Source organism: Pseudomonas sp. R28(2017), assembly GCF_002112505.1.
GTDB lineage: Bacteria > Pseudomonadota > Gammaproteobacteria > Pseudomonadales > Pseudomonadaceae > Aquipseudomonas.
This window is the reverse complement of sequence record NZ_NEHW01000009.1, coordinates 223737-280019: the sequence shown is the minus strand read 5'-3', so window position 1 is coordinate 280019 and position 56283 is coordinate 223737. Positions and strand designations below refer to the sequence as shown.

The window sequence follows — 56283 nt, the reverse complement described above, 5'->3', positions numbered from 1 at the left end:
GCTAGCAGCTTGCCGTCCACCCCTCTCACCTAACACCTTACCTCCTTCGAAGACACAAGCGAGCGCAGCTCGCGATGCGCCGCGCGGGCGGCGCTCGATCTCACAGGCGCAGTAAACCTCAAGGCGGGCACATTGCAGCCCTGACACCCCATCAAGACAGGCACATCACAACCATCACACAAAAAAAAGCCGACCCCGCAATCGGGGTCGGCCCTTGAACCAGAAATCCTAGCTGTTACTTACCAGCCGTCAGCGCGTTGTAGCTGGTCATCAGGTTCCGATAATCCGGAATATGGTTGGAACACAGCGCCGCCAGCCCTTCAATGTCGTTGCGCCAGTCGCGGTGCAGCTCACAGGCCACGCCAAACCAGGTCATCAGTTGCGCGCCAGCCCGGCTCATGCGGTCATGGGCAGCATCACGGGTCATTTCGTTGAAGGTGCCGGAAGCGTCGGTCACCACGAACACGTCGAACTCTTCTTCCAGCGCCGCCAGCGCCGGGAAGGCCACGCAAACCTCGGTTACCACACCGGCAATGATCAGCTGCTTCTTGCCGGTGGCCTTCACTGCCTTGACGAAGTCTTCGTTGTCCCAGGCGTTGATCTGGCCTGGGCGGGCGATGTACGGGGCATCCGGGAACAGTGCTTTCAGTTCTGGCACCAGTGGGCCGTTGGGGCCTTGCTCGAAGCTGGTGGTGAGGATGGTCGGCAGGTTGAAGAACTTGGCCAGGTCGGCCAGGGCCAGCACGTTGTTCTTGAACTTGTCCGGCTCGATGTCGCGGACCAGGGACAGCAGGCCTGCCTGGTGGTCGACCAGCAGGACTGCGGCGTCGTCTTTGTTCAGGCGGTTGTAGGTGAATTTGCTCATGGTCTGTGCTCCTAAGGTTTATGAATTTTTCAGCAATCCGGGGTGTTTCGCGTTGATGGGCACAGATTAAAATCATCACCTTTACGGCGGTAGACTGCGAAAATTGCCTTTAGCGTTCCATCTGGAGAACGATCATTGGAAGACCTCAATTCCCTCTACTACTTCACCCAAGTCGTGGAGCACGGTGGCTTCGCCCCGGCCGGGCGGGCGCTGGACATGCCCAAGTCGAAGCTCAGCCGGCGCATCGCCGACCTTGAGGACCGCCTCGGCGTGCGCCTGCTGCACCGCACCAGCCGCCACTGCTCACTGACCGAGATCGGCCAGGCCTACTACAACCGTTGCCTGGCAATGCGCGTGGAAGCCGAGGGTGCGGCAGAGATCATCGAGCGCAACCGCAGCGAACCGCGCGGGCTGGTGCGCATCAGCTGCCCGACCACCCTGCTCAATTCCTGGGTCGGGCCGATGCTGACCCGCTATATGCTCAAGTACCCGCAGGTGGAGCTGTTCATCGAGAGCACCAACCGCCGTGTCGACCTGCTGCACGAGGGCTTCGACATTGCCCTGCGGGTGCGTTTCCCGCCGTTGGAGAACACCGACATGGTGATGAAGGTGTTGAGCAACAGCACCCAGTGCCTGGTCGGCCAGCCGCAGTACCTGGAACAACTGCCGAAGGGCTTTGACCCGCAGCTGCTCGGCACGCTGCCGAGCCTGCACTGGGGCAGCGCCCAGCGGGAGTACCAGTGGGAGCTGTTCCAGGGCGAGGACAACAGCCGCAGCATCGTCATCCCGCATACGCCACGCATGGTCACCGATGACCTGTTCGCCCTGCGCCACTTCGTGGTGGCTGGCGTGGGCATTGCGCATTTGCCGCGGGTGGCGGTGCGTGAAGACCTGGCGGCGGGGCGATTGGTGGAGCTGATTCCAGACTGGCACCCGCGTTGCGGCATCGTGCATGCGATCTTCCCGTCGCGGCGCGGGTTGCTGCCGTCGGTGCGGGCACTGATCGATCACCTGGCCGAAGAGTTCGCCATCAGCGACATGGCTTGAGTCTCAGGCCGCCTGTACCGGCCTCTTCGCGGCAGTTCGACGCCTCGACAAGCCCGCTCCCACAGAGATAGCGCACACCTCAGGCCTGAGGTGATCCTGTGGGAGCGGGCGTGCCCGCGAAGAGGCCGGCACAGGTAAAGGAAATTCCCCAGCACACAGTTACAAGACCGCTGGCCTATCCTTGCTCCACAGTCCCGGATCATCCCCCTTGGAGGCCCCATGATCCGCGCCAATCACGGACCAGGCCGCGCCCTGCTCGCTACCCTCGCCCTTTACCCGGCATTCAGTCAGGCAGAAGATGCCGGCTGGTCGCTGCTAAGCCGCAACTATTTCCTGCACAGCGACTTCCGCTCGCCCTCCGCCAGCGGCCAGAACTACCGCCAGGAATGGGCCCAGGGCTTCATCGGCGAGGTCCGCTCGGGCTTCACCGAAGGCACGCTCGGCGTCGGCCTCGACGCCCATGGCTTCCTCGGCCTCAAGCTCGACGGCGGCCGCGGCCATGCCGGCACCGGCCTGCTGCCGCGCGACAGCGATGGCCGCGCCGAGTCCGACTACTCCAGCGCTGGAGCCGCGCTCAAGCTGCGCTTGGGCTACACCCAGCTGCGCTACGGCGAAATGACCGTAGAAACTCCAGTGTTCGACACCGGCGACAAGCGCCTGCACCCGGAGTACGCCACCGGCTGGTTGGTGGACAACACCGGCCTGCCCGACTGGCGCCTGCAGGCCGGGCACTTCACAGCCTTCAACAACCAGGACAACAGCTCCACCCACGACGACTTCAGCGGCTACGGCGCCACCACCCACAATCGCGCCATCAGCCTGGCCGGCGCCACCTTTGCGCCAAGCGGCCCCTTCGGCGGTGCGTTGTACGCCGGGCAACTGGAGGACACCTGGCGCCAGGCCTACCTCAACCTGAACCTGGCCGAGGGCAACTGGCGCCTGGACGGCAATCTCTACAAGACCCGCGACACCGGCAATGCCAGCGCGGGGGCGATCGACACCCTCGCCTACAGCCTGCTGGGCAAGTACAGCTTCGGCGCTCAGGCCCTGAGCCTGGCTTACCAGAAGGTCGAGGGCGACACGCCGTTCGATTTCGTCGGTGGCGACTCCATCTACCTGGCCAACTCGATCAAGTACGCCGACTTCAACGGCCCCGGCGAGCGCTCGTGGCAACTGCGCTACGACCTCAGCTTCGCCACCCTCGGCATCCCTGGCCTGAGCCTGATGGGCCGCTACGTCAGCGGCCGCGGCATCGATGGCAGCCACGCCCCGGCCAGCGGCGCCTACGTGAATCAGTATGGCGAGGGTGGCAAACACTGGGAACGCGACATCGACCTGAAATACGTGGTCCATTCCGGTACCGCCAAGGACCTCAGCCTGTCGTTCTCCCACGTCAGCCACCGCGCCAACCTGGCCCAGGCCGGCGATGACATCGACCGCATCTACCTGATCATCGAATACCCTCTCAAAGGCAGCTTCTGACATGAACAGTTCCCCTTCAGGCGCCTGGAGCCCGTTGCGCAACACCACCTTCCGCATGCTGTGGATCGCCACCATCGCCTCCAACATCGGCACCTGGATGCACGAAGTGGGCGCTGGCTGGCTAATGACCACGCTGTCAACCAACCCACTGCACGTGGCGCTGATCCAGGTGGCTGGCTCGCTGCCGATGTTCTTTCTTGCCCTGCCGGCCGGCGCGGCGGCCGATATCGTCGACAAGCGCCGCTACCTGCTGCTGGTGCAGTTGTGGATGTCATCGGTGGCCGTGGTGCTGGCGGCCCTGACGCTGCTTGGGCTGATGAATGTCACCCTGCTGCTGGTGCTGACATTGGCGCTGGGCATCGGCACGGCGCTGATGATGCCGGCCTGGAGCGCGCTGACACCGGAGTTGGTGGGCAAGGAAGACCTGGCCAACGCGGTGGCCATTTCCAGCGTCGGCATCAACGTGTCGCGCGCCATCGGTCCGGCGCTGGCCGGCGTGGTGGTGAGCATGGTCGGCCCGTGGCTGACGTTCGCCCTCAATGCCGTGTCTTTTGCCGGCGTGATCCTGGTGCTGTTGCTGTGGAAGCGTGAGGTGAAGGAGCCGCTGCTGCCGGCCGAGCGCTTCGTCGCCGCCATGCGCACCGGCCTGCGCTTCGCCCGCAGTGCCAAGCCCTTGCAGGCCGTGCTGTTGCGGGCGTTGGCGTTCTTTTTCTGCGCCAGCGCCGGGACCTCGTTGCTGCCACTGATCGTGCGCGGCGAAATGCATGGCAGCGCGGCCGACTTCGGCCTGCTGCTGGCGGCCATCGGCATCGGCGCGGTGGCCGGCGCCACGCTGCTGCCTCGGCTGCGCGAGCGCATCAGCCGCGACCGCCTGGTGCTGCTGGCCAGCCTGCTGTATGCCCTGTTCCTGCTGGCCCTGGCGTTGGTGCGCAACTTCTACGCGCTGCTACCGGCGATGCTGCTCAGTGGCGCGGCGTGGATCGCGGTGCTGTCCAACCTGCAGGTCGCGGCGCAGACCTCGGTACCGGCCTGGGTACGGGCGCGGGCGTTGTCGGTGTACATCCTGTTCTTCTTCGGCGCCATGGCCAGCGGTGGCTTGCTGTGGGGCACACTGGCCAGTCATGCATCGATCACCCTGAGCCTGTTGCTGGCCTCAGGCGGCCTGGCGCTGGGTACCTTGCTGACCTGCAAGGTCACCTTGCCGGAGACCGAAGCCGAGGAACTGACGCCGTCGCTGCACTGGCCGGTGCCGGTGCTCAGCGATGACATGGACAAAGAAAGCGGGCCAGTGATGGTCACCGTCGAGTACCACATCGATCCAGCCAAGGCCGAGGCGTTCCAGCAAGCGGCGCGGGAGCTTGAGGCGATGCGCAAGCGCAATGGCGCATTGTCGTGGGGGTTGATGCGGGACAGTGCAGATCCTGCGCTATGGCTGGAGTTTTTCTTCGAGGAGTCATGGCTGGAGCATTTGCGGCATCACCATCGGGTGACCCGGGGGGAGCTCAAGATCGAGGCGCGGGTGCGGATGCTGCAGACCGATGGGGTCGAGGTGAAGATCCGCCACCTGTTGGCTGGCGTTGAACACAAGGCACACCATTGAAGCAGGCCTTACCGGCCTCTTCGCGGGCAAGCCCGCTCCCACAGGGACCGCGCAGGTCCTGAGGGCTGTGCAGTACCTGTGGGAGCGGGCTTGCCCGCGAAGAGGCCAGCACTGAAGGAACGAAAAAGGGGGCCAATAACTGGCCCCCTTTCACATCAGCTCAGCTTAGAACGCGAAGCACGAGCAACCCAGCGCGCCCCAGAAGCCCTGGTAGTCATTCACCGGCACGCTCGAATGCCGCGCCTTTTCATGGCTGTGCGCATGCACCCCACACGGCCCGCTGCACTGGTGCACGGCTGCCGCCAGCGACGGCGTGCCTACACGCCAGTGCCCCGGCACCTTGGCCACTGGCGACCATTCCGGCAGCACCGGCACCTGAGGTGGGCCGAGCTTGTCGAATTCGCCCGCGCCATACACCACCTTGCCGTCAACGACCGTCAGCACCGACTCGATACCTTTGATCGCCTCTTCATCGACACTGAAGAAGTCCAGCGACAGTGCCGCCAGGTCGGCCAGCTGGCCTACCTTGATCTGGCCCTTCTTGCCCTGCTCGCTGGAGAACCAGGCGCTGCCCTGGGTGAACAGCTGCAGTGCGGTTTCGCGATCCAGGCCTTCCTTGTACAGCTCCATGCCGCCAACGGTCTTGCCGCTGACCAGCCAGTACAGCGAGGTCCACGGGTTGTAGCTGGACACGCGGGTGGCATCGGTACCGGCACCCACCGGCACGCCCATCTCGAGCATGCGCTTGATCGGCGGGGTCTGCTCGGCCGCCTTGGCGCCGTAGCGGTCGACGAAGTACTCACCCTGGAAGGCCATGCGGTCCTGGATGGCGATGCCGCCACCCAGCGCACGCACGCGCTCGATGTTTTGCGGGGTGATGGTTTCGGCATGGTCGAAGAACCACGGCAGGCCGTTGAACGGAATGTCGCGGTTGACCTTCTCGAACACGTCGAGCATGCGCGTGATCGATTCGTTGTAGGTGGCATGCAGGCGGAACGGCCAGCGCTGCTCGACCAGGTGGCGCACCACGGGCTCCAGCTCTTCTTCCATGGTCTGCGGCAGGTCCGGGCGTGGCTCGAGGAAGTCCTCGAAGTCGGCGGCGGAGAACACCAGCATCTCGCCAGCACCGTTGTGGCGCAGGAAGTCGGTGCCGCTGTGCAGCTTGACGCTGGATGTCCACTTGCGGAAGTCGTCGAGCTCTTCCTTGGGCTTCTGGGTGAACAGGTTGTAGGCGATGCGCACGGTCAGCTGGTTGTTGTCGGCCAGTTCCTGGATCACCTGGTAGTCGTCCGGGAAGTTCTGGTAGCCGCCGCCGGCATCGATGGCGCTGGTCAGGCCCAGGCGGTTCAGTTCGCGCATGAACTGGCGGGTGGAGTTGACCTGGTATTCCAGTGGCAGCTTCGGCCCCTTGGCCAGGGTGGCGTAGAGGATCATCGCATTGGGACGGGCGATCAGCATGCCGGTCGGGTTGCCGAACTTGTCACGCTGGATCTCGCCACCCGGCGGGTTCGGTGTGTCCTTGGTGTAGCCGACGGCCTTGAGCGCGGCGCGGTTGAGCAGCGCGCGGTCATACAGGTGCAGCAGGAACACCGGGGTGTCGGGCGCGGCCTGGTTGATTTCTTCCAGGGTCGGCATGCGTTTTTCGGCGAACTGGAATTCGTTCCAGCCACCGACCACACGCACCCACTGCGGGGTCGGCGTACGCGCTGCCTGGTCCTTGAGCATGCGCAGGGCGTCGGCCACCGACGGCACGCCTTCCCAGCGCAGTTCCAGGTTGTAGTTCAGGCCACCGCGGATCAGGTGCAGGTGCGAGTCGTTCAGGCCGGGGATCACCGTGCGCTGCTTGAGGTCGATGATCTGCGTGGCGCTGCCCTTGTGGGCCATGGCCTCGGCGTCGTTGCCCACGGCAATGAAGCGACCGTCCTTGATGGCGACGGCGGTGGCGGTGGGCTTTTCGCGGTCAACGGTGTGCAGTTTACCGTTGAACAGAATCAGGTCGGCGGTCATGGAACCTCCTTGGGTGGATGCGTGGGCGGAACCGGCTTGGCCGGTGAAGGGCAATGCGGACCAGAGGGCGCCGGCCGCACCTAGCACGGTGCTGGTGGCGAGGAACTGGCGACGGGTCTTGTCGTTGCGGTCCTGGGACATGGGCTTCTCCGACTGGGGCCGGCAGGGGCGACTGCGAAGCATGCCGGTTGATGCAAGGTCAGGGCTTGGATGGATGTGCGGTGAGTTGAAGAAGGTTAGCCCTGTTCAACAGTTGTGCTGCCTGGGCAGGCCTCTTCGCGGGCTCGCCCGCTCCTACAGATACTGCTTTCCCTGTGGGAGCGGGTTCACCCGCGAATGCCTTCCACAATTACTTCTGCAGGAACGCCAGCAAATCCTCATTCAGCTGCTGGGCATGGGTCACCGCAAACCCGTGCGGCGCGCCGGCATACACCTTCAGCTCAGCCCCACGAATCAGCTCGGCCGCCTGCTTGCCGGTGGTCTCGAACGGCACGATCTGGTCGTCATCGCCGTGGATGACCAGGGTCGGCACATCGATGCTGGCCATGTCCGGACGGAAGTCGGTCTCCGAGAACGCGGTCACGCAATCCAGGGTGCCCTTGATCGACGCCATCAGCGCAATGTTCAGGGTCTGGGCCTGTACCCCCAGGGAAACCTGCTGCCCATGGTTGATGCCATAGAACGGCGCGGCGAAATCGGCGATGAACTGTGCACGGTCGGCACGCAGGCCAGCACGGATGCCTTCGAACACCGACAGGTCGACACCTTCAGGGTTGTCGTCGCGCTTGCCGAACACCGGGGTCACCGCGCCCAGCAGCACCAGCCCGGCCACCCGCTCGCTGCCATGGCGGGCGATGTAGCGGCTGACATCGCCACCGCCCATCGAGAAGCCCACCAGGGTCACGTCGCGCAGGTCGAGGTGTTCGATCAACTGGGCGATATCATCGGCGAAGGTGTCGTAGTCGTAACCGGTCCACGGCTGGCTCGAACGGCCGAACCCACGGCGGTCGAAGGCGATGGCGCGGTAGCCGCGGCTGGCCAGGAACTCCATCTGCGAGTCCCACATGTCGGCGTCCAGTGGCCAGCCGTGGCTGAACAGCACCGGCTTGCCGCTGCCCCAGTCCTTGTAATAGATCGAAGTGCCGTCGCGGGTCACGAGGGTGGTCATGTCGATATCTCCTTGAAAGTCCGAAAGGTGAAGGCGTGGCTCAGCCGCGCAGCCAGTTGGCGCAGCGGCGGGTTACCCAAGGCATGATGTAGAACACCACGGGCAGGATGACGAACAGGTTGACGATGAGGTTGCCGCTGATCGGGCCGCCCAGTTGCGGGAAGCGCGCGAACAGCGGCGCCAGCAGCTGGGGAATGACCATGGTCATCGGGCAGATCACCAGGTAGGTCAGCAGTGCCTGCTTCCAGCGCGGTGGTTGCGCCGCGTTGACGCTGGGCGGGGTGAACCAGAACTCCGGGTCATCGTGCACCTGGGTATGGTCACCGCCTTCGAGCAATGGCAGCACTTCATTGACCAGCGCCTGGCGTTCGGCCGAATTGACCCAGGCCTGCAGCAGGCTGGCATCGGCAAAGCGCACCACGGTGGTGAAGTGCAGGCCGCCTTCATCGGGGCGGATGACGTTGACGTCCAGGTGCCCCGGCTGGCGGCGCGCGGCGCTGACCGTGCGCTTGAGCCACGCTTCGTAAGCCGCCAGCGACTCGGCGCGTGCCTTGTGCTGGATGACCAGGGTCACCACGTTGCGGTTGTCTTGGCGTGCGGTGTTCATCGGCGTTCCTTGGGATGAGCTTGCCCGCATCCACTGTGCAACGGCGGACGGGCGATGGATTGGATAGGTGTGCTGCGCTCGCCGGGCACCGTCTGTCGGTGCCCGGCGCCCGGCTTACTTGTTGGCGTTGAAGGCGTTGTAGCTGGTCATCAGGTTGCGGTAGTCCGGGATGTGGTTGGAGCACAGCGCGGCCAGCCCTTCGATGTCGTTGCGCCAGTCGCGGTGCAGCTCACAGGCCACGCCGAACCAGGTCATCAGTTGCGCGCCGGCCTGGCTCATGCGGTCGTGGGCGGCGTCGCGGGTCATGGCGTTGAAGGTCCCGGAAGCGTCGGTTACCACGAACACGTCGAACTCTTCTTCCAGGGCCGACAGGGCCGGGAAGGCTACGCACACTTCAGTCACCACACCGGCGATGATCAGTTGCTTCTTGCCAGTGGCCTTCACTGCCTTGACGAAGTCTTCGTTGTCCCAGGCGTTGATCTGGCCTGGGCGGGCGATGTACGGCGCGTCCGGGAACAGTTCTTTCAGTTCTGGTACCAGCGGGCCGTTGGGGCCTTGCTCGAAACTGGTGGTGAGGATGGTCGGCAGGTTGAAGAACTTGGCCAGGTCAGCCAGGGCCAGGACGTTGTTCTTGAAGGCGTCCGGCTCGATGTCGCGCACCAGGGACAGCAAGCCAGCTTGGTGGTCGACCAGCAGAACAGCGGCGTCGTCTTTGTTCAGGCGGTTGTATTTGAAGTTGGTCATGGCGGTAGCTCCTAAGGGTTTTGATTTTCAGTAAGTTGGGTGTTTCGCGTTGATGGGAGAAGATTAAAACCAACACCTTTGGAGCGGTAGATAGTGGTTTTTGGCTTTAGCGTTCCATTTAAGGAACGATCTGTCGGCAATGGATTTGCTGGCTGCATTGCTTGCCCGAGCAAGCTGCTCTATTACTACGCACAGCCCTCCCCTCACTCCCGAGACTTCCATGCTGGCGTTCATCCAGTCGTCCCCGTTGTTGCTCGGTACCGCCCTGATCCTGCTCGACCTCGTGCTCTGGCAGCTGATCCCGATCCCGCGCCGGGCCTGGCGCATTGGCACGCGACTGGTGATCTTCCTGCTGTTCAGCTCGGTGCTGGTGGCCGCCGGGATGAGCCCGCTACAGCCGCCGCCGTGGCCCGACGATGTGTCGCGCAACCTGATCGCCACCGTGCTGGCGATCGGCTGGTGGCTGTTCGGCGCGCGCACGGTGACCGTGGTGTTCGGCCTGTTGCTGGTGGCCCGTGGCAGCCACGGCGGGCGCCTGTTGCAGGATGTGCTGGGGGCGCTGATCTTCCTGGCGGCCGTGGTCGCCGCTGCGGGCTATGTACTGCAACTGCCGGTGAAGGGCCTGCTGGCCACTTCCGGGGTGATGGCCATCGTCATCGGCCTGGCGCTGCAAAGCACCCTGGCCGACGTGTTCAGCGGCATCGTGCTGAACACCACGCGGCCCTATCAGATTGGCGATTCGATCTCCATCGACGGCACCGAGGGCAAGGTGCTGGATATCGACTGGCGCGCCACGCGCCTGCTCACCGGCAGTGGCAGCCTGGCGGTGATCCCCAACTCGGTGGCGGCCAAGGCACGGCTGCTCAATCACAGCCGCCCGGCCGATGTGAACGGCGTGTCGATCTGCGTGGTGGTGCCGGCCAAGGTTCGCCCCAGACGGGTTTTCGATGCCCTGGAGAAGGCCTTGCAGGGCACCAGCGCGATCCTCCCCTCGCCCAGGCCCAAGGTCACGGTGAAGACTTCGACGCTGGAGTCGGTGGAGTACGAAGCCAGCGGCTTCATCGCGGACATGGGCGGCAAGACCGATGCCCGCAACCAGTTGTTCGACCTGGCGCACCGCCATCTGGAAGCCAGTGGGGTGATGTGGAACGTCGACCTGGCCATGCCGCCACGCAGCCGCCAGCGCGAAGTGCTGGACGAAGTGCGAGTATTCCGTTCGCTGAGTGACGAAGAACGGGATGCCTTGAGCCAGCGCATGACCGCTGTGGAGTACCTGGCCGATCAGGTGATCCTGGGCGTAGGTGAGCAGTCCGATCATTTGCTGGTGATTGGCAGCGGCGTGGTTTCAGCGTCGGTGCGTGATGGTGACAAGCTGCTGGAGGCCGGGCGCATGGGGCCGGGTGAGGTGCTGGGGATCGAGGGGATCATCGATGAAGATGACTCGTTTGCCGAGTTCCGGACCTTGACCAGTTGCGTGCTGTATCGGATCGAGAAGGCACAGGTGAAGAGCTGCCTGGTGCAGCGTGGGGAGGTGCAGACAGCGTTGAGCAAGTTGCAGCGGTTCAGGCGCCAGAGCCGGGAGTCACTGTTGCTGCAGAAGCCGGTTTCGATCAAGAAAGGCGGCTTCCTCAGCTGGTTGCACAAGTAAGCCTGTGCCGGCCTCTTCGCGGCGGTTCGACGCGAAGAGGCCAGCGCTTACAACACCACTCTCAGGCATTGCCCCGCGTGGTACAGCGAGAAGCCGGACTCATAGAACGCCGTGCGCAGCGAAGGCGCGCTCACGCCCTTCATCGGCGAGAACGGGATCGGCAGGCTGTCCGGCTCGCCCTTCAGCAGGAACTCGGCAAACGCCCGGCCAATCACGGTCCCGGTGGTGTTGCCACGACCGTTGTAGCCGGTCACCGCCACCAGCCCCGGCGCCGGCTCGAACAGCCGCATCAGGTGGTCAGGGGTGAAGTCGATGCAGCCGGTCCAGTGCATTTCCCACTCGACCTTGCCCAGCTCCGGGTAGTAATGGCTCTGGATCCGGTCGGCCCAGCTGCGCACGAACCAGGCCGGCTTGTTGTCGACCCGGCCAAGGCTGCCCAGCAGCAGCCGGCCCTGATCGTCGCGGCGGATGCTGCTGAGCACGGTGCGGGTGTCCCACGAGCCCTGGCCGTGCGGCAGCACCTTGTCGGCCGCCCCGCCGTGCAGCGGCTTGGACGCCACCTGGTAGTAGTAGCCACGGAAGAACTGCTTCTGCAGGTTGCTCCAGTCGCCTTCGGTGTAGGCGCCAGTGGAAATCACCACCTTGTCGGCACGCACCGAGCCGCGCGCGGTCTTCACCCGCCAGCCGTCGCCCTCGCGCTCAAGGCCTTCGACCGAGGATTGCTGGAACAGCTTGCCACCCAGGCGCACCACGGCGGCGGCCAGGCCCTGGGTGTAGCCCATCGGGTTGATGGTGCCGGCGCGGCGGTCGAGCAGCGCGGCGGAAATCTTGTCGGTACCGCAGTATTCCTGGCACTGGGCGCCGGTCAGCAGCTCGACATCGGCACCGCGGCGGCGCCACTGCTCATGGCGGGCCTCGAGGTCGGCGATACCGGTGGCGTTGTGCGCCATGTGCAGCGTGCCCTTGTGCTGGGCCTGGCAGTCGATGCCGAGGCGTTCGATCATGGCGAACACTTGTGCCGGGGCCTCGCCAAGCACCTTGTTCAGGCGGCTGCCCTGCTTGTGGCCGAGGGTTGCCTCGACGTCATCGGGGCGGATCCAGGTGCCGGCGTTGACAAGCCCGACGTTGCGCCCGGAGCCGCCGTGGCCAATCTTCCAGGCCTCCAGCAGGATTACCGACTTGCCCTGTTCGAGCAGGTGGATGGCCGCCGACAGGCCGGTGATGCCGCCGCCGATCACGCAGACATCAGCCTTGTGTTCACCGGCCAAGGCCTGGCTGGCGACGGTCGGTTGGCTGACGTGTTCCCACAAGCATTGTTGACGCAGTTCGGACATGGCCCGGCTCCAGCAATTTATTCTTGTTTGCGGCTGCCTTGCAGCCCATCGCTGGCAAGCCAGCTCCCACAGGGACCACACAGACCTGAAAGGCAGTGGAGATCCTGTGGGAGCGGGCTTGCCCGCGAACCGGGGGCAAAGCCCCCGGCCATGCAGCATCAAGCCATCAGTCGAACACGATACCCTGCGCCAGCGGCAGCTCGCGCGAGTAGTTCACGGTGTTGGTCTGGCGACGCATGTAGCCTTTCCAGGCATCGGAACCGGACTCGCGACCACCGCCCGTCTCCTTCTCGCCACCAAACGCCCCGCCGATCTCGGCGCCGCTGGTGCCGATGTTGACGTTGGCGATGCCGCAGTCGCTGCCCGAAGCACTCTGGAAGCGCTCGGCCTCCCGAATGTCGGTGGTGAAGATGCACGACGACAGGCCTTGTGGCACTTCGTTGTTCAGGCGCAGGGCCTCTTCGAAGTCGTCGTAGGCCAGCACGTAGAGAATCGGCGCGAAGGTTTCGTGGCGCACCACGTCGCTTTGCGCAGGCATCTCGGCGATGGCCGGCGTGACGTAGTAGGCGTTCGGGTACTGGTCGGCCAGCTGACGCTCACCACCGAACACTTGCCCGCCCTCGTCACGGGCCTTGGCCAGTGCACCTTGCATGGCGTCGAACGACTGCTTGTCGATCAACGGGCCAACCAGGTTGTCCTTGCGTGGGTCACCGATGCGCACTTTGCCGTAGGCGGCTTTGACGCGGGCAACCACTTCGTCCTTGATCGAGCGGTGCACGATCAGGCGACGCAGCGTCGTGCAACGCTGGCCGGCGGTGCCGACAGCGGAGAACAGAATGCCGCGCACGGCCAGGTCGAGGTCGGCGCTCGGGGCCAGGATCATGGCGTTGTTGCCGCCCAGCTCGAGGATGCTGCGGCCGAAGCGGGCCGCAACACGTGGGCCGACTTCACGGCCCATGCGGGTGCTGCCGGTGGCGCTGACCAGCGGTACGCGTGGGTCGTCGACCATGGCCTCGCCGGCTTCGCGGCCGCCGATCACCAGTTGCGCCAGGCCAGCCGGAGCGTCACCGAACGCCTTCAGGGCTTTTTCGAACAGCGCCTGGCACGCCAGGGCGGTCAGCGGGGTCTTCTCGGACGGCTTCCACACCACCGAGTTACCGGCCACCAGGGCCAGCGCGGTGTTCCAGGCCCACACGGCCACCGGGAAGTTGAAGGCGCTGATCACGCCGACCACGCCCAGCGGGTGCCAGGTTTCACGCATGTGGTGGCCGGGGCGCTCGGACGCGATGGTCAGGCCGTACAGCTGGCGCGACAGGCCAACGGCGAAATCGCAGATGTCGATCATTTCCTGCACTTCGCCCAGGCCTTCCTGGGTGATCTTGCCGGCTTCGATCGAGACCAGCTCGCCGAGGTCGGCCTTGTGCTCACGCAGCACCTCACCGAACAGGCGCACCAGTTCGCCACGGCGCGGGGCCGGCACGCTGCGCCAGGCTTCGAAGGCGCTCTGGGCCTGATCGATGCGGGCGATGGTCTCGGCCTTGCCGAGCAATTTCACCGAGGCGATCTGGCTGCCGTCGATCGGCGTGTGAACAGGGTAGTCGCCCTGGGTGTAAGCCTCGGCGGCAACGCCAAGGCGCTCGAGCAATCCAGCAACCATTTGTGCTTCTCCTACATCGGGTGATGGGGTGGAAAAATGATGTGGATCAGTATTAATCCGATCACACCGGTGCAACAAACGACCTTTATTCCGCATATCATTCCGTCAGGTAATGATTTGAGCCGCAGAGACCCTTATGTCCAAACGCCTGGTGCCCTCCATGACCGCCCTGCAGTGCTTCGAAGCTGCAGCCCGCCACCTGAGCTTTACCCGTGCCGCCGAAGAATTGCACCTGACCCAGAGTGCAGTCAGCAAGCAGGTGGCGCAGCTGGAAGAGATGCTGCGCCACCACCTGTTCTTGCGTATCCGCAGGCGCCTGCAACTCACGCCCGCTGGCAGCCTGTACCTGGCCGAGGTGAACAAGATCCTCACCCAGGTCGACATGTCGAGCCGCTACGTGCTCACCTACGGCGAGCAGACCGAGATATTGAAGGTAGCCACTCAACCGAGTTTTGGCGTGCGCTGGCTGATCCCGCACCTCAAGGGCTTCGGCAAACGCCACGCGAACATCCACCTCGACATCCGCAACGAGATGGAGCCGTTCGCCTTGCTGCAGGGCTCGGCGGATGTGGTGTTCTTCTACGGCCAGGGCACTTGGCCGGGGGCCACCTGCGTCGAGTTGTTCGGCGAAGAAGTGGTGCCGGTGTGCGCGCCGGAGCTGCTGGCCGGGCGCGAGCTGAGGGATGCGGGTGAATTGGCGGACATGGTGCTGCTGCAGAGCACGTCGCGGCCAGAGGCCTGGCATGAGTGGTTCCTGGAACTGGGGTTGCACAGTGTCAGCGCCTACCATGGGCCGCGGTTCGATACGTTCTACATGGCGTTGAGTGCGGCGCAGGCCGGCTGTGGGGTGGCGTTGGTGCCTCAATACCTGGTGGCGAAAGAGTTGGCCGAGGGCAGCCTGGTGATTGCCTGGAATCACGCGATGCCAAGTGCCGGCAAGCATTACCTGGCCTATGCCGAACATGCAGCGGAGGTGCCTAAAGTCAGGGCATTGGTGGAATGGATTCGCGAGCAGCTGCAGGCTTGAGATTGCCGGGGCCGCTTTGCGGCCCATCGCCGGCAAGCCAGCTCCCACAGGTACTGCGCAAGGTTCAAACTGTATCTAATCCCTGTGGGAGCGGGCTTGCCCGCGAAAGGGCCCTCGAGGTCGATCAGAAATGGAATGACTGACTCACTTTTTTTCGCTTGTGAGCCAAGTGCATTCCCAGCTTTCATGTAAGCGTCCGAACCTAACCAGGAAGCTAGCGATGCCCGCCCACGATTTCGTCAGCCCCGACAGCATCCGCGCGCAGTTCTCTGCCGCCATGTCGCTCATGTACAAACAGGAAGTGCCACTGTACGGCACGCTGCTGGAGCTGGTGAGCGAAATCAACCAGCAGGTCATGGCCGAACAGCCCAAGGTGGCCGAGGCCCTGCGCTGGACCGGCGAGGTCGAGCGCCTGGACCAGGAGCGCCACGGCGCCATCCGCGTCGGCACTGCCGAAGAGCTGGCGACCATTGCCCGCCTGTTCGCGGTAATGGGCATGGCGCCGGTCGGTTACTACGACCTCAGCTCTGCCGGTGTGCCGGTGCACTCCACCGCGTTCCGCGCCGTGCATGAGCAGTCGCTGCACGTCAGCCCGTTCCGTGTGTTCACCTCGCTGCTGCGCCTGGAGCTGATCGACAACCTGCCACTGCGCGAACTGGCCCAGGGCATCCTGAGCAAGCGCAAGATCTTCACCGCGCGCGCGCTCGAACTGATTGCCCAATCCGAGCGCGATGGTGGCCTGAACGCAGCCGATGCCGACGAGTTCGTCCGCGAAGCCCTGCACACCTTCCGCTGGCACCAGGACGCCACGGTCACGGCCGAGCAGTACCAGCAGCTGCACGACCAGCACCGCCTGATCGCCGACGTGGTGGCCTTCAAGGGCCCGCACATCAACCACCTGACCCCGCGCACCCTGGACATCGACGCGATCCAGGCCGGCATGCCGGCCAAGGGCATCCCGCCAAAAGCCGTAGTCGAAGGCCCGCCCACCCGCCGTCACCCGATCCTGCTGCGCCAGACCAGCTTCAAGGCACTGCAGGAGAAGGTTGCATTCAGCGATCACCAGGGCAGCCACACCGCACGCTTCGGTGAAATCGAACAGCGCGGCGCCGCGCTGACGCCGAGAGGCCGCCAGCTGTACGACAAGCTGCTCGACGTCACCCGCGCCGCCCTGGGTGGCGCGCCGGCCGAGGCCAATGCCGAGCGCTACATGGCCCTGCTGCAGGAAAGCTTTACCGAATTTCCGGATGACCTGGCGCAGATGCGCGAGCAAGGGTTGGCATATTTCCGCTACTTCGCTACCGAGAAGGGCCTGGCAGCGCGCGGGCAAGCGGATCGCCCGACCACGCTGGAAGGCCTGATCGCGGCCGGCCATGTGCACTTCGAGGCGCTGGTGTACGAGGACTTCCTGCCGGTGAGTGCGGCGGGGATCTTCCAGTCGAACCTGGGGGATGAAGGCCAGGCGGAGTATGGCAGCAATGCCAACCGCGAAGCGTTTGAAGCGGCGCTGGGGCTGCAGGTGGAGGATGAGCTGGCACTGTATGCGCAGAGCGAGCGGCGTTCGTTGCAGGCCTGCGCTCAGGCGTTGAGCCTAGGTTCGATGTAACACATCAGGGGCGCTTTGCGCCCCCATTCGCGGGCAAGCCCGCTCCCACAAGTACAGCGCAAGCCTGGGGCCTGTGGAGATCCTGGGGGAGCGGGCTTGCCCGCGAATGGGCCGCAAAGCGGCCCCCGTACAACCTCAGCGGAAGCGGTCCACTTCCTGGCGCAACTGCGCCGCCAACCCTTCCAGCTCCCGCGCGGTAAAGGCCAGTTCATTGGCCACGTCACGCTGCTCGCTGTTGGCCTGGGCAATGCTCTGCAGGTTACGGCTGAGCACTGTCGCGGTGCTGCTCTGCTCCTGGGTCGCCGTGCTGATCACGGCAAACTGCTCACCCGCCGCACGGCTCTGCTCATCGATGCGCGCCAACGCTTCGGCGACTTTGTCGTTGCGCGCCAGCCCTTCCTGCATCAGCTGGTTGCCCTGCTCCAGGGTATTGATGGCATGCCCGGTCTGCTGCTGGATGCTGCCGATCATCCCGGAAATTTCATCGGTCGCCTGGCGCGTGCGCGCTGCCAGCCCACGCACCTCATCTGCGACCACGGCAAAGCCGCGTCCCTGCTCACCGGCACGGGCCGCTTCGATGGCGGCGTTAAGGGCCAGCAGGTTAGTCTGTTCGGCAATCGCGGTGATCACGCTGATGATGCCGCCGATCTCCTGCGAACGTGCGCCCAGGCTGTCCATCACCGTGGCAGTGCCACCCAGCGCTTCGGCAATCTGCCGCAGCGAGCTCGACGCTTCGTCCATGGCGCTGCGGCCGATGCGGGTCTGCTGGGCGTTATCGCGGGCCATGCGCTCGGTGCCGGCCATGTTGTCGGCGATGTTCATCGAGGTGGCACTGAACTCCTCCACCGCACCGGCCATGCTGGTGATCTCGCCGGACTGCTGGTCCATGCCTTCACAGGCACCGGTCGACAGCCCCGACAGCGAACGCGCGCGGCTGCTGACCTGCTCGGAGGCACTGCGGATATGCTCGACCATGGTCGACAGCGCCTCGCCCATCTGGTTGAAGCTGCGTGCCAGCTGGCCAATTTCGTCGTGGCTGGTCACGCTCAGCCGCGCATTCAGGTCGCCGGCACCCAGTGCCTCGGCCTGGCGCACCAGGTCGTCCAGCGGGCGCAGCTTGCGGCGCAGCAGCCACAGGGTGGCCGCCACCGCCAGCAGCATCGCCAGCAGGCTGCCGATGGCCAGGCGCAGGCCGACGCTCCAGGTCACCTCGCGGATTTCCGCCTTCGGCATGCTGGCGACCACGGTCCAAGGGCCCTCGGCGAACGGCGCACTGGCGCTGAACAGGTCCTGGTCAGCATTGGCCGGTGGTACCAGCCATTGGCCCTGATCATCGCGTATGGCCAGCGAGCCGGTAGCGCCGATGCGGAAGCGCTTGAGGTTGGCGAACTGGGCGTTCTGCGCATCGGTGTAGTCGAAGCCGACGAACAACACCGCGATCACCCGGCCGTTGCTGTCGCTGACCGGCACGTAACGGGTCATGTAGTTGCGCTCGAACAGCACGGCGCGGCCGACGTACATCTGCCCGGCCAGCAGCTTGGTGTAGGCCGGGTGCTGGCGGTCGAGCTGGGTGCCGATGGCGCGCGTGCCGTCCTGTTTCTTCAGGTTGGTGCTGATGCGCACGAAGTCATCGCCGCTGCGCACGAACAGGGTCGCGATGCCGGCGGTCATCTGCTGGAATTCGTCGACCACCTGGAAATCGTTGTTCAGCAGCCGATCACCCAGATACAGGGCTGGCGTGCTTTGGCCGGCGACCTGCACGGTCTCGCCGGCATGCAACGACAGGCCCGAGGCGAAGCGGCGCTCGAACAGGCCGCTCAGGCGCTGGGTATTGTCCTTGAGCGAACCGTGGAAAGTATCGAGCTGGTCGGCCAGCAGCCGCGCTTCGCTGGCCAGGTGGGCCTGGCGGGTGGCGAGGTTGGCGTCGTCCAGCGCACGCAGGGCGAACAGGGTACTGCCGGAAATCACCAGCGCCAGCACGATGGCGAGGGCGACACCGAGTTGCGAGGCAATTCGGGCACGCGGTTGAGACATGAAGAAGCTCCTGGCAAGAGGCCGGGATCATCCTGATCACGCTGACCACCCGCTTGATATCGACGGGAAATCGCGCCCTCTTCCGGGACGCTGGTGCCAGTAGATCGGCGTCGCTTGTGAATACTTGAGTGTCGGGCCGGGGTATTCGCAAACGTTTTCCTTTTGCCTGTACTGGCCTCTTCGCGGGCAAGCCCGCTCCCACAGGGTTATGCACAGGTTTCAGACTTTGCGCGATACCTGTGGGAGCGGCGGTTCGGCGCCCCGACTGGCCCGCGAAGAGGCCGGCAAAGGCAGTCAAAGGGCCGGCAGGATTTGCACAGCGGGCAAGTCCACCGCCGCCGCTTCCTCTTGCAGAAACACACTCAAGCGCCGCAGCCGCTCCCCGCCCGGCCGGGTCCGTGGCCACACCAGGTAATAATCCATGCCACTGGGCACCGCTGTCGGCCAAGGCAGGCTCAAGCGCCCCTGGGCCACATCCTCGGCGACCATCAACAGGTCACCCATCGAAATGCCGTAACCCCGCGCCGCCGCGATCATGCCCAACTCCAGGGTATCGAACACCTGCCCGCCCTTGAGCGACACCTTGTCGCTGAGCCCCATGCGCTCCAGCCATTCGCGCCAGTCACGCTTGTCGGGGGTCGGGTGCAGCAGCTCGATGCCGGCCAGCCGCCGCTCGTCCCACGGCCCGTCCTTCAGCAGATCCGGCGCCCCCACCGGGATCAACAGCTCGGAGAACAGCCGGCGCACCTCCCAGTCCGCCGGGAACACCCCGTCACTGAGCAGCACCGCACAATCGAACGGTTCCTGGTTGAAGTCCACATGGTCGACGTCCATCCAGGCACTGGTCAGCTGCACCTCGTTGCCCGGCTGCAAGTGGCGATACTGGCTCAGCCGCGCCAGCAGCCAACGCATGGTCAGGGTCGACGGCGCCTTCATGCGCAGGATGTCATCTTCCCCGCGCAAGGTATCGCAGGCCCGCTCCAGCGCAGCAAAGCCTTCACGCACGCCGGGCAGCAGCACCCGCGCCGCCTCGGTCAGTTGCAGGCTGCGGCCACTGCGCACGAACAGCTTGCAGGCGAAGTGGTCTTCCAGGGTGCGGATATGCCGGCTGACCGCGCTCTGAGTGATCGACAACTCTTCACCGGCGCGGGTGAACGAGCTCAGCCGCGCAGCCGCTTCGAATGCGCGCAGTGCATAGAGGGGAGGCAGCTGGCGGGACATGGGGCACCTGTCATCCGGGGGTGGGAATGGAATGCACAGAATCATATATGCATGAGTTGAACTCATGCCAACCATCGCTTTTATCCTTTTGTGCAAAGTTGACCGAAGCCTCAGAATCGTCCCTCGCTTACAGGATCAGGCACAAGGACCACACCCATGCATGTCGCGCCCACCAAAGAACTCAAGGCATTGCTGCGCCTGGCCGGGCCGCTGATCGCCTCGCAGTTGGCGCACATGCTGATGGTGCTCACCGACACCCTGATGATGGCCCGCATCAGCCCGCAGGCCCTGGCCGGAGGTGGCCTGGGCGCGGCGAGCTATTCGTTTGTGTCGATCTTCTGCCTGGGTGTGATTGCCGCCGTCGGCACCCTGGTGGCGATCCGCAAGGGCGCCAACGACATCGAAGGGGCAACCCGCCTGGCGCAGAACGGCCTGTGGCTGGCCTGGGGCCTGGCGCTGCTGGCGGCACTGGTGCTGTGGAACCTGAAGCCGGTGCTGTTGCTGTTTGGCCAGCAGCCAGAGAACGTCGACTCGGCCGCCGAGTTCCTCACCCTGCTGCCACTGGCCCTGCCCGGCTACCTGACCTTCATGGCCCTGCGCGGTTTCACCAGTGCGCTGGGGCGCTCGACCCCGGTGATGGTCATCAGCCTGGTCGGCACAGTCCTCAACTACCTGTTCAACGTCGCCCTGATCGAGGGCATGTTCGGCCTGCCCAAGCTGGGCCTGATGGGCATTGGCCTGGTCACCGCAGTGGTGTCGATGGGCATGGCCATCGCCCTGGCGCTGTACATCCGCTGGCACTCGGCCTATGCCGACTACCCACTGCGCAAAGGGCTATCGCGCCCCTCGCTGCCTGCCCTGCGCGAGTTGTGGCGGCTGGGCCTGCCGATTGGCGGCACCTACATGGTGGAAGTCGGGCTGTTCGCCTTCGCCGCGCTGTGCATGGGCGTGCTCGGCAGCACGCAACTGGCGGCGCACCAGATCGCCCTGCAGATCGTCTCCACCGCGTTCATGGTGCCGACCGGGTTGTCGTATGCGGTAACCATGCGTGTGGGCCTGTATTACGGCGCCGGCAACCTGCTGGCGGCGCGCAGTGCCGGGCGCGTGGGGATCGGCTTCGGGGCGACCATCATGTTTGCCTTCGCGGCGTTGTTCCTGCTGTTGCCGGAGGCGCTGGTGGGGCTGTTCATCGACCGCAACGACCCCGGCTTTACCGCGATCTACCAGCTGGCGGTGCAACTGCTGATGGTGGCGGCATGGTTCGAACTGTTCGATGGCATGCAGACCATCGCGATGGGCTCGATCCGCGGCCTGAAGGACGCCAAGACCACCTTCCTGATCGGGCTGTGCTGCTACTGGCTGGTGGGCGCGCCGAGTGCCTGGCTGTTCACCTTCACCCTGGGTGGCGGGGCGGTGGGCGTGTGGTGGGGGCTGGCGTTGGGGCTGGCCTGTGCGGCGGTGGCGCTGACCATCGGCTTTGAGTGGCGGATGAAGCGGTTGCTGGACAAGGGCGGGGTTGGGGCTACTGTTTCGGCCTGACTTGAGGGCCTATTCGCGGGCAAGCCCGCTCCCACAAGTACACCGCAGCCTTCGAAACCGGTGATATTCCTGTGGGAGCGGGCACGCCCGCGAAAGGGCCCTAGAGGGCAGCCAAGAGGGGACGGTCGGATGCCTGTAGCAGGTAGTCGATCAACGCCCCCACCGGCAGCGGCTTGCTGACCAGGAAGCCTTGCACCTGGTCACAGCCAAACCCGCGCAGCAAGGCCATCTGCTCCGGGCTTTCCACGCCCTCGGCCACCACTTCCAGGTTGAGGTTGTGCGCCAGGTTGATCATGGCATGCACCAGCTTGCGGTTCTCTTCGCGCATTTCCATCTCGGCAACGAAACTGCGGTCGACCTTGAGCAAGGTGATCGGCAGGCTGTTCAGGTGCACGAAGGACGAGAAGCCGGTACCAAAGTCATCCAGCGAGAAGCGCACACCCAGACGCCCCAGGGCATCCATGGTCTGACGCACCAGCTCGTTGCGGCGCATCACTGCCGTTTCGGTCAGTTCGAATTCCAGCCAACGGGCATCCACACCATGCTCGATGATCAGCCGGCTCAGGGTGGCCAGCAATTGGCTGTCCTGGAACTGGCGGAAGCTCAGGTTCACCGCCATGTGCAGCGGCGCAAGCCCCTGCTCGCGCAACGCCTGCATGTCGCGCAGGGCACGGGAAATCACCCAGTAACCCAACGGCACGATCAACCCGCTCTGCTCGGCCAGTGGCACGAACTCGCTGGGCGGCAGCAGGCCGCGCTCGGCATGGCGCCAGCGCACCAGGGCCTCGAGGCCGACGATGCGCCCATCGGCAAGGTTCAAGCGCGGCTGGTAGTGCAGCTCCAGTTCATCGCGGCGCAGCGCCCGGCGCAGCTCGCTTTCCAGGTCGGCCAGGCTGCGCGCATTGCGGTTGATGCGCTCGTTGAACACGTGGAAGGTACAGCCCTGGCTCCCCTTGGCCTGGCGCATGGCAATGTGCGCATGCCACATCAGCGGGTCGGGCCCGCCCTGGGCGCGGGCATGCGCCAGGCCCAGGCTGCAGCCGAGCAACAGGCTTTCGCCGTCGATCCAGTAGGGTTCGGCCAGGGCCTCGACGATACGCTCGGCGATCCATTCGGCGCGGTTCGCGTCGCGCCGCGTGTCGATCAGCAGGGCGAACTCGTCGCTGCCCAGGCGCGCCAGCTGGTCGCCAGCCTCCAGCTGCTGCTTGAGGCGCGACACCACCTGCAGGATCAGGCGGTCGCCGCACTGATGGCCAAGGGCGTCGTTGACATGGCGGAAGTTGTCCAGGTCGAGGTGGCCGAGGGCCACGCCGCGACCTTCGTTCTCAGCCAGGCGTGTAGTCAGCAGGGCCTGGAAGCCCTGGCGGTTGGCGATGCCGGTCAGTGGGTCCTGTTCGGCCAGGCGCTGCAAGGTGGCCACCAGCACACCGCGCTCGCGCACATGGCGCAGCGAGCGGCGCAGCGCATCGACGTTGAGCTGGTCGCGCACCAGCCAGTCACTGACGCCAGTGGGCGCAGTGTCGGGTTCATGGTCGAGCAACAGGATGGTCGGCAGTTCGCAGCGCCCGGGCGCGGGCTGCAACGCCGGCGTGGCCAGCACCACGGCCTGGCGGTCGTGGCTGAACAGGGTATCGACCGCCGCCCAGTTCGGCGCGGTCAGCAAAACTGCGCTACCGTCCAGCGGCAGCAGGCATTCGCGTAATAAGGCGGCCCATTCCGGCTCATCAGCCAACAGCAGCAAACGCAAAGGTTCGACAGGCGTGGACAAGCGGGCTCCTTAAGGCTCGAAAGGTGTAGCGTTGGATGGCGGACATGCTACTGCATAAATGAAAATGATTTTCACTTTTAGACATATCCTTTGCCCGCAGTGCCTCCCGTCGTATTTTGACGTGCATCCTGCGGGAAAGTCGTCAAACCGGCAATTACGATTTTTTCGGTGAATAGCATTAGTTTCACTAATGCTTATCCCCGAACAAAAGTCTGACTCAAACGTCAGACGGTCGCGCCACAACGGCCCCATGCCTGTTAGAATGCGCGGCTATTTTCTGGCGACCCCCGGTTTCTAGCATGTCCCGACTCAATCCCCGGCAACAGGAAGCCCGTGACTACGTCGGCGGCCCTCTATTGGTGCTCGCCGGTGCTGGCTCGGGCAAGACCAGCGTGATCACGCGCAAGATTGCCCACCTCATCCAGAACTGCGGCATCCGTGCCCAGTACATCGTGGCGATGACCTTCACCAACAAGGCCGCCCGCGAGATGAAGGAGCGGGTCGCCACCCTGCTGCGCCCGGGGGAAGGCCGGGGCCTGACGGTGTGCACGTTCCACAACCTGGGCCTGAACATCATCCGCAAGGAGCACGAGCGCCTGGGCTACAAGCCGGGCTTCTCGATCTTCGACGAGTCCGACATCAAGGCGCTGCTGTCGGACATCATGCAGAAGGAATACTCCGGCGACGACGGCATCGACGAGATCAAGAACATGATCGGTGCCTGGAAAAACGACCTGATCCTGCCCGCCGAAGCCCTGGAAAAGGCGCGCAACCCGCGCGAACAGACCGCCGCCATCGTTTACACCCACTACCAGCGCACGCTCAAGGCGTTCAACGCGGTGGATTTCGACGACCTGATCCTGCTGCCGGTCAAGCTGTTCCAGGAGCACCCCGACGTGCTCGAGCGCTGGCAGAACCGCGTGCGCTACCTGCTGGTGGACGAATACCAGGACACCAACGCCAGCCAGTACCTGCTGGTGAAGATGCTGATCGGCATGCGCAACCAGTTCACCGTGGTGGGCGATGACGACCAGTCGATCTACGCCTGGCGTGGCGCGCGCCCCGAGAACCTGATGCTGCTCAAGGAGGACTATCCCTCCCTGAAGATCGTCATGCTCGAACAGAACTACCGCTCCACCAGCCGCATCCTGCGCTGCGCCAACGTGCTGATCGCCAACAACCCGCATGCTTTCGAAAAGCAGCTGTGGAGCGAGATGGGCGTGGGCGACGAGATCCGCGTGATCCGCTGCAAGAACGAGGAAGCCGAGGCCGAACGCGTGGCCATGGAGATCCTCACCCTGCACCTGCGCACCAACCGCCCGTACAGCGACTTCGCCATCCTCTACCGCGGCAACTACCAGGCCAAGCTGATCGAACTGAAGCTGCAGCACCACCAGGTGCCGTATCGCCTGTCGGGCGGCAACAGCTTCTTCGGCCGCCAGGAGGTCAAGGACCTCATGGCCTACCTGCGCCTGCTGGTGAACCCGGATGACGACAACGCCTACCTGCGGGTGATCAACGTGCCGCGCCGCGAGATCGGCTCGACCACCCTGGAAAAGCTCGGCAACTATTCCACCGAGCGCGGTATCTCGATGTACGCCGCCAGCGAGGAACTGGGCCTGGGCGAGCACCTGGACGCCCGCTACACCGAGCGCCTGCAGCGCTTCAAGCACTGGCTCGACGGGGTGCGCCACAAGGTCGCCCTGGAAGACCCGATCGCCGCGCTGCACGAGATGATCCGCGACATCGACTACGAGAACTGGATCCGCCAGCAGACCGCCAGCGACAAGGCGGCGGAGTTCCGCATCAGCAACGTCTGGTTCCTGGTCGAAGCGCTGAAGAACACCCTCGAGAAGGACGAAGAGGGTGACATGACCATCGAGGACGCCATCGGCAAGCTGGTGCTGCGCGACATGCTCGAGCGCCAGCAGGAAGAGGAAGAAAACGCCGAAGGTGTGCAGATGATGACCCTGCACGCCTCCAAGGGCCTGGAATTCCCGTACGTGTTCATCATGGGCATGGAGGAGGAGATCCTCCCCCACCGCTCCAGCATCGAGGCCGACACCATCGAAGAGGAACGCCGCCTGGCCTACGTGGGCATCACCCGCGCTCGCCAGACCCTGGCCTTCACCTTCGCCGCCAAGCGTAAGCAGTACGGCGAGATCATCGACTGCACGCCAAGCCGGTTCCTCGACGAACTGCCACCGGACGACCTGGCCTGGGAAGGCCTGGACGACGCACCGGTCGAGGTGAAGGCCGCGCGCGGCAACAACGCCCTGGCCGACATCCGGGCAATGCTCAAACGCTGATCAACCCTTATCCTTTAAATCTGCCGCTTTCAGCGGCCACCTTTGTTACATCGAGGAATACCACAGTGGAAGCACTGCATCAGAAGATTCGCGAAGAAGGCATCGTGCTTTCCGACCAGGTACTCAAAGTCGACGCGTTTCTCAACCACCAGATCGACCCGGCGCTGATGCAGCTGATCGGTGACGAGTTCGCCCGCCTGTTCGCCGATGCTGGCGTGACCAAGATCGTCACCATCGAAGCCTCGGGCATCGCCCCGGCGGTGATGACCGGCCTGAAGCTGGGCGTACCGGTGATCTTCGCGCGCAAGCACCAGTCGCTGACCCTGACCGAGAACCTGCTGACCGCCTCGGTGTACTCCTTCACCAAGCAGACCGAGAACACCGTGGCCATCTCGCCGCGCCACCTCAACAGCAGCGACCGCGTGCTGGTGATCGACGACTTCCTGGCCAACGGCAAGGCGTCGCAGGCACTGATCTCGATCATCAAGCAGGCCGGTGCCACCGTTGCCGGCCTGGGCATCGTCATCGAGAAGTCGTTCCAGGGCGGCCGCGCCGAGCTGGACAGCCAGGGCTACCGCGTTGAATCGCTGGCCCGGGTGAAGTCGCTGGAAGGTGGTGTGGTTTCGTTCATCGAGTGACCGCGTCGCCTGCTTCGCGGGCAAGCCCGCTCCCACAGGTACCGCACAGGTTTTGAAAGCTGTGCGGTACCTGTGGGAGCGGGCTTGCCCGCGAATGGCCCCAGCATCTATCTGTCAGGTTTCTGATAATCCCGCCAGCAGCAACCGCTGGTACAGCTCTTCCCTGAGCCCCTGCGGCCGATCCAGCTGCATCCGCGCCAGGTGCGCTTCATACCCCTGCGGCCCCGGCGCCTCCAATGCCGCCTTGCCCAGCTCCAGCACCTCACTCAGCTTGAACTTGCTCTTCAACCAGTTCAGTGCCCGCAACAGGTCACGCTCTTCAGCCGTGAAGTCCGTTCCCAGCGGATACTCCGGGAACAGGCGCGCATGCCGAACCCTGATCGCCTCCAACCGCTGTGGCGTATTGTCGGTAAATCGTGCGTCCAGCTGAAAATCCCTGGCCAGCTTGCCGGCCTCTTTCGCCTGCTCGATCAGCCCCTGCTGGAACCGCGAATCGCTCACTGCCAGCAACCGCGCAATCACTTCGCTGTCGGTCTGCCCTCGCAGGTCGGCGATGCCGTATTCGGTTACCACGATATCGCGCAGGTGCCGGGGAATCGTGCAGTGGCCGTAGCGCCAGAACAGGTTGGAAGTCACCTCGCCACCGGACTCACGCCAGCTGCGCAGCAGCAGGATCGAGCGCCCGCCCTCCAGCGCATGGCCCTGGGCCACGAAGTTGTACTGCCCGCCGACCCCGCTGAGCACCCGGCCGTCCTCCAGCTGGTCGGCCACCCCGGCGCCGAGCAGGGTCATGCCGAACACCGTGTTGACGAAGCGCGCATCGCGGCGCTGGCGGCGCTTGAGGTCTTCCTGGCCGTACAGTTCGTTGATGAAGCTGATGCGGGTCATCGAGAAACGGGCGCGCTGCTCCAGCGGCATCTCACGCAAACGCTGGTAGAACGCCTGCGGGCCGAGAAAGAAGCCGCCGTGCACCAGCACACCCTGCTCGTCCGCCGGGCGCCGCACCACACCCGCCTCGGCCAGCGCCAGCAGGCCGTTGACGAACATCTCGCTGCAGCCGTACAGGCCCTGGGCGAAGGCCTCCAGGCCCCCTTCCCGCTCGATCAGCGCCTGCCAGGGGGCGACGTCCAGTTCGTCGAGCAAGGCGCGGTAACCCGGGTTGTCGCCCTGACGTGCCAGCAACGCCGCCGCCAGCGCATCGCCCATGGCACCGATGCCGATCTGCAGGGTGCCACCGTCACGCACCAGTGAGCTTGCATGCAAACCGATGCAGTGGTCCTGGGTGGTGACCGGCATGTTCGGGGTAGAGAACAGCCGGCGCTGCTCCGCTTCATCGATCAACAGGTCGAACGCATCGATCGGCAGCTCCGCATCGCCCGGCATGTAGGGCAGTGCGGTATGAACCTGGCCGAGCATGAGGATGGTTTCACCTGCCGCACGCCGCTTGGCGATCATCGGCTGCAGGTCGAGGGTGATGTCGGGGTTGCAGGCCAGGCTCAAGTGGACAGGCTTCTCCGGCGTGGCGGCGACCAACTGGGCGACCAGGTTCAGGCCCTTGGCATTGATGTCGCGCGCGGCGTGGCTGTAGTTGCTGCTGATGTAGTCCTGCTGGGCGGATTCGCTGTGCAGCAGGCTGCCGGGCTGCATGAAGAACTGCTCGACGCGGATGTTCGGCGGCAGGCGGTCGTTGCGCAGGTCGGCGAGGTAGGTGAGTTCTTCGTAGTCGGCGAACACGCGCTCGACGAAGGGCTCGAGGAAACGCCGTTGCAGGCCGTCGCCCAGGGGTGGGCGGCCAAGCGACAACGCGGTGTAGATCGTCAACTGTCGCTCTGGCAGCTCGCGCACGCGCTCGTACAGCGCGTTGACGAAGGCGTTGGGCTTGCCCAGGCCCAGCGGCAGGCCCATGTGGATATGCGCTGGCAGCCGGGCGAGAACCTGCTCGACGGCCTGGTCGATGGAGCAGAGGTGCATCGGGGCCTCCTGAATCATCCATGGGGTCAGGGGTTGGACATGGGCTCAAGCGGGTTGGTTGCCAGTACCGGCCCTTTCGCGGGCAAGCCCGCTCCCACAGACCCCGCAAATTGGCAGCATTTTGCTTTACCTGTGGGAGCGGGCTTGCCCGCGAAAGGGCCGGAGCAGGCAATACAAAAACAAAGCCCGCCATAAATGGCGGGCCTGGTGCAATTCATCTTCGGCTCAAAGCCCGGACATCTTCTTGATGGCCCCTTTCAGGTCATCATCCGAGCAGTCCGCGCAGGTCCCTTTCGGTGGCATGGCGTTCAGGCCGGTAATGGCCTTGGCCAGCAGCCCGTCCACCCCACCCTGTTCGTCAGCGCGCTTTTTCCACGCGGCCCCGTCGCCAATCTTCGGCGCGCCCAGCAAGCCGGTGCCGTGGCAGGCGTTGCAGTGCTTGGCAATCACGTCATCCGGCGTCTTGGCCCCGCCGCCCCCGGCTGCGGCAGCCACTTCCATGCCCTTGCATTCCTGGCCCTGCACACACACCTGGCCGACCGGCTCAAGGCGTTTGGCAAGCTCGTCGTTGGTCGCTGCGGTTGCGCTCATTGCCCAAAGGGCGAATACGGCTGCTGGTACGGCCAGCATCTTCTTGATTTGGTTCACGCGAACACCCTCATGGTGGCTAATCACGCCCGCGGCCACGGTAATGCGAGCGTTGAAAAGTATAGCGGGAACCCGGAAACCGTGAAACGACCCTACTCAGGAAAGGGGTATTGCCGAAACAATGCACTGCGCTGGATCAAAAGTTCGAAGGCGTAGCCGCACTGATCAGCCGCGCTGGTGCGTCGAACGGGTTGCGGAAACGGTGCGGGCGGGTGCTTTCGAAGTAGTAGCTGTCACCCGCTTCGAGGATGAAGATCTCGTTGCCCACCACCAGCTCGAGCTTGCCTTCGAGCAGGATGCCGGTTTCTTCACCATCGTGGGTGAGCATCTCGGCACCGGTGTCGGCACCCGGCGGATAGACCTCGGTAAGGAAGGCGATGGCGCGGTTGGGGTGCGACTTGCCCACCAGCTTCATGGTCACCGCACCGTCGGAGATGTCGATCAGCTCGTGGGCCTTGTAGACGATCTGCGCGGGGCTTTCGGCCTCCAGCTCTACCGAAAAGAATTCGACCATCGACATGGGAATGCCGCTGAGCACCTTGCGCAGCGAGCTGATCGAGGGGCTCACGCTGTTCTTCTCGATCATCGAGATGGTGCTGTTGGTCACCCCCGCGCGCTTGGCGAGTTCCCGCTGGGACAGGCCCTTGAGCTTGCGGATGGCTTGCAGTCGTTCGCCGACGTCCAAAGCTGGAGCCTCCTGAAACGGTGAGATGGCGGGGTGAATGTGAACGATATCATGGCAATGCCGTTCAGTATTTACAACACACCGCCCCTCAAGCTGTCCGCTTCGGCGCCTTATTCGCCGTAATAGTCCAGCGGCACGCGTCTCAGGTTGCAGAAGATCTGGTAGGGAATGGTCCCGGCCTGCATCGCTACATCACTGGCCAGCACGTGCTTGCCCCACAGCTCGACCGGGCTGCCGACAGTGGCTTCGGGCGCGTCGGTGAGGTCGATGCAGAGCATGTCCATCGACACGCGGCCAATCAGCTGGCTGCGCTTGCCGGCGACCATCACCGGGGTGCCGGTGGGCGCGTGGCGCGGGTAGCCGTCGGCGTAGCCCATGGCGACCACGCCAACGCGGGTCGGCCGCGGGCTGACGAACTTGGCACCGTAGCCCACCGGCTCACCGGTGGGCAGCTCACGCACGCTGATGACCCGCGACTGCAGGGTCATCACCGGCTGCAGGCGCGCGGCCTGGGGCTGGTCGGCTTCGAAGGGGCTGGCGCCGTACAGCATGATGCCTGGGCGCACCCAGTCGCTCGGGGCCTGCGGCCAGGCCAGCACGCCGGGCGAGTTGCGCAGGCTGCATTCGGCAGCCAGGCCTTCACGGGCGGCGTTGAACACGGCGATCTGCTGGGCGGTGGCGTCGGCCTCCGGCTCGTCGGCGCGGGCGAAGTGGCTCATCAGCACGATGCGCGAAACCTTGCCGCTGGCCAGCAGGCGCTGGTAGGCCTCGTGGTAGTCCTTGGGGTGCAGGCCTACACGGTGCATGCCGCTGTCGAGCTTGAGCCAGATGGTCAGCGGCTTGTGCACCTGGGTCTGCTCGATGGCTTCGAGCTGCCACAGCGAATGCACCACGCACCACAGGTCGTGCTCGGCGATCAGCGCCAGCTCGCTGGCTTCGAAAAAACCTTCGAGCAGCAGCACCGGGGCCTTGATGCCGGCGGCGCGCAGCTCCAGCGCTTCTTCGATGCAGGCCACGGCAAAGCCGTCGGCTTCGGGCTCCAGGGCCAGGGCGCAACGCACGGCGCCGTGGCCGTAGGCGTCGGCCTTGACCACGGCAAGGGCCTTGGCACCGGACAGTTCACGGGCCAGGCGGTAGTTGTGGCGAAGGGCTTGCAAGTCGATCAGGGCGCGGGCGGGACGCATGGCGGCTGCCTTATGGTGCTCAGGTTGAAATCGGTGTTGGGTTCTTCGCGGCGGTTCGTCGCCACGACAAGCCCGCTCCCACAGTTGCTGCACAGCTTTCGAAATCTGTGGTGTCCCTGTGGGAGCGGGCTTGCCGTGGCGACGAACCGCCGCGAAGAGGCCGGTACAGGCGACCTTACTGCTGGTGGGCAGGCGTGGTCTGGCCTTGCTTGGCGACTTCCGGGCTGTTGCCATACCGCGAGATGTCCAGGCCTTCGGCACTGATCTGCGGCTTCTTGCGCGCAATCAGGTCAGCCAGCAGGCGCCCGGAACCGCATGCCATGGTCCAGCCCAGCGTACCGTGGCCGGTGTTGAGGAACAGGTTGCGGAACGCGGTGGCCCCCACGATCGGCGTGCCGTCCGGGGTCGCCGGGCGCAGGCCGGTCCAGAAACTGGCCTGGCTCAGGTCGCCGCCGCGAGGATAAAGGTCGTTGACGATCATCTCCAGCGTTTCGCGCCGACGCGGGTTCAGCGACAGGTCAAAACCGGCGATTTCCGCCATGCCGCCAACGCGGATGCGGTTGTCGAAACGGGTGATCGCGACCTTGTAGGTCTCATCCAGAATGGTCGAAGTCGGCGCCATGTCGGCATTGGTGATCGGCACGGTCAGCGAGTAACCCTTGAGCGGATACACCGGGGCCTTGATGCCCAGCGGCTTGAGCATCTGCGGCGAATAGCTGCCCAGGGCCAGCACGTAGCGGTCGGCCGTTTCCAGCTTGCCATCGATCCACACGCCATTGATGCGGTCGCCGGCGAAGTCCAGGCGCTGGATGTCCTGGCCGAAGCGGAACTCCACACCCAGATTGACCGCCATTTCGGCGAGCTTGGTGGTGAACAGCTGGCAGTCGCCGGTCTGGTCGTTGGGCAGGCGCAGGGCGCCGGCGAGGATGTCTTTCACACCAGCCAGGGCCGGCTCGACACGGGCAATGCCATCACGGTCGAGCAGCTCGTAAGGCACGCCGGACTGTTCGAGCACGGCGATGTCCTTGGCCGCAGCGTCTACCTGGGCCTGGGTGCGGAACAGCTGGGTGGTACCCAGGCTACGGTTTTCGTAGGCAATGCCGGTTTCGGCACGCAGTTCGTCGAGGCAGTCACGGCTGTACTCGGACAGGCGCACCATGCGCTCCTTGTTCACCGCGTAGCGGCTGGCGGTGCAGTTGCGCAGCATCTGTGCCATCCACAGGTACTGGTCGACATCACCGGTCAGCTTGATGGCCAGGGGCGCATGGCGCTCCAGCAGCCACTTGATGGCTTTGAGCGGCACGCCAGGGGCGGCCCAGGGCGAGGCATAGCCGGGCGAGATCTGGCCTGCGTTGGCAAAGCTGGTTTCCAGAGCCACTGCCGGCTGGCGGTCGACCACGGTCACCTCGAAGCCTTGCCGGGCCAGATAGTAGGCACTGGCGGTACCGATCACACCGCTACCAAGTACCAATACTCGCATCGTTCATCCCTCGCACGCGGCGCACCGCTATTTTGTTGATATGGCATGGATGCGCGCAGTATAAGAATCTCAGCCCAGTGCAATTCACTATATAAAAGCCTATTATTGGCGAGAATTCTCGGCAAAATCGCCTTTCACGGAGGGGCATCCCCTATGAGAACCCAGCACCAGAGCAAGCGTGAACTGGACAAGATCGACCGCAACATCCTGCGTATCCTGCAGAATGACGGGCGTATTTCCTTCACCGAACTGGGCGAGAAAGTTGGGCTTTCCACCACCCCTTGCACCGAGCGCGTACGCCGCCTGGAGCGCGAGGGCATCATCATGGGCTACAACGCCCGGTTGAATCCGCAGCACCTCAAGGGCAGCCTGCTGGTGTTCGTGGAGATCAGCCTGGATTACAAGTCCGGCGACACCTTCGAGGAGTTCCGCCGCGCGGTACTCAAGCTGCCCCATGTGCTGGAATGCCACCTGGTATCCGGCGATTTCGACTACCTGGTGAAAGCGCGCATCTCGGAAATGGCTTCGTACCGCAAGCTGCTTGGCGACATCCTGCTGAAGCTGCCGCATGTGCGCGAATCGAAGAGCTACATCGTGATGGAAGAGGTGAAAGAGAGCCTCTGCCTGCCGATTCCTGACTGAGGCTAGACCAGCACCTGCCGCGTGCTGGCGATGAACTGGTGGACCAGCTGCTCGGCCTCGGGCTCGATCATCGGGTCCGGGCCGCGGCCGCGCGGGCAGGCCAGGCGCGGCGTGGTGCCGAACAGGCGGCAGATCATCGGGCGTTCTGCATAGACAGTGCAGCCGTTGGGGCCCAGGTGCACGCAGCTCAGGTGCTCCAGCGCGGCATCCTGCTCGGCCTGGGTCTTGCGCGGCAGGCGGGCCATTTCTTCCGACGAGGTGGTGACCGGGCCGCAGCAGTCGTGGCAGCCGGGCTCGCATTCGAAAGAAGGAATGAGCTCACGCAGGAAGTGGATCTTGTGACGGTTGCAGGACATGGCGGGGTACAAGATTGAAGTGAAATCAGGCTTGAATTATAGGGCCAATTGCAAAGCCACGGCTTATCCTCCTACAACCGAACCCGCAACAGGACCTAGCTCATGATCCACAGCGCGCAGCATGCCGCCTCCTACTACGCCGCCAGCAGCGCGCCCCACCCGGACCATTCCTTCCTGCAAGGCGAACACAGCGCCGACGTGTGTATCGTCGGCGGTGGCTATTCGGGCTTGAACACCGCCATCGAACTGGCCGAGCGTGGCTTCTCGGTGATCCTCCTGGAAGCGCGCAAGCTCGGCTGGGGCGCCAGCGGGCGCAACGGTGGCCAGCTGATTCGCGGCGTCGGCCACGGCCTGGAGCAGTTTCTTCCAGTGCTCGGCGAAGAGGGCGTACGCAGCATGAGGCTGATGGGCCTGGAAGCCGTGGACATCGTCCGCGAACGGGTCGAGCGCCACGCCATCGCCTGCGACCTGGCCTGGGGCTACTGTGACCTGGCCAACAAGCCCGACGAGCTGAAGGGTTTTGCCGAGGATGCCGATGAGCTTCGCAGCCTGGGCTACCGCCACGAACTGCGCCTGGTCGGCAAGGACGACATGCACAGCGTGGTGGGCTCCGATTGCTACGTCGGCGGCCTGATCGACATGGGTTCGGGGCACCTGCACCCACTCAACCTGGCCTTGGGTGAGGCGGCTGTGGCCAGTCGCCTGGGGGTGAAGCTGTTCGAGCAGTCCGAAGTCACGCGCATCGACTACGGCCCTGAAGTGCAGGTGCACACCGCACAGGGCCGGGTGCGTGCCAAAACTCTGGTGCTGTGCTGCAACGCCTACCACAACGACCTCAACCGCGAGCTGGGCGGCAAGGTGCTGCCCGCCGGCAGCTACATCATCGCCACCGAGCCGCTGAGCGAAGAGCGCGCCCAGCAGTTACTGCCGCAGAACATGGCCGTGTGCGACCAGCGCGTGGCGCTGGACTACTATCGCCTGTCGGCCGACCGCCGCCTGCTGTTCGGCGGTGCCTGCCACTATTCCGGGCGCGACCCGAAGGACATCGCCGCCTACATGCGCCCGAAGATGCTCAAAGTGTTCCCGCAGCTGGCGGATGTGCGCATCGATTACCAGTGGGGCGGCATGATCGGCATCGGTGCCAACCGCCTGCCACAGGTCGGCCGCCTGGCCAGCCAGCCCAACGTCTATTACGCCCAGGCCTACGCCGGCCATGGCCTGAACGCCACCCACCTGGCTGCGCGCCTGCTGGGTGAAGCGATCAGCGGCCAGGAAAGCGGGCGTTTCGACCTGTTTGCCAAGGTGCCGCACGTTACCTTCCCCGGCGGCAAGCACCTGCGCTCGCCGATACTGGCCCTGGGGATGCTTTGGCATCGCCTGAAAGAGCTCGTCTAGCGCCTGCGCCCTACACGATCCCTGTGGGAGCGGGCGTGCCCGCGAACACGGGCGCCGCCCGTGCCATACACCGCGGTGCTTGCTTCGCGGGCATGCCCGCTCCCACAGGGTCCGCGCACTTTCTGAAGATTTGCGTCAGTCTTTCCAGAAGGGTTTACGGCCCTCGGTGCGCGCCTGCTCCCAGCTCAAGCCGATATCCCGCAGCTGGTCATCATCCAGCTGCAGCAGGGCCCGGCGGGTGTGCCAGCGATGCAGCATCAGCCCCCAGCGCCCGAGCCCAGCCGGTGCGTTGAAAACCTTGGTCTGCTGCCCGGCATCCAGTTCCTTGGCCAACAGTTGCAAGCGCACATCGCTCATGCCACCCATCGCTGCTTTCTCCCATTCAGTGTGTAACCGTGGAGAAAGCATGCGCGTCGGCGGCCCTGGCAATACAGATCCAATACAGGCTTATTATTCCCATACAGAATTGGCTGCCTGACGCCTGAATGCTGTATTTTCAACGCAACTGTACTGGTCGCTTCCTACAAAAAGCGCAGGAGTATGCCGTGACCCTTTACCTGAACCTCGCCGAACTGCTCGGCGCGCGCATCGAACAGGGCCTCTATCGCCCCGGCCAGCGCCTGCCATCGGTGCGTGCCCTGAGCGTGGAACACGGTGTCAGCCTGAGTACCGTACAGCAGGCCTACCGCATGCTCGAAGACAGCGGCATGGTCTCGCCACGGCCCAAGTCCGGTTACTTCGTCAGCGACCATCGCCACCTCCCCGCCCTGCCCGCTGTCAGTCGCCCGGCCCAGCGCCCGGTGGATATCTCGCAATGGGAACAGGTGCTCGAACTGGTCCGCAGTACCCCGCGCCAGGGCGTGATCCAGCTGGGCCGCGGCATGCCCGACATCGACAGCCCGACCCTCAAGCCGCTGCTGCGCAGCCTCGCTCAACTGAGCCGGCGCCAGGACATGCCGGGCCTGTACTACGACAACATCCATGGCAACCTGGCCCTGCGCGAGCAGATCGCCCGGCTGATGCTCGACTCCGGCTGCCGCCTGGGCCCTGCCGACCTGGTGGTGACCACCGGCTGCCACGAGGCGCTGTCGTGCAGCATTCGCGCGGTGTGCGAACCGGGCGATATCGTCGCGGTCGACTCGCCGAGCTTCCACGGCGCCATGCAGACCCTCAAGGGCCTGGGCATGAAGGCCCTGGAAATCCCCACCGACCCGATCACCGGCATCAGCCTCGAAGCGCTGGAACTGGCGCTTGAACAGTGGCCGATCAAGCTCATCCAGATCACCCCAAGCTGCAACAACCCGCTCGGCTACATCATGCCCGAGGCCCGCAAGAAAGCCCTGCTGAGCCTGGCCCAGCGCTACGATGTGGCGATCCTCGAAGACGACGTGTATGGCGACCTGGCCTACACCTACCCACGCCCGCGCACGCTCAAGTCGTTCGACGACGATGGCCGCGTGCTGCTGTGCAGCTCGTTTTCCAAGACCCTCGCCCCTGGCCTGCGCATCGGCTGGGTCGCTCCCGGCCGCTACCTGGAACGGGTGCTGCACATGAAGTACATCAGCACCGGCAGCACCGCCACCCAGCCGCAACTGGCGATTGCCGACTTCATCGCTGCCGGCCACTACCAGCCCCATGTGCGGCGCATGCGCAGCCAGTACCAGCGTGGTCGCGACCTGATGAGCGACTGGGTGACGCGCTATTTCCCACCCGGCACCCGGGTCAGCCGGCCCCAGGGCGGTTTCATGCTGTGGGTGGAATTGCCCGAACATTTCGATACGCTGCGGCTGAACCGCGCTTTACTGGAGCAGGGTGTGCAGGTTGCCGTGGGCAGTATCTTCTCGGCCTCGGGCAAGTTCCGCCATTGCCTGCGCATGAATTTCGCCGCGCGGCCAACGCCGCAGATCGAAGCGGCGGTGCGCAAGGTCGGCGAAACCGCCCTTCGTCTACTGGATGAAGACCACGCCGAGGCGTAACTTTGCGCCGCCTTTCGTAGTCCAACCCGTTAGCGCTTTGCCGTACAGGACGATCCACCCTTGAGACTCCAGCGAGCCTTGCCTCTGCTGCTGGTGCTGCTGCTCGGCCTCGGCGGCTGTGCCAGTATCGGCACACCCCGCGAAACCAGCCAGGCACTGCCTGCCGGCGAGTCAGCCTTCGGCCGCTCGGTGCTGCGCCAGGCCGCACCCTATGAAGGGCGTTCGGGCTTTCGCCTGCTGCCCAACAGCAACGAGGCCTTCCGTGCCCGCGCAGAGTTGATCCGCAACGCCCAGGCAAGCATCGACCTGCAGTACTACATCGTCCACGATGGCTTGAGCACCCGCGCCCTGGTTCACGAACTGTTGCGTGCAGCCGACCGCGGCGTGCGCGTGCGCATCCTGCTGGACGACACCACCAGCGATGGCCTGGACACCATCATGGGCACCCTGGACGCCCACCCGAACATCCAGATCCGGGTGTTCAACCCGTTGCACCTGGGGCGCAGCACTGGCGTGACGCGTGCCGTCGGCCGTCTGTTCAACCTGTCGCGCCAGCACCGGCGCATGCACAACAAGTTGTTCCTGGTGGACAACAGCATGGCCATCGTCGGCGGGCGCAACCTGGGTGACGAATACTTCGATGCCGAGCCCAACCTCAACTTCACCGACATCGACCTGCTCGGCGTCGGCCCGATCGCCGAGCAACTGGGGCACAGCTTCGATCAGTACTGGAACAGCGCCCTGAGCCGGCCGATCACCGATTTCCTCTGGCGCGCCCCGGATGCCGACGACCTGCGCGCCAGCCGCCAGCGCCTGGAAGTGTCGCTGGCCCAGGCACGGGTGCAACGCAAGGCCCTCTACGACCGGCTCATGTCCTATCAGTCGCAGCCGCGCCTGGATGTATGGCGCAACGAGCTGATCTGGGCCCATGCCCAGGCACTGTGGGATGCACCGAGCAAGGTGCTGGCCGACGATGAGCCGGACCCGCAACTGCTGCTGAGCCAGCAACTGGCACCGGACCTGGCCAGTGTGCACCGCGAGCTGATCCTGATGTCAGCCTATTTTGTGCCGGGCGAGCCGGGCTTGCTGTACCTGACCGGCCGGGCCGACGCCGGGGCTTCGGTGAAGCTGCTGACCAACTCGCTGGAAGCCACCGATGTGCCAGCTGTGCATGGCGGCTATGCCCCCTACCGCCGGGCGCTGCTGGAGCACGGTGTGCAGCTGTTCGAACTGCGTCGCCAGCCGGGCGACCCGACACCCGCGCGCATCAGCTTCCATGGCAGCAGCTCGGACTCGAGCCTGCACACCAAGGCCATCGTGTTCGACCGGCGCAAGACCTTTATCGGCTCGTTCAACTTCGACCCCCGCTCGGTGCTGTGGAACACCGAAGTCGGCGTGCTGGTGGACAGCCCCGAGCTCGCCGAATACACCCGCGAACTGGCCCAGCAGGGTATGGCGCCGGCGCTGAGTTACCAGGTCAGGCTGGTGGATGACAAACTGGTCTGGGCGACCGAGGACAATGGCCAACGGCACATGCTGACATCAGAGCCCGGGGGCATCTGGCGGCGGTTCAATGCCTGGATCAGCAAGGCCGTTGGCCTGGAGAAGATGTTGTAGGCTCAGACCGAGGCGGGCTCGAACGCGCCGCGCCTGCGGGTCAGCAGCACCAGGCCCGCCGCCCCCGCCGCCATCAGCCACAGCAGCGCATGACCGCTGATCCACTGGCTCCCCGCGCCAGCCAGCAACGGCCCGAGCAGGCAACCGATGCCCCATAGCTGCGCGACATGGGCATTGGCCCGCACCAGCGCATCATCGCGGTAGCGCTCGCCGATCAAGATCAGCGACAAGGTGAACAGGCCGCCGGCGCTGGCCCCGAACAGGACCCACAGGGGCCAGATCAGCGGCGTGTCCAGCAGCAGCGGAATCGCCAGGCTGGACACCATCAAGGTCAGCGCACAACCAGTGAACAGCGCCTGCCGTGACATATGGTCGGCCAGTGCACCGATCGGCAACTGCAGCACGGCATCGCCCACCACCACGGTACTGACCATGAACAGGGCAATTTCGGTGCTGAAACCCTGCTGCAGGCAATACACCGGCAACAAGGTGAGAATCATCGCTTCGAAGGCAGCGAACAGGGCGACAGCCCAGGCAATCACCGGCAAGCGGCGGCAGAAGGCGAACAGGTCGCCGAAGGTCACGCTGCAGGCTTCGGTGCTGGGTGCACCACCACGCTTGAGCAGCAGCAAGGGCGCCAGCAGCAACAGCGCGGTGGCGGCCCAGAAGCCGAAGTCATCGTCGGAACCGAGGAAGCCCAGCACCAGCGGCCCGGCCAGCTGGCTCAGGGCGTAGCTGCTGCCATACAGCGCCACCAGGCGGCCGCGCCATTGCTCGACCACCAGCTGGTTGATCCAGCTTTCGCCGAGGATGAACACCACGGTCAACGACATGCCGATCAACAGGCGCAGGGCCAGCCACAACGGGTAGCTCGGTAGCAGGGCCACCAGGCCGATCGACAGCGCCCCGCCCCACAGGCACAGGCGCATCGCCGAGGGCACCCCGACCCAGCCGGCCAGGCGGCTGGCCAGGCTGGCACCGAGCAGTACGCCCAGTGCCGGCATCGCCGCCATCACACCGATGGCGAACCCACCATAGCCCCAGGCTTCAAGACGCAGGGACACCAGCGGCATGCTCACACCGAGCGCGAGCCCGACACTGAGCACCGACGCCAGCACGGCAAAGTAGGTTCCCCAACGCATTGCAGCCTCCCAGGCAGAATTGTGAAGGCCCATTCGCGGGCAAGCCCGCTCCCACAAGTCCACCGCAGGCCTTGAGCGCAGCGGAGTACCTGTGGGAGCGGGCTTGCCCGCGAACAAGGCCTACCGGATTACAGCTTGATCCAGGTCGCCTTCAGCTCGGTGTACTTCTCCAGTGCGTGCAGCGACTTGTCACGGCCGTTGCCCGACTGCTTGAAGCCGCCGAACGGTGCGGTCATGTCGCCACCGTCGTACTGGTTGACCCAGACGCTGCCAGCGCGCACGGCACGGGCGGTCTTGTGGGCCTTGGAGATGTCCGAGGTCCAGATGCCGGCGGCCAGGCCATACGGGGTGTCGTTGGCGATGGCGATGGCTTCTTCGGCGGTGTCGAAGGCGATCACCGACAGCACGGGGCCGAAGATTTCTTCCTGGGCGATGCGCATGGCGTTGGTCACGCCATCGAAGATGGTCGGCTCGACATAGGTGCCACCGGTCTCTTCGAGGGTGCGCTTGCCACCAGCCAGCAGCTTGGCGCCGTCCTTGTGGCCAGCGTCGATGTACGACAGCACGGTGTTCATCTGCTGAGTGTCGACCAGGGCACCGACGGTGGTCTGTGGGTCGAGCGGGTTGCCAGGTTTCCAGCCTTTGAGGGCCTCGACCACCATCGGCAGGAATTTGTCCTTGATCGAGCGCTCGACCAGCAGGCGCGATCCTGCGGTGCAGACTTCGCCCTGGTTGAAGGCGATGGCGCTGGCGGCCGCTTCAGCGGCGGCTTGCAGGTCCGGGGCGTCGGCGAAGACGATGTTCGGGCTCTTGCCACCGGCTTCCAGCCAGATGCGCTTCATGTTCGACTCGCCCGCGTAGACCATCAGCTGCTTGGCGATCTTGGTCGAGCCGGTGAACACCAGGGTGTCGACGTCCATGTGCAGGGCCAGGGCCTTGCCCACGGTGTGGCCGTAGCCTGGCAGCACGTTCAGCACGCCCGCCGGGATGCCGGCTTCAATCGCCAGCTGGGCGATGCGGATGGCGGTCAGCGGGGATTTTTCGGACGGCTTGAGCACCACCGAGTTACCGGTGGCCAGGGCCGGCCCGAGTTTCCAGCAGGCCATCAGCAACGGGAAGTTCCACGGTACGATGGCACCAACCACGCCCACCGGCTCACGGGTAACCAGGCCGAGCTGGTCGTGTGGGGTCGGGGCGACTTCGTCGTAGACTTTGTCGATGGCTTCGGCGGTCCAGTGAATGGCTTGCGCCGCGCCCGGGATGTCGATGCTGGAGGAGTCGCCGATCGGCTTGCCCATGTCCAGGGTTTCCAGCAGCGCCAGCTCTTCGACGTTTTTGCGCAGCAGCTCGGCAAAGCGGATCAGCTTGGCCTTGCGCTTGGCCGGGGCCAGTTGCGACCAGACGCCGGAATCGAAGGTGGCGCGGGCGTTTTCCACGGCGCGGTTGGCGTCGGCCAGGTCGCAGCTGGCGACCTTGGCCAGGAAGCGTCCGTCGACCGGGCTCAGGCAGTCGAATGTTTCACCGGATGCGGCGTCGGTGTATTCGCCGTTGATGAAGGCGCGGCCTTCGATCTTCAGTTGCTGGGCACGTTGTTCCCAGTCCGCACGGGTCAGGGTGGTCATACGAAACTCCTCCTCTTGTTTAGGTGCAACGCCGCACTGAGGACTCACTGGCGTTGTCAGAATTCTGGCCGGGCGACGAGCGCACACGGGCAAGCGATACCCTAAACCAGGCCGGGTAAAGTATCAATATATTTGACACGAACGGCCTAAATGCCTACTGATGTGCATTTTATTAAACAACAACAGGAGCCGCACCATGAGCATCGCCAGCATCATCGACTTCGCCCAGGTTCTCACCGAGGCTGAACGCTACCGCCCGGCGGCGGAAAAAATCCTCAAGGGCGAGCCCGACCAGGCTGTCTACAACCACTATTCCAGCCCCTGCGGGCAGTTCGCCGCAGGCGTCTGGGAAGGTGAGGTGGGGCAATGGACGGTGAACTACACCGAGCATGAATACTGCGAGATCGTGCAGGGTGTTTCGGTGCTGCGCGACCAGGATGGCGGCGCCAAGACCCTGCGTACCGGTGATCGGTTTGTCATCCCGGCAGGCTTCAAGGGCACCTGGGAAGTGCTGGAGCCTTGCCGCAAGATCTATGTGATGTTCGAGCAGAAGTGACCTGAGCCTCGAGCAGGCATAAAAAAACCCGCGTCCTTTCGGATGCGGGTTTTTTTCAGGTCGCCGATCAATTACTTGATCTTGGCTTCCTTGTACACCACGTGCTTGCGAACAACCGGATCGTATTTCTTGATCTCGATTTTGTCCGGAGTGGTGCGCTTGTTCTTGTCGGTGGTGTAGAAGTGGCCAGTGCCAGCACTCGAAACCAGACGGATCAATTCACGCATGACGTTCTCCTTAGAACTTTTCGCCGCGAGCGCGCAGCTCGGCCAGCACTACGTCGATACCACGCTTGTCAATAACGCGCATGCCTTTGGCGGATACGCGCAGACGCACGAAACGCTTCTCGGACTCAACCCAGAAACGGTGGTGCTGCAGGTTCGGCAGGAAACGACGACGGGTTTTGTTGTTTGCGTGGGAAATGTTGTTCCCGGTTACTGGACCCTTACCAGTAACTTGACAGACTCTCGACATGACTCAGCCCTCTAAAACCACATGCCCAACCCGGCATGGGTTGGCCGCTTAATCTCTCAGTCTTTGGCGCCAGGCGCCGTGATTCTGGAGGTCTTATCGACCGGATCCGCTGATGCGACAGGCCGAGCCCCTAGAAAAGAGCGCTGCTTTATACCAGAAAGACTACGCCGCAACAACAGAAGATGAGCTTCCATGTGCTGAAAATCGCGCGTGAGCAGCATAACGACTCGCCCGGCGCACTGTCGACCGCTCGTCGCCAAGCACCTGAAAAAGAAGGTGGTCATTTCCGAAAACGCACACTAGGGTAGGACGTTTCCAGACTGCACCGGCAGATGGGCCACTGACCAGCCAAGGAGCCACGATGCGTGCTGCCGCCCTTTCCTTATTGTTCACTTCCCTGCTTGCCGCAGGCGCTGCCCAGGCCGCACCGCTGACCGTGTGCAGCGAGGCCAGCCCCGAAGGCTTCGATGTGGTTCAGTACAACTCGCTGACCACCACCAACGCCTCGGCCGACGTGCTGATGAACCGCCTGGTGGAATTCGATGCGGCCCAGGGCAAGGTCGTGCCGAGCCTGGCGCAGAGCTGGAGCGTTTCGGCCGACGGCCTGGTCTATGACTTCAAGCTGCGCGAGGGCATCAAGTTCCACACCACGCCGTACTTCAAGCCGACCCGTGAGCTGAATGCCGACGACGTGCTGTTCAGTTTCCAGCGCATGCTCTACCCCGCCCATGCCTGGCACAAGACCGCCCCGGGCGGCTACCCGCACGCCCAGTCGCTGCAACTGGGTAGCCTGATCAAGGCCATCGAGGCCCCAGAGCCCAACACCGTGCGCTTCACCCTGACCCACGCCGACGCCACCTTCCTGGCCACCCTGAGCATGGGCTTCGCCTCGATCTACTCGGCCGAATACGCCGACAAGCTGCTCAAGGAAGGCAGCCCGGAAAAACTCAACAGCCAGCCGATCGGCACCGGCCCGTTCGTGTTCCAGCGCTTCCAGAAGGACGCCGTGGTGCGCTATCGCGCCAACCCGGATTACTTCGCCGGCAAGCCGGCCGTCGACCCACTGATTTTCGCCATCACCACCGACGCCAATGTGCGCCTGCAGAAGCTCAAGCGCAACGAATGCCAGGTGGCCCTGTCACCCAAGCCGCTGGATATCGCCGAAGCTGGCAAGGACGGCAACCTCAAGGTTGCCACCACCCCGGCGTTCATGACGGCCTTTGTCGCCATCAACAGCGAACACCCGCCGCTGGACAAGCCTGAGGTGCGCCAGGCGATCAACCTGGCCTTCGACAAGCAGGCCTACCTCAAGGCCGTGTTCGAAGACACCGCCACCGCTGCCAATGGCCCCTACCCGCCCAACACCTGGAGCTACGCCAAGGACCTGCCCGGCTACCCGCTGGATTTGGCAAAGGCCAAGGCACTGCTGGCCAAGGCCGGCCTGGCTGAAGGTTTCAACACCACCCTCTGGACCCGCCCGTCGGGCAGCCTGCTGAACCCCAACCCGAGCCTGGGGGCACAGATGCTCCAGGCCGACCTGGCGAAGATCGGCATCAAGGCCGAGATCCGCGTGATCGAGTGGGGCGAGCTGATCCGCCGCGCCAAAGCGGGCGAGCATGACCTGTTGTTCATGGGCTGGGCCGGTGACAACGGCGACCCGGACAACTTCCTCAGCCCGCAGTTTTCCTGCGCGGCCGTGCAATCTGGGACTAACTTTGCACGCTTCTGCGACAACCGCCTGGACCAGCTGATCGGTGCCGGTCGCACCACCAACGACCAGAGCGTGCGCAGCCGGCTGTACCAGCAGGCGCAGACCTTGATCCAACAGCAGGCGCTGTGGGTGCCGCTGGCGCATCCGACAGCGGCGACGCTGTTGCGCCAAGGTGTCGAGGGGTACCAGGTCAGCCCGTTCGGGCGGCTGGACTTCAGCAAGGTGTCGGTGACCAAGTAAGCCTGCCCCGGCCTCTTCGCGGGCTTGCCCGCTCCCACAGGGATCGCACCCACCTGTAGGAGCGGGCGTGCCCGCGAAGAGGCCGGTACAGACTGCACAATACCTAGGCCACGATCCAGCCTTGCTCGACCATCGACAGCGGCTCCCCATCACCGATGATGATGTGGTCCAGCACCCGTACATCGATCAACCCCAACCCGCGCTTCAGCGACAGCGTCAGGTGCACATCATCCTGGCTCGGCTCGCTGTGCCCCGAGGGATGGTTGTGACACAGGATCAGCGCCGCCGCATTGTGCTGCAACGCCCGGCGCACCACTTCGCGCGGATAGACGCTTGCACGGTCTATCGTGCCCCTGAACAGGATCTCGAACGCCAGCGGCCGGTGCTTGGTATCCAGAAACAGGCAGCCGAACACCTCGCTCACTTCGTGGCGCAGCATGGATTTCAGATAGCGTCGCACTGCCACCGGGCTATCCATGACCGACTCGCGCTCAAGGGCGGTCGCCAGGTGCCTGCGCCCGATCTCCAGTAACGCCTGCAGCTGGCTGTACCTTACCGGGCCCAGCCCAAGCTCGCCGACGAAGGCTTCACGGTCGGCCTCCAGCAACTGGCGCAAGCTGCCGAACCTCACCAGCAGGCCTCGGGCCAGCTCCACGACATTGCGCCCACGCACGCCCGAGCCGAGAAACACGGCCAGCAATTCCGCGTCGGTCAGGCTTCCCGCCCCGCGCTGCAACAACTTCTCCCTCGGCCGCTCTTCAGCCGGCCATTCCCTGATATTCATCCCTGCTCCCTGCCCTTGCTGCGGCCCGTTTCGGCCCTGTGTTAATCTATTTCGCCTCGTACATGCGACGTTCTGCCGCAGGCATTTGCAAACGTCGCCGCCCGCTCTCACTGGAAAAAGGCAAGCCTATGCAGCGGCTGTATCGCAAGCGCATCGTTCTCGGCGTCGGAGGTGGCATTGCCGCCTACAAGAGTGCCGAGCTGATTCGCCGACTCCTTGAGCACGGCGCGCAGGTGCGCGTCGTCATGACCCGTGGTGGTGCCGAGTTCATCACCCCGCTGACCCTGCAGGCGCTGTCCGGCCACCCGGTGCACATGGATCTGCTCGACCCTGCCGCCGAAGCGGCCATGGGCCACATCGAACTGGCCAAGTGGGCCGACCTGGTGCTGATCGCCCCGGCCACCGCCGACCTCATGGCGCGCCTGGCCCAAGGCATGGCCGACGACCTGCTGACCACCCTGGTACTGGCCACCGACGCCACCGTGGCCGTGGCCCCGGCGATGAACCAGGCGATGTGGCGCGACCCGGCCACCCAGGCCAACCTCGAACTGCTCAAGAGCCGTGGCATCCAGGTGTTCGGCCCGGCCTCCGGCAGCCAGGCCTGTGGCGACGTGGGCCTCGGGCGCATGCTCGAAGCCACCGACCTGGCCTGGTGCGCGGCGGAGAGCTTCAAGCGCCAGGCGCTGACCGGCAAGCACGTGCTGATCACCGCCGGCCCGACCCAGGAAAACATCGACCCGGTGCGCTACATCACCAATCATAGCTCCGGGAAGATGGGCTTCGCCCTGGCCGAAGCGGCCGCCGAAGCCGGTGCTCGGGTGACCCTGGTGACTGGGCCTGTGCATCTGCCGACCCCCGATCGCGTACAGCGGATCGACGTGGTCAGCGCACGGGACATGCTCGCAGCCTGTGAAGCCGCCATGCCGTGCGACCTGTTCATCGCTTCCGCGGCGGTCGCGGACTACCGCCCAGAGGTAGTCGCCCCGCAAAAGCTCAAGAAGGATCCTACGACCGGCGACGGCATGCTGCTGCAGATGGTGCGCAATCCCGATATCCTTGCCACCCTCGCTGGCCGCGCCGACCGCCCGTTCAGCGTCGGCTTCGCCGCCGAGACCGAACACTTGCTCGATTACGCCACGCGCAAGCTCAAGGACAAGAACCTCGACCTGATCGTCGCCAATGATGTGGCCAACCCCAGCATCGGCTTCAACAGCGAGGAAAACGCCTTGACCGTGATCGACCGCCAGCAGCACCAGACCCTCTTCGCGCAGACCAGCAAGGGCAAGATCGCCCGGCAACTGGTCGCCTTCATCGCCGAACGGCTCAATCAGGTTCAATAAGTTACATGCACGCTCTTCAAGCCAAGATCCTCGACCCACGCCTGGGCAGCGAATTCCCGCTGCCGCAATACGCAACGCCAGGCTCCGCCGGCCTCGACCTGCGCGCCCTGCTGAAAGAGGACACCGTCCTCGAGCCGGGCCAGACCCTGCTGATCCCTACCGGCCTGTCGATCTACATCGGCGACCCGGGCCTGGCGGCCATGATCCTGCCGCGCTCGGGCCTGGGCCATAAACACGGCATCGTGCTCGGCAACCTGGTCGGCCTGATCGACTCGGACTACCAGGGCGAGCTGATGGTGTCGTGCTGGAACCGTGGCAACACGCCGTTCACCATCGCCGTCGGTGAGCGCATCGCACAACTTGTCCTGGTGCCTGTGGTACAAGCGCATTTCGACATCGTCGAGCGCTTCGACGAGAGCCAGCGCGGCACGGGCGGCTTCGGCCACTCCGGTAGCCACTGAGCCGGCCAACGACCGTTCAGGCCAAGGATGGCGAACTCTCTGGCGATTCCACCGTCCAAGCGTTCAGTTTGCGCCTGCCCAGAAAAGCCTTTGACTAATGGAGTTTCCCGAGATGAACGACATGGCCCACCTGGTCCCGGCACTGCCGGAAAGCATTTTCCGCGCCTATGACATCCGTGGCGTGGTCGGCAAGACCCTGCACGGCGAAACCGCCTACTGGATCGGCCGCGCCATCGGCGCGCAGACCATCGCCCAGGGCGAACCGCAGATTTCCGTTGGCCGCGATGGCCGCCTGTCCGGCCCGATGCTGGTCGAACAACTGATCCAGGGCCTGGTCGATGCCGGTTGCCAGGTCAGCGACGTCGGCCTGGTGCCGACCCCGGCGCTGTACTTCGCCGCCAACGTGCTGGCCGGCAAGTCCGGCGTGATGCTCACGGGCAGCCACAACCCGTCGGACTACAACGGTTTCAAGATCGTCATCGCTGGCGACACCTTGGCCAACGAGCAGATCCAGGCCCTGCTGACCCGCCTGAAGAGCAACGACGTGCCCCGTGGCGAAGGCCGCGTGCAGAAGGTCGAGATCCTCGACCGCTACTTCCAGCAGATCGTCGGCGACGTGAAGCTGGCGAAAAAGCTCAAGGTCGTGGTCGATTGCGGCAACGGCGCTGCTGGCGTGATTGCACCACAGCTGATCGAAGCGCTGGGCTGCGAGGTCATCCCGCTGTTCTGCGAGGTTGACGGCAACTTCCCCAACCACCACCCGGACCCGGGCAAGCCGGAAAACCTCGAAGACCTGATCGCCAAGGTCAAGGAAACCGGTGCCGACATCGGCCTGGCCTTCGACGGCGACGGTGACCGCGTTGGCGTGGTGACCAACACCGGCAGCATCGTCTACCCTGACCGCCTGCTGATGCTGTTTGCCCAGGACGTGCTGGCGCGCAACCCGGGCGCCGAGATCATCTTCGACGTCAAATGCACCCGCCGCCTGACCCCGCTGATCGAGCAGCACGGTGGCCGCGCCCTGATGTGGAAGACCGGCCACTCGCTGATCAAGAAGAAGATGAAGCAGACCGGCTCGCTGCTGGCTGGCGAGATGAGCGGGCACATCTTCATCAAGGAACGCTGGTACGGTTTCGACGACGGCATCTACAGTGCCGCGCGCCTGCTGGAAATCCTCAGCAAGGCTTCGCAGAACGCCGAAGACCTGTTCGCCGCCTTCCCGAACGATATTTCCACGCCGGAAATCAATATTGATGTGACCGACGAGGGTAAATTCAGCATCATTGATGCACTGCAACGCGACGCCGAATGGGGCGATGCCAACCTGACCACCATCGACGGTGTGCGGGTCGACTACGCCAAAGGCTGGGGCCTGGTTCGCGCCTCCAACACCACACCGGTGCTGGTGCTGCGCTTCGAGGCCGAAAGCGCCGCCGAGTTGCAACGTATCAAGGATGTTTTCCGCGCCCAGTTGCTGCGGGTTGCCCCTGAGCTGCAACTGCCGTTCTGACCGACTATCTGTTCCTTACAGGAGCCCTGCATGACCCTCGATCGCGATGCCGCTTCCCATGTAGCCGAGGTTTTGTCCGAAGCACTGCCTTACATCCGCCGCTTTGTCGGCAAGACCCTGGTGATCAAGTACGGCGGCAACGCGATGGAGAGCGAAGAGCTCAAGACCGGCTTTGCCCGTGACATCGTGCTGATGAAGGCCGTGGGCATCAACCCGGTGGTCGTGCACGGTGGCGGCCCGCAGATCGGCGACCTGCTCAAGCGCCTGTCGATCGAGAGCCACTTCATCGATGGCATGCGCGTCACCGACGCCGCAACCATGGACGTGGTGGAAATGGTCCTCGGCGGCCAGGTCAACAAGGACATCGTCAACCTGATCAACCGCCACGGCGGCAGCGCCATCGGCCTGACCGGCAAGGATGCCGAGCTGATCCGGGCGAAGAAGCTCACCGTCACCCGTCAGACCCCGGAGATGACCCAGCCGGAAATCATCGACATCGGCCACGTCGGCGAAGTGGTCAGCGTCAACACCGACCTGCTGAACATGCTGGTGAAGGGCGACTTCATCCCGGTGATCGCGCCGATCGGCGTGGGCGCCAACGGTGAGTCGTACAACATCAACGCCGACCTGGTGGCGGGCAAGGTGGCCGAAGCGCTGAAGGCTGAAAAGCTGATGCTGCTGACCAACATCGCCGGCCTGATGGACAAGCAGGGCCAGGTCCTGACCGGCCTGACCACCGAGCAGGTCAACGAACTGATCGCCGACGGCACCATCTACGGCGGCATGCTGCCGAAGATCAAGTGCGCACTGGAAGCGGTCCAGGGCGGCGTCAACAGCTCGCACATCATCGATGGTCGCGTGCCGAACGCGGTGCTGCTGGAGATCTTCACCGACAGCGGCGTAGGCACTCTGATCACCAACCGCAAGCGTCACTGATCCCTTTGTAGTACCGGGCGGGGCAAGCCGGCTCTCACGCCGCCGAAAGGCACGTGATGGTGGCTTGCCCCGCTTTGCATCCGCTGGATGCACGTAGGTGGATAGCCAACTGCCATCAATCTTCATGTTTACCCGTCAAGATTCCCGACCGGCAGCCGAGACAACATGGCAGAATGCATACGCATTGCAAATTGCCACTATCCATTTGGAGTACACGCGTGAAATTCGCATCACAAGGACTCGTGCTGGCAGCCGCCCTGGCTGTCGGGTCCATCGCCGGTTGTGCCACCGAAACTTCCACCGCTGTTGCCGTGCAACAGGTCGAAAGCGTCAGCCGCCCCTACAGCGGAGTGCGCGCGCCGATTGCCGTGGGCAAGTTCGACAACCGCTCCAGCTACATGCGCGGCATCTTCTCCGACGGCGTAGACCGCCTCGGCGGCCAGGCCAAGACCATCCTGATCACCCACCTGCAGCAGACCAACCGCTTCAACGTGCTCGATCGCGACAACATGAGCGAGATCCAGCAGGAAGCGGCGATCAAGGGCCAGGCCCAACGCCTGAAAGGTGCTGACTTCGTGGTGACCGGCGACGTTACCGAATTCGGCCGCAAGGAAGTGGGCGATCACCAGCTGTTCGGCATCCTCGGCCGCGGCAAGACCCAGATCGCCTATGCCAAGGTAGCGCTGAACATCGTCAACATCAGCACCTCCGAGGTGGTCTATTCGAGCCAGGGTGCGGGCGAGTACGCCCTGTCCAACCGCGAGATCATCGGCTTCGGCGGCACCGCCAGCTACGACTCGACGCTGAACGGCAAGGTCCTCGACCTGGCCATGCGTGAAGCCGTGAACAAGCTGGTCAACGCGGTCGAAAGCGGCCAGTGGAACCCCAAGGCTCAGTAACCGAGTCACTCCAGTAAGGACACACCGATGACGATCACCCTCCCGGCCTTGCGCAACTGCGCGGGCCTCGTGCTGGGCGGCCTGCTGCTGGCCGGCTGCAGCGGCCCGAAGACTCTGTACCAGTGGGAAAGCTACCAGCCCCAGGTCTACGGCTACCTAAAAGGCGACTCGAAAGAAGAACAGGTCATCGCCCTGGAGCGCGATCTGGAAAAGATCAAGGCCAAGAACGGCGCCGTGCCGCCGGGCTATCACGCTCAGTTGGGCCTGCTGTACTCCAGCCTGGGCAAGGATGACCAGATGATCCAGCAGTTCCGCACCGAGAAGGCCCTGTTCCCGGAATCGGCGGCGTACATGGACTTCCTGATGAGCAACGCCAGCAAGAGAACCCAGCAATGATCAAGCGCCTGACCCAACTGCTCGTCGGCGCCTGCGTGCTGGCACTGTTCGCCGGCTGCGCTGAGCGCAAGACCATCGACTATTCGGCCTACAAACAGAGCCGGCCAAAGTCGATCCTGATCCTGCCGCCGCTGAACGAATCGCCGGACGTGAAGGCGACCTACAGCATGCTGTCGCAAGTCACCTATCCGTTGGCGGAAGCCGGCTACTACGTGATGCCGGTGGCACTGGTGGACGAAACCTTCCGCCAGAACGGCCTGACCACGCCAGCCGACATCCATCAGCTGCCGACCACCAAGCTGCATGAAATCTTCGGCGCCGATGCCGGCCTGTACGTGACCGTGTCGGACTACGGCACCCGCTACATGGTGCTGAGCAGCGCGACCATCGTCACTGCCAGCGCCAAGCTGATCGACCTGAAGACCGGCACCACGCTGTGGACCGGCACTGCCACGGCTTCCAGCCAGGAGAACCAGCAGAATCAGGGCGGTCTCATCGGCATGCTGATCACCGCGGCGGTGAACCAGATCATCAGCAGCGTGCAGGACGATGCCGGCTACCCGATCGCCGGCATGACCAGCACGCGGTTGCTGACGCCGTATGCCAATGGCGGCATTCTCTACGGGCCGCGCTCGCCCAAGTACGGCACTGACTGAGTGAGCCCTCAGCGGCCTGTTCGTGGTTTTGCCCGCGAACAGGCCGGAGCAGGCGGCACAAAAAAGGCGACCTTCCAGGAAGGTCGCCTTTTTCATTACCAGGCCAGGATCAGATCCCGTACTGCGCCCGGTACGCTTCGACAGCCGGCAGGTGCTGCTTGAGCTGCGGGTCATCGGCCAGGAACTCCAGCACCTGGGTCAGCGAGACGATGCTGACCACCGGAATGCCGAAGTCGCGCTCCACTTCCTGGATCGCCGACAGCTCGCCATTGCCGCGCTCTTCGCGGTTCAGCGCGATCAGTACGCCAGCGGCCTTGGCCTGCTGGGCGTTGATGATCTGCATCACCTCACGGATGGCGGTACCGGCGGTGATCACGTCGTCGATGATCAGCACATCACCGGCCAGCGGTGCGCCCACCAGGCTGCCGCCTTCGCCGTGATCCTTGGCTTCCTTGCGGTTGAAGCACCACGGCACATCGAGCTGATGCTGCTCGGCCAGGGCCACGGCAGTCGCCGCCGCCAGGGGGATACCCTTGTAGGCAGGGCCAAACAGCACGTCGAACGGGATCTTGCTGTCGACGATGGCTGCCGCGTAGCAACGGCCCAGTTGCGCAAGGGCAGAACCGGTGTTGAACAGGCCGGCATTGAAGAAATACGGGCTGGTACGCCCCGATTTCAGGGTGAATTCACCGAAGCGCAGCACGCCGCGATCGATGGCAAAACGGATGAAGTCGCGCTGATACGGCTGCATGTAAGGTCCCGGACACCACGGATTTAGCTAAATGGGTTGAGCTCGGGTATCATACACGCACGAGATTTTTGGGGCCATTTATGCGGATCATCAGTGTGAACGTGAATGGCATTCAGGCTGCGGCCGAGCGTGGATTGCTCAGCTGGCTGCAAGCCCAGAATGCCGACGTCATCTGCCTTCAGGATACCCGCGCCTCGGCCTTTGAACTCGACGACCCAGCTTTCCAGCTCGATGGCTATTTCCTTTATGCCTGCGACGCGGAGGTACCCGCCCAAGGTGGCGTGGCACTGTACTCGCGCATGCAGCCCAAGGCAGTCATCACCGGCCTGGGTTTCGAGACAGCCGACCGCTACGGGCGTTACCTGCAAGCAGATTTCGACAAAGTCAGTATTGCCAGCCTGCTGCTGCCTTCGGGCATGAACGGCGACGAAGACCTGAACCAGAAGTTCAAGTTGATGGACGACTTCGCCAAGTACCTGGACAAGCAGCGTCGCAAGCGTCGTGAATACATCTATTGCGGCTCGTTCTACGTGGCGCAGCAGAAGCTCGACATCAAGAACTGGCGTGACAGCCAGCAGTCGCCAGGCTTCCTGCCGCCAGAGCGGGCGTGGATGGATGCGATCACCGGTGACATGGGCTACGTCGATGCCCTGCGTGAAGTCAGCCGTGAAGGCGACCAGTACAGCTGGTGGCCGGACAACGAACAGGCCGAGATGCTCAACCTGGGCTACCGGTTCGACTACCAGATCCTCACCCCGGGCCTGCGCCGCTTCGTGCGCAATGCCCGGTTGCCGCGTCAGCCGCGCTTCTCCCAGCATGCGCCGCTGATCGTCGACTATGACTGGACGTTGACCATCTGAAGAAAGGGCCGCGAAAGCGGCCCTTTTTTTATTTGATCGGTCGCCAGATGAAGGGATAGCGGTATGCCTTGCCTTCATTGGCCCTGACGGCCGCCAGGATGATCAGGATCAACACCGCCAGCATCAGGATCGGCAACAGCACGATACCGATGGCCACGAACATCAGGGCGGTACAGACGAACCCGGCAATCGTCACGCTGATCTGGAAGTTCAGCGCTTCTTTGCCCTGGGCATCGATGAAAGGGTCCTGCTCGCGCTTGAGGTGCCACAGCACCAGCGGGCCCAGCAGGTGCCCGAGGGGCACCACCAGGCCAAGCAGCGCGGAAAGATGGCAGAACATCGCCCACTGCCGGACTTCGGCATTGGGCGGGGTGACCGACAGTTCGGAATCGCTCATGCCCCGCACCTCCTTGGCTGGGATCAGTCGGCCAGCGCGGCCTGCTGCAGTTCGAAGATTTCGTTCATGCCCTTTTGCGCCAGCGCCAGCATGGCGTTGAAGTCTTCAGGCTGGAACGGCGCGCCTTCGGCGGTGCCCTGTACCTCGATGAAACCACCGGCGCTGGTCATGACCACGTTCAAGTCGGTTTCAGCAGCCGAGTCTTCCAGGTAGTCCAGGTCGAGCACCGCTTCGCCCTGGTACATGCCAACCGATACGGCAGCGATCATGTGCTTGAGCGGGTTGCCGGCCTTCAGGCCACCGCGTTTCTTGATCACGGCCAGGGCGTCGCACAGGGCGACCATGGCACCGGTGATCGAAGCGGTACGGGTACCGCCATCGGCCTGGATCACGTCGCAGTCGATGTACAGGGTGATGTCACCGAGCTTGCTCATGTCCAGCGCGGCGCGCAGCGAACGGCCGATCAGGCGCTGGATTTCCAGGGTGCGGCCACCTTGCTTGCCACGGCTGGCTTCGCGCTGGTTACGCTCACCGGTAGAGCGCGGCAGCATGCCGTACTCAGCGGTCAGCCAGCCTTGGCCCTGGCCTTTCAGGAAGCGCGGCACGCCGTTTTCGACGCTGACCGTGCAGATGACCTTGGTGTCACCGAACTCGACCAGTACCGACCCTTCGGCGTGCTTGGTGTAGTTGCGGGTGATGCGGATCGAGCGGAGCTGATCGGCGGCGCGACCACTTGGACGTTTCATCTGGGATACCTGTACTGGGACTTTGAATCTGCCCGCCATTATAGAGCCCGTCGCCCACAGAGGACATGCCTATTGTCGCGCTCCCGGCAGCCTGTCGCCTTTTCCCACTCGCTGGCACGCGCTCTGTAACATGGGTGGATTGGGCGCCACGTGCGCACTGCGCTACAATCGCGCGCCTTCAATTCATTTAAGCGAGGTCCTTCCCATGGTGCACAGCATGACCGCTTTTGCTCGTGTCGAGCGCGCAGGCAGCCAAGGCACCCTGGTCTGGGAATTGCGCTCGGTCAACCACCGTTACCTTGAACCTCACCTGCGCCTGCCGGACGCCCTGCGCGACCTCGAAGGCGCGGTGCGTGAAGGCCTGCGCCAGGGCCTGTCGCGCGGCAAGGTCGAATGCACCCTGCGCCTGCACGAAGACAGCAACGGCAAGCCGCTCAAGGTCGACCGCGAGCGCGCCGCGCAGCTGGTCGCTGCCGCCGAGGAGGTGGCCGGCCTGATCAAGCAGCCGGCTGCACTCAACCCGCTTGAAGTGCTGTCCTGGCCGGGCGTGCTGGTGGCCGACGCCACTGACCCTCAGGCCCTGAACGCCGAAGCCGTGGCGCTGTTCGACGAGGCCTTGGCCGAACTCAAGGCCGGGCGTCTGCGCGAAGGCCAGGAACTGGCCCGGCTGATCAACGAACGCCTGGACAACATGACCACCGAGGTCACCACCCTGCGCGCCCTGGTGCCGCAGATGCTCGCCGCCCAACGGCAGAAGATCATCGACCGCTTCGGCGACCTCAAGGCCGAGCTCGACCCGCAGCGCCTGGAGCAGGAGATGGTGCTGCTGGCGCAGAAGAGCGACGTTGCCGAAGAGCTCGACCGCCTCAGCACCCACGTCAACGAGGTGCGCCGGGTGCTCAAGTCCGGAGGTGCCGCCGGTCGGCGCCTGGACTTCCTGATGCAGGAACTCAACCGTGAAGCCAACACCCTGGGCTCCAAGGCCTTCGACCCACGCAGCACGCAAGCGGCGGTCAACCTGAAGGTGTTGATCGAACAGATGCGTGAACAAGTACAGAACATCGAGTAAGGCCAACCCGACCATGAAGCAAAGCAGCGGCACCCTCTATATCGTTTCGGCACCGTCCGGCGCCGGCAAGACCAGCCTGGTCACCGCCCTGATCAAGGCCGACCCGCGCGTCAGCGTCTCGGTCTCGCACACCACCCGTGCCATGCGCCCGGGCGAGCAGCATGGGGTGAACTACCACTTCGTCAGCCATGACGATTTCAAGGGGCTGATCACCCAGGGTGACTTCCTCGAGCACGCCGAAGTGTTCGGCAATTTCTACGGGACTTCGCGCAGCGCGCTGCAAGAGGTGCTGGACCAGGGCAATGACCTGATCCTGGAAATCGACTGGCAAGGCGCCCAGCAGGTACGCAAGCTGATGCCCGAAGCGCGTTCGGTGTTCATCCTGCCGCCGAGCCAGCAGGCCCTGCGCGAGCGCCTGGACGGCCGCGGCCAGGACAGCGAGGAGATCATCGCCGGGCGCATGAAGGAAGCGGTCAGCGAGATGGTGCACTACGACGAATATGAGTACGTCATCATCAATGACGACTTCGACGTGGCCTTGGAGGACTTGAAGGCTGTGTTCGTGGCTAACCGTGAAGGTGGTTCTGCCGTGGTTGCACGAGCCGAAGAACTGAAGCTGGAAAAACAGCAGCAGCGCCATGCAGCACTGCTGAAGCAATTGATCGGTTGAAGATCCCATTGGGGCTGCTTTGCAGCCCTTCGCGGGCAAGCCCGCTCCCACAGGAAAATCACTGCCCTTGAGGCCTGTGCAGTACCTGTGGGAGCGGGCTTGCCCGCGAAGGGGCCGCTAAGCGGCCCCCAATAGTCAGTCTTGAAGTGGCAGGGTGGCCTGCTGACGCAGGGTAGCCCCCAGGAAGTAGGCCGGCGCACGCATCCGCGAAATCATCATCAGCACGATCCCCAGTGCCGAAATGATCGCCGCAATCACGAACACCAACCCCAACCCGGCCACATGCGAACCGCTGCCGAAGTCCGGCGAGGCGCTGTCGATGGCCGTGCGCACGAAGATCACCGACAGGATCACCCCACCCACCAGCGGGCACAGGCCGCGCATGAAGAAGTGCCGCAGGCTGCCGAACAGGCTGTCGCGGAAATACCAGACACAGGCGAACGCGGTCAGCGAATAGTAGAAGCAGATCATCATGCCCAGCGCCGTGATGGTGTCAGCCAGCACGTTCTCGCTCAGGGTGCGCATGGTCACGTAGAACAGGCCTGCCGCCACACCAGCGCAGATGGTTGCGTAACGCGGGGTCTGCGAACGCGGGCAGACGCTGGCGAACTTCTGCGGTACCGCGCCGTAGTAACCCATGGCCAGCAGCGTGCGCGCCGGCGACACGAAGGTCGACTGCAGCGACGCTGCGGTGCTGGCCAGTACCGCGATCGACATCAGGATCGCCAGCGGCCCCATCACTGGCCCGGCCAGGTGCGCGAACACGTTTTCCTGGATGCGCGGGTTGTTCAGGCCCAGGCCCTGTTCG

At 64.3% G+C, this 56283-nt stretch carries 50 protein-coding genes and 2 pseudogenes (1 of these 52 cut by a window edge); 25 read left to right on the top strand and 27 right to left on the bottom strand.

Going from position 1 to position 56283, the window contains the following annotated elements:
• Positions 1-235: 235 nt before the first annotated feature.
• Positions 236-865 (bottom strand): isochorismate family cysteine hydrolase YcaC, encoded by a 630-nt coding sequence (gene ycaC, locus CAF78_RS17875; RefSeq protein WP_019096456.1) that lies wholly within the window; start codon positions 863-865, stop codon positions 236-238.
• A gap of 135 nt (positions 866-1000) precedes the next feature.
• On the opposite strand from ycaC (CAF78_RS17875), the gene CAF78_RS17870 reads away from it, so the two are divergent.
• The 3 genes from CAF78_RS17870 to CAF78_RS17860 all read left to right on the top strand — a co-directional run bounded on the left by CAF78_RS17870 (position 1001) and on the right by CAF78_RS17860 (position 4994).
• On the top strand, positions 1001-1912 hold the full coding sequence (locus CAF78_RS17870) for a LysR substrate-binding domain-containing protein (RefSeq protein WP_085676447.1): 912 nt from the start codon (positions 1001-1003) through the stop codon (positions 1910-1912).
• A 219-nt stretch (positions 1913-2131) separates the two neighbouring features.
• The gene (locus CAF78_RS17865) at positions 2132-3394 is read left to right on the top strand and encodes an OprD family porin (RefSeq protein ID WP_085676448.1); all 1263 of its coding nucleotides are present in this window, start codon (positions 2132-2134) and stop codon (positions 3392-3394) included.
• Position 3395: 1 nt separating this feature from the next.
• Positions 3396-4994, top strand: a complete 1599-nt coding sequence (locus tag CAF78_RS17860) for an MFS transporter (protein WP_085676449.1) — start codon at positions 3396-3398, stop codon at positions 4992-4994.
• A gap of 165 nt (positions 4995-5159) precedes the next feature.
• On the opposite strand, the gene CAF78_RS17855 is transcribed toward CAF78_RS17860, so the two are convergent.
• The 4 genes from CAF78_RS17855 to ycaC (CAF78_RS17840) all read right to left on the bottom strand — a co-directional run bounded on the left by CAF78_RS17855 (position 5160) and on the right by ycaC (CAF78_RS17840) (position 9520).
• Positions 5160-7001: an amidohydrolase gene (locus tag CAF78_RS17855; RefSeq protein WP_176247327.1), complete on the bottom strand. Its 1842-nt coding sequence runs from the start codon at positions 6999-7001 to the stop codon at positions 5160-5162.
• A gap of 349 nt (positions 7002-7350) precedes the next feature.
• Complete coding sequence (locus CAF78_RS17850) at positions 7351-8169, bottom strand: alpha/beta fold hydrolase (protein ID WP_085676451.1); 819 nt, start codon at positions 8167-8169, stop codon at positions 7351-7353.
• A gap of 40 nt (positions 8170-8209) precedes the next feature.
• Positions 8210-8776: an antibiotic biosynthesis monooxygenase gene (locus tag CAF78_RS17845; RefSeq protein WP_085676452.1), complete on the bottom strand. Its 567-nt coding sequence runs from the start codon at positions 8774-8776 to the stop codon at positions 8210-8212.
• A gap of 114 nt (positions 8777-8890) precedes the next feature.
• A complete protein-coding gene (ycaC, locus tag CAF78_RS17840) occupies positions 8891-9520 on the bottom strand; it encodes an isochorismate family cysteine hydrolase YcaC (RefSeq protein ID WP_085676453.1) in 630 nt (209 codons plus the stop codon).
• Between the two features lie 220 nt (positions 9521-9740).
• On the opposite strand from ycaC (CAF78_RS17840), the gene CAF78_RS17835 reads away from it, so the two are divergent.
• Positions 9741-11168 (top strand): mechanosensitive ion channel family protein, encoded by a 1428-nt coding sequence (locus CAF78_RS17835; protein WP_085676454.1) that lies wholly within the window; start codon positions 9741-9743, stop codon positions 11166-11168.
• 47 nt (positions 11169-11215) lie between these two features.
• Here the strand turns inward: CAF78_RS17835 and CAF78_RS17830 are convergent, their stop codons facing one another.
• Positions 11216-12502, bottom strand: coding sequence for an FAD-binding oxidoreductase (locus tag CAF78_RS17830; protein WP_085676455.1), 1287 nt, complete (start codon positions 12500-12502; stop codon positions 11216-11218).
• 166 nt (positions 12503-12668) lie between these two features.
• Positions 12669-14159 (bottom strand): aldehyde dehydrogenase family protein, encoded by a 1491-nt coding sequence (locus tag CAF78_RS17825; protein ID WP_085676456.1) that lies wholly within the window; start codon positions 14157-14159, stop codon positions 12669-12671.
• 136 nt (positions 14160-14295) lie between these two features.
• Between CAF78_RS17825 and CAF78_RS17820 the strand changes: the two genes are divergently transcribed.
• Both CAF78_RS17820 and CAF78_RS17815 read left to right on the top strand, forming a co-directional pair.
• A complete protein-coding gene (locus CAF78_RS17820) occupies positions 14296-15186 on the top strand; it encodes a LysR family transcriptional regulator (RefSeq protein ID WP_085676457.1) in 891 nt (296 codons plus the stop codon).
• 220 nt (positions 15187-15406) lie between these two features.
• Positions 15407-16792 (top strand): VOC family protein, encoded by a 1386-nt coding sequence (locus tag CAF78_RS17815; protein ID WP_085676458.1) that lies wholly within the window; start codon positions 15407-15409, stop codon positions 16790-16792.
• 135 nt (positions 16793-16927) lie between these two features.
• Here the strand turns inward: CAF78_RS17815 and CAF78_RS29090 are convergent, their stop codons facing one another.
• From CAF78_RS29090 to CAF78_RS17805, 3 genes and pseudogenes are all read right to left on the bottom strand, one after another.
• Positions 16928-17650: a methyl-accepting chemotaxis protein gene (locus tag CAF78_RS29090; RefSeq protein WP_371857112.1), complete on the bottom strand. Its 723-nt coding sequence runs from the start codon at positions 17648-17650 to the stop codon at positions 16928-16930.
• Positions 17651-17782: 132 nt separating this feature from the next.
• Positions 17783-18826 (bottom strand): annotated as a pseudogene (locus CAF78_RS29085) (Cache 3/Cache 2 fusion domain-containing protein); the annotation flags it as partial.
• Between the two features lie 294 nt (positions 18827-19120).
• Positions 19121-20047, bottom strand: a complete 927-nt coding sequence (locus tag CAF78_RS17805) for a LysR substrate-binding domain-containing protein (RefSeq protein ID WP_085676460.1) — start codon at positions 20045-20047, stop codon at positions 19121-19123.
• Positions 20048-20203: 156 nt separating this feature from the next.
• Here CAF78_RS17805 and CAF78_RS17800 point away from each other — a divergent pair, with 156 nt between their 5' ends.
• Positions 20204-21586: a NorM family multidrug efflux MATE transporter gene (locus tag CAF78_RS17800; RefSeq protein ID WP_085676461.1), complete on the top strand. Its 1383-nt coding sequence runs from the start codon at positions 20204-20206 to the stop codon at positions 21584-21586.
• 100 nt (positions 21587-21686) lie between these two features.
• On the opposite strand, the gene CAF78_RS17795 is transcribed toward CAF78_RS17800, so the two are convergent.
• Entirely contained in the window at positions 21687-23354 is a 1668-nt protein-coding gene (locus CAF78_RS17795) for a bifunctional diguanylate cyclase/phosphodiesterase (RefSeq protein WP_085676462.1), read from the bottom strand.
• Between the two features lie 299 nt (positions 23355-23653).
• On the opposite strand from CAF78_RS17795, the gene rep reads away from it, so the two are divergent.
• Both rep and CAF78_RS17785 read left to right on the top strand, forming a co-directional pair.
• Positions 23654-25663: a DNA helicase Rep gene (rep, locus tag CAF78_RS17790; RefSeq protein ID WP_027917001.1), complete on the top strand. Its 2010-nt coding sequence runs from the start codon at positions 23654-23656 to the stop codon at positions 25661-25663.
• Positions 25664-25728: 65 nt separating this feature from the next.
• Positions 25729-26301: a xanthine phosphoribosyltransferase gene (locus tag CAF78_RS17785; protein ID WP_003253535.1), complete on the top strand. Its 573-nt coding sequence runs from the start codon at positions 25729-25731 to the stop codon at positions 26299-26301.
• Positions 26302-26415: 114 nt separating this feature from the next.
• On the opposite strand, the gene CAF78_RS17780 is transcribed toward CAF78_RS17785, so the two are convergent.
• From CAF78_RS17780 to dadA, 5 genes are all read right to left on the bottom strand, one after another.
• The gene (locus CAF78_RS17780) at positions 26416-28272 is read right to left on the bottom strand and encodes an acetyl-CoA hydrolase/transferase C-terminal domain-containing protein (RefSeq protein ID WP_085676463.1); all 1857 of its coding nucleotides are present in this window, start codon (positions 28270-28272) and stop codon (positions 26416-26418) included.
• A gap of 225 nt (positions 28273-28497) precedes the next feature.
• Positions 28498-28920 (bottom strand): cytochrome c5 family protein, encoded by a 423-nt coding sequence (locus CAF78_RS17775; RefSeq protein WP_027917003.1) that lies wholly within the window; start codon positions 28918-28920, stop codon positions 28498-28500.
• A gap of 136 nt (positions 28921-29056) precedes the next feature.
• Complete coding sequence (locus CAF78_RS17770; protein WP_027917004.1) at positions 29057-29605, bottom strand: cupin domain-containing protein; 549 nt, start codon at positions 29603-29605, stop codon at positions 29057-29059.
• A gap of 110 nt (positions 29606-29715) precedes the next feature.
• Positions 29716-30789: an alanine racemase gene (gene alr / locus CAF78_RS17765; protein ID WP_085676464.1), complete on the bottom strand. Its 1074-nt coding sequence runs from the start codon at positions 30787-30789 to the stop codon at positions 29716-29718.
• A gap of 175 nt (positions 30790-30964) precedes the next feature.
• The gene (gene dadA, locus CAF78_RS17760; RefSeq protein ID WP_085676465.1) at positions 30965-32269 is read right to left on the bottom strand and encodes a D-amino acid dehydrogenase; all 1305 of its coding nucleotides are present in this window, start codon (positions 32267-32269) and stop codon (positions 30965-30967) included.
• 153 nt (positions 32270-32422) lie between these two features.
• Between dadA and dadR the strand changes: the two genes are divergently transcribed.
• Positions 32423-32911, top strand: coding sequence for a transcriptional regulator DadR (dadR, locus tag CAF78_RS17755; RefSeq protein ID WP_003258963.1), 489 nt, complete (start codon positions 32423-32425; stop codon positions 32909-32911).
• Between the two features lie 2 nt (positions 32912-32913).
• Here the strand turns inward: dadR and CAF78_RS17750 are convergent, their stop codons facing one another.
• Complete coding sequence (locus CAF78_RS17750; protein WP_085676466.1) at positions 32914-33267, bottom strand: YkgJ family cysteine cluster protein; 354 nt, start codon at positions 33265-33267, stop codon at positions 32914-32916.
• 102 nt (positions 33268-33369) lie between these two features.
• On the opposite strand from CAF78_RS17750, the gene CAF78_RS17745 reads away from it, so the two are divergent.
• Positions 33370-34662: an FAD-binding oxidoreductase gene (locus CAF78_RS17745; RefSeq protein ID WP_085676467.1), complete on the top strand. Its 1293-nt coding sequence runs from the start codon at positions 33370-33372 to the stop codon at positions 34660-34662.
• A 135-nt stretch (positions 34663-34797) separates the two neighbouring features.
• Here the strand turns inward: CAF78_RS17745 and CAF78_RS17735 are convergent, their stop codons facing one another.
• A complete protein-coding gene (locus CAF78_RS17735; protein WP_060507671.1) occupies positions 34798-35028 on the bottom strand; it encodes a DUF1127 domain-containing protein in 231 nt (76 codons plus the stop codon).
• Between the two features lie 179 nt (positions 35029-35207).
• Between CAF78_RS17735 and CAF78_RS17730 the strand changes: the two genes are divergently transcribed.
• Together CAF78_RS17730 and CAF78_RS17725 are read left to right on the top strand one after the other, a co-directional pair.
• Positions 35208-36638 carry a PLP-dependent aminotransferase family protein gene (locus tag CAF78_RS17730; protein ID WP_176247322.1) on the top strand — a complete coding sequence of 477 codons (1431 nt, stop codon included), beginning with the start codon at positions 35208-35210 and terminating at the stop codon, positions 36636-36638.
• A gap of 60 nt (positions 36639-36698) precedes the next feature.
• The gene (locus tag CAF78_RS17725) at positions 36699-38255 is read left to right on the top strand and encodes a phospholipase D family protein (RefSeq protein WP_085676469.1); all 1557 of its coding nucleotides are present in this window, start codon (positions 36699-36701) and stop codon (positions 38253-38255) included.
• A gap of 2 nt (positions 38256-38257) precedes the next feature.
• On the opposite strand, the gene CAF78_RS17720 is transcribed toward CAF78_RS17725, so the two are convergent.
• Positions 38258-39397 carry an MFS transporter gene (locus CAF78_RS17720; protein ID WP_085676470.1) on the bottom strand — a complete coding sequence of 380 codons (1140 nt, stop codon included), beginning with the start codon at positions 39395-39397 and terminating at the stop codon, positions 38258-38260.
• Between the two features lie 128 nt (positions 39398-39525).
• Positions 39526-41019: an aldehyde dehydrogenase gene (locus CAF78_RS17715; RefSeq protein WP_085676471.1), complete on the bottom strand. Its 1494-nt coding sequence runs from the start codon at positions 41017-41019 to the stop codon at positions 39526-39528.
• Positions 41020-41215: 196 nt separating this feature from the next.
• On the opposite strand from CAF78_RS17715, the gene CAF78_RS17710 reads away from it, so the two are divergent.
• The gene (locus CAF78_RS17710; protein ID WP_085676472.1) at positions 41216-41575 is read left to right on the top strand and encodes a cupin domain-containing protein; all 360 of its coding nucleotides are present in this window, start codon (positions 41216-41218) and stop codon (positions 41573-41575) included.
• A 71-nt stretch (positions 41576-41646) separates the two neighbouring features.
• Here CAF78_RS17710 and rpmG read toward each other — a convergent pair whose 3' ends face one another.
• Entirely contained in the window at positions 41647-41802 is a 156-nt protein-coding gene (gene rpmG / locus CAF78_RS17705) for a 50S ribosomal protein L33 (RefSeq protein ID WP_003253507.1), read from the bottom strand.
• Positions 41803-41812: 10 nt separating this feature from the next.
• Positions 41813-42049, bottom strand: a complete 237-nt coding sequence (gene rpmB / locus CAF78_RS17700) for a 50S ribosomal protein L28 (protein WP_003258972.1) — start codon at positions 42047-42049, stop codon at positions 41813-41815.
• Between the two features lie 361 nt (positions 42050-42410).
• Between rpmB and CAF78_RS17695 the strand changes: the two genes are divergently transcribed.
• Complete coding sequence (locus CAF78_RS17695) at positions 42411-44000, top strand: ABC transporter substrate-binding protein (RefSeq protein WP_085676473.1); 1590 nt, start codon at positions 42411-42413, stop codon at positions 43998-44000.
• Between the two features lie 103 nt (positions 44001-44103).
• Here the strand turns inward: CAF78_RS17695 and radC are convergent, their stop codons facing one another.
• On the bottom strand, positions 44104-44784 hold the full coding sequence (gene radC, locus CAF78_RS17690; protein WP_085676474.1) for a DNA repair protein RadC: 681 nt from the start codon (positions 44782-44784) through the stop codon (positions 44104-44106).
• 128 nt (positions 44785-44912) lie between these two features.
• Here radC and coaBC point away from each other — a divergent pair, with 128 nt between their 5' ends.
• The 7 genes and pseudogenes from coaBC to CAF78_RS17655 all read left to right on the top strand — a co-directional run bounded on the left by coaBC (position 44913) and on the right by CAF78_RS17655 (position 50982).
• Entirely contained in the window at positions 44913-46124 is a 1212-nt protein-coding gene (gene coaBC, locus CAF78_RS17685; RefSeq protein ID WP_027917018.1) for a bifunctional phosphopantothenoylcysteine decarboxylase/phosphopantothenate--cysteine ligase CoaBC, read from the top strand.
• 5 nt (positions 46125-46129) lie between these two features.
• Positions 46130-46585: a dUTP diphosphatase gene (gene dut, locus CAF78_RS17680; protein ID WP_085676475.1), complete on the top strand. Its 456-nt coding sequence runs from the start codon at positions 46130-46132 to the stop codon at positions 46583-46585.
• Positions 46586-46721: 136 nt separating this feature from the next.
• Positions 46722-48095 (top strand): annotated as a pseudogene (locus CAF78_RS17675) (phosphomannomutase/phosphoglucomutase); the annotation flags it as partial.
• Between the two features lie 30 nt (positions 48096-48125).
• Entirely contained in the window at positions 48126-49031 is a 906-nt protein-coding gene (argB, locus tag CAF78_RS17670; RefSeq protein ID WP_085676477.1) for an acetylglutamate kinase, read from the top strand.
• A gap of 218 nt (positions 49032-49249) precedes the next feature.
• A complete protein-coding gene (locus CAF78_RS17665; protein WP_085676478.1) occupies positions 49250-49930 on the top strand; it encodes a CsgG/HfaB family protein in 681 nt (226 codons plus the stop codon).
• 27 nt (positions 49931-49957) lie between these two features.
• Positions 49958-50326 carry a DUF4810 domain-containing protein gene (locus tag CAF78_RS17660; protein WP_085676479.1) on the top strand — a complete coding sequence of 123 codons (369 nt, stop codon included), beginning with the start codon at positions 49958-49960 and terminating at the stop codon, positions 50324-50326.
• Complete coding sequence (locus CAF78_RS17655; RefSeq protein WP_085676480.1) at positions 50323-50982, top strand: DUF799 domain-containing protein; 660 nt, start codon at positions 50323-50325, stop codon at positions 50980-50982. Before CAF78_RS17660 ends, CAF78_RS17655 begins: the two co-directional genes overlap by 4 nt.
• 109 nt (positions 50983-51091) lie before the next feature.
• Here CAF78_RS17655 and pyrE read toward each other — a convergent pair whose 3' ends face one another.
• Complete coding sequence (pyrE, locus tag CAF78_RS17650) at positions 51092-51733, bottom strand: orotate phosphoribosyltransferase (protein WP_011536401.1); 642 nt, start codon at positions 51731-51733, stop codon at positions 51092-51094.
• An 80-nt stretch (positions 51734-51813) separates the two neighbouring features.
• Between pyrE and CAF78_RS17645 the strand changes: the two genes are divergently transcribed.
• Entirely contained in the window at positions 51814-52593 is a 780-nt protein-coding gene (locus CAF78_RS17645; RefSeq protein WP_008091582.1) for an exodeoxyribonuclease III, read from the top strand.
• 28 nt (positions 52594-52621) lie between these two features.
• Here CAF78_RS17645 and CAF78_RS17640 read toward each other — a convergent pair whose 3' ends face one another.
• A complete protein-coding gene (locus tag CAF78_RS17640) occupies positions 52622-52990 on the bottom strand; it encodes a DUF4870 domain-containing protein (RefSeq protein WP_085676481.1) in 369 nt (122 codons plus the stop codon).
• Between the two features lie 23 nt (positions 52991-53013).
• Complete coding sequence (gene rph, locus CAF78_RS17635; protein ID WP_085621521.1) at positions 53014-53736, bottom strand: ribonuclease PH; 723 nt, start codon at positions 53734-53736, stop codon at positions 53014-53016.
• Positions 53737-53941: 205 nt separating this feature from the next.
• Here rph and CAF78_RS17630 point away from each other — a divergent pair, with 205 nt between their 5' ends.
• Together CAF78_RS17630 and gmk are read left to right on the top strand one after the other, a co-directional pair.
• On the top strand, positions 53942-54805 hold the full coding sequence (locus CAF78_RS17630) for a YicC/YloC family endoribonuclease (RefSeq protein WP_085676482.1): 864 nt from the start codon (positions 53942-53944) through the stop codon (positions 54803-54805).
• A gap of 13 nt (positions 54806-54818) precedes the next feature.
• Complete coding sequence (gene gmk, locus CAF78_RS17625; RefSeq protein WP_085676483.1) at positions 54819-55475, top strand: guanylate kinase; 657 nt, start codon at positions 54819-54821, stop codon at positions 55473-55475.
• Between the two features lie 135 nt (positions 55476-55610).
• On the opposite strand, the gene CAF78_RS17620 is transcribed toward gmk, so the two are convergent.
• A protein-coding gene (locus tag CAF78_RS17620) for an APC family permease (protein WP_085676484.1) crosses the window boundary here: on the bottom strand, positions 55611-56283 show its 3' end. 866 nt of this gene lie beyond the right edge of the window; 673 of the gene's 1539 nt are visible here — the last part of the coding sequence; its start codon lies off the right edge, out of view; its stop codon occupies positions 55611-55613.

Bases quoted from the DNA above. Each gene is read 5' to 3' on its own strand.
- alr (WP_085676464.1), bottom strand. From the start codon at position 30,789: ATGCGTCCCGCCCGCGCCCTGATCGACTTGCAAGCCCTTCGCCACAAC.
- CAF78_RS17645 (WP_008091582.1), top strand. From the start codon at position 51,814: ATGCGGATCATCAGTGTGAACGTGAATGGCATTCAGGCTGCGGCCGAG.
- rph (WP_085621521.1), bottom strand. From the start codon at position 53,736: ATGAAACGTCCAAGTGGTCGCGCCGCCGATCAGCTCCGCTCGATCCGC.
- CAF78_RS17825 (WP_085676456.1), bottom strand. From the start codon at position 14,159: ATGGTTGCTGGATTGCTCGAGCGCCTTGGCGTTGCCGCCGAGGCTTAC.
- rpmG (WP_003253507.1), bottom strand. From the start codon at position 41,802: ATGCGTGAATTGATCCGTCTGGTTTCGAGTGCTGGCACTGGCCACTTC.
- CAF78_RS17710 (WP_085676472.1), top strand. From the start codon at position 41,216: ATGAGCATCGCCAGCATCATCGACTTCGCCCAGGTTCTCACCGAGGCT.
- CAF78_RS17805 (WP_085676460.1), bottom strand. From the start codon at position 20,047: ATGTCCCGCCAGCTGCCTCCCCTCTATGCACTGCGCGCATTCGAAGCG.
- gmk (WP_085676483.1), top strand. From the start codon at position 54,819: ATGAAGCAAAGCAGCGGCACCCTCTATATCGTTTCGGCACCGTCCGGC.
- rpmB (WP_003258972.1), bottom strand. From the start codon at position 42,049: ATGTCGAGAGTCTGTCAAGTTACTGGTAAGGGTCCAGTAACCGGGAAC.
- CAF78_RS17830 (WP_085676455.1), bottom strand. From the start codon at position 12,502: ATGTCCGAACTGCGTCAACAATGCTTGTGGGAACACGTCAGCCAACCG.
- radC (WP_085676474.1), bottom strand. From the start codon at position 44,784: ATGAATATCAGGGAATGGCCGGCTGAAGAGCGGCCGAGGGAGAAGTTG.
- CAF78_RS17735 (WP_060507671.1), bottom strand. From the start codon at position 35,028: ATGGGTGGCATGAGCGATGTGCGCTTGCAACTGTTGGCCAAGGAACTG.
- dadA (WP_085676465.1), bottom strand. From the start codon at position 32,269: ATGCGAGTATTGGTACTTGGTAGCGGTGTGATCGGTACCGCCAGTGCC.
- CAF78_RS17820 (WP_085676457.1), top strand. From the start codon at position 14,296: ATGTCCAAACGCCTGGTGCCCTCCATGACCGCCCTGCAGTGCTTCGAA.
- CAF78_RS17655 (WP_085676480.1), top strand. From the start codon at position 50,323: ATGATCAAGCGCCTGACCCAACTGCTCGTCGGCGCCTGCGTGCTGGCA.
- CAF78_RS29090 (WP_371857112.1), bottom strand. From the start codon at position 17,650: ATGGCCGGTGCGGTGGAGGAGTTCAGTGCCACCTCGATGAACATCGCC.
- argB (WP_085676477.1), top strand. From the start codon at position 48,126: ATGACCCTCGATCGCGATGCCGCTTCCCATGTAGCCGAGGTTTTGTCC.
- CAF78_RS17860 (WP_085676449.1), top strand. From the start codon at position 3,396: ATGAACAGTTCCCCTTCAGGCGCCTGGAGCCCGTTGCGCAACACCACC.
- dut (WP_085676475.1), top strand. From the start codon at position 46,130: ATGCACGCTCTTCAAGCCAAGATCCTCGACCCACGCCTGGGCAGCGAA.
- CAF78_RS17865 (WP_085676448.1), top strand. From the start codon at position 2,132: ATGATCCGCGCCAATCACGGACCAGGCCGCGCCCTGCTCGCTACCCTC.
- CAF78_RS17720 (WP_085676470.1), bottom strand. From the start codon at position 39,397: ATGCGTTGGGGAACCTACTTTGCCGTGCTGGCGTCGGTGCTCAGTGTC.
- CAF78_RS17800 (WP_085676461.1), top strand. From the start codon at position 20,204: ATGCATGTCGCGCCCACCAAAGAACTCAAGGCATTGCTGCGCCTGGCC.
- CAF78_RS17630 (WP_085676482.1), top strand. From the start codon at position 53,942: ATGGTGCACAGCATGACCGCTTTTGCTCGTGTCGAGCGCGCAGGCAGC.
- dadR (WP_003258963.1), top strand. From the start codon at position 32,423: ATGAGAACCCAGCACCAGAGCAAGCGTGAACTGGACAAGATCGACCGC.
- CAF78_RS17815 (WP_085676458.1), top strand. From the start codon at position 15,407: ATGCCCGCCCACGATTTCGTCAGCCCCGACAGCATCCGCGCGCAGTTC.
- CAF78_RS17855 (WP_176247327.1), bottom strand. From the start codon at position 7,001: ATGACCGCCGACCTGATTCTGTTCAACGGTAAACTGCACACCGTTGAC.
- CAF78_RS17695 (WP_085676473.1), top strand. From the start codon at position 42,411: ATGCGTGCTGCCGCCCTTTCCTTATTGTTCACTTCCCTGCTTGCCGCA.
- CAF78_RS17845 (WP_085676452.1), bottom strand. From the start codon at position 8,776: ATGAACACCGCACGCCAAGACAACCGCAACGTGGTGACCCTGGTCATC.
- CAF78_RS17715 (WP_085676471.1), bottom strand. From the start codon at position 41,019: ATGACCACCCTGACCCGTGCGGACTGGGAACAACGTGCCCAGCAACTG.
- CAF78_RS17745 (WP_085676467.1), top strand. From the start codon at position 33,370: ATGATCCACAGCGCGCAGCATGCCGCCTCCTACTACGCCGCCAGCAGC.
- CAF78_RS17780 (WP_085676463.1), bottom strand. From the start codon at position 28,272: ATGCACCTCTGCTCCATCGACCAGGCCGTCGAGCAGGTTCTCGCCCGG.
- CAF78_RS17750 (WP_085676466.1), bottom strand. From the start codon at position 33,267: ATGTCCTGCAACCGTCACAAGATCCACTTCCTGCGTGAGCTCATTCCT.
- CAF78_RS17835 (WP_085676454.1), top strand. From the start codon at position 9,741: ATGCTGGCGTTCATCCAGTCGTCCCCGTTGTTGCTCGGTACCGCCCTG.
- ycaC (WP_085676453.1), bottom strand. From the start codon at position 9,520: ATGACCAACTTCAAATACAACCGCCTGAACAAAGACGACGCCGCTGTT.
- CAF78_RS17660 (WP_085676479.1), top strand. From the start codon at position 49,958: ATGACGATCACCCTCCCGGCCTTGCGCAACTGCGCGGGCCTCGTGCTG.
- CAF78_RS17850 (WP_085676451.1), bottom strand. From the start codon at position 8,169: ATGACCACCCTCGTGACCCGCGACGGCACTTCGATCTATTACAAGGAC.
- ycaC (WP_019096456.1), bottom strand. From the start codon at position 865: ATGAGCAAATTCACCTACAACCGCCTGAACAAAGACGACGCCGCAGTC.
- coaBC (WP_027917018.1), top strand. From the start codon at position 44,913: ATGCAGCGGCTGTATCGCAAGCGCATCGTTCTCGGCGTCGGAGGTGGC.
- CAF78_RS17640 (WP_085676481.1), bottom strand. From the start codon at position 52,990: ATGAGCGATTCCGAACTGTCGGTCACCCCGCCCAATGCCGAAGTCCGG.
- rep (WP_027917001.1), top strand. From the start codon at position 23,654: ATGTCCCGACTCAATCCCCGGCAACAGGAAGCCCGTGACTACGTCGGC.
- pyrE (WP_011536401.1), bottom strand. From the start codon at position 51,733: ATGCAGCCGTATCAGCGCGACTTCATCCGTTTTGCCATCGATCGCGGC.